General features: G+C 39.7%; 40 protein-coding genes. 17 read left to right on the forward strand and 23 right to left on the reverse strand.

What is annotated here, in order from left to right:
- Positions 1 to 127: 127 nt before the first annotated feature.
- The 3 genes from D7322_RS26860 to D7322_RS26870 all read right to left on the reverse strand — a co-directional run bounded on the left by D7322_RS26860 (position 128) and on the right by D7322_RS26870 (position 3,834).
- Entirely contained in the window at positions 128 to 937 is an 810-nt protein-coding gene (locus D7322_RS26860; RefSeq protein WP_121127257.1) for a 3-keto-disaccharide hydrolase, read from the reverse strand.
- A 66-nt stretch (positions 938 to 1,003) separates the two neighbouring features.
- The gene (locus tag D7322_RS26865) at positions 1,004 to 3,448 is read right to left on the reverse strand and encodes a TonB-dependent receptor domain-containing protein (RefSeq protein WP_121127258.1); all 2,445 of its coding nucleotides are present in this window, start codon (positions 3,446 to 3,448) and stop codon (positions 1,004 to 1,006) included.
- Positions 3,449 to 3,552: 104 nt separating this feature from the next.
- Positions 3,553 to 3,834, reverse strand: a complete 282-nt coding sequence (locus D7322_RS26870) for an ATP-dependent Clp protease adaptor ClpS (protein ID WP_121127259.1) — start codon at positions 3,832 to 3,834, stop codon at positions 3,553 to 3,555.
- A gap of 78 nt (positions 3,835 to 3,912) precedes the next feature.
- Here D7322_RS26870 and D7322_RS26875 point away from each other — a divergent pair, with 78 nt between their 5' ends.
- Positions 3,913 to 4,959 carry a 3-oxoacyl-ACP synthase III family protein gene (locus D7322_RS26875; RefSeq protein ID WP_121127260.1) on the forward strand — a complete coding sequence of 349 codons (1,047 nt, stop codon included), beginning with the start codon at positions 3,913 to 3,915 and terminating at the stop codon, positions 4,957 to 4,959.
- Positions 4,960 to 5,028: 69 nt separating this feature from the next.
- On the opposite strand, the gene atpG is transcribed toward D7322_RS26875, so the two are convergent.
- The 9 genes from atpG to D7322_RS26920 form a co-directional block, all read right to left on the reverse strand.
- Positions 5,029 to 5,931, reverse strand: coding sequence for an ATP synthase F1 subunit gamma (atpG, locus tag D7322_RS26880; RefSeq protein WP_121127261.1), 903 nt, complete (start codon positions 5,929 to 5,931; stop codon positions 5,029 to 5,031).
- Positions 5,932 to 6,009: 78 nt separating this feature from the next.
- Complete coding sequence (gene atpA / locus D7322_RS26885) at positions 6,010 to 7,584, reverse strand: F0F1 ATP synthase subunit alpha (RefSeq protein WP_121127262.1); 1,575 nt, start codon at positions 7,582 to 7,584, stop codon at positions 6,010 to 6,012.
- A 55-nt stretch (positions 7,585 to 7,639) separates the two neighbouring features.
- Complete coding sequence (locus D7322_RS26890; protein WP_121127263.1) at positions 7,640 to 8,182, reverse strand: F0F1 ATP synthase subunit delta; 543 nt, start codon at positions 8,180 to 8,182, stop codon at positions 7,640 to 7,642.
- 29 nt (positions 8,183 to 8,211) lie between these two features.
- Entirely contained in the window at positions 8,212 to 8,712 is a 501-nt protein-coding gene (locus tag D7322_RS26895) for a F0F1 ATP synthase subunit B (RefSeq protein WP_104385733.1), read from the reverse strand.
- Between the two features lie 109 nt (positions 8,713 to 8,821).
- Positions 8,822 to 9,016, reverse strand: a complete 195-nt coding sequence (gene atpE, locus D7322_RS26900) for an ATP synthase F0 subunit C (protein WP_121127264.1) — start codon at positions 9,014 to 9,016, stop codon at positions 8,822 to 8,824.
- A 35-nt stretch (positions 9,017 to 9,051) separates the two neighbouring features.
- Positions 9,052 to 10,140 carry a F0F1 ATP synthase subunit A gene (atpB, locus tag D7322_RS26905; RefSeq protein WP_121127265.1) on the reverse strand — a complete coding sequence of 363 codons (1,089 nt, stop codon included), beginning with the start codon at positions 10,138 to 10,140 and terminating at the stop codon, positions 9,052 to 9,054.
- Between the two features lie 94 nt (positions 10,141 to 10,234).
- Positions 10,235 to 10,633 carry a hypothetical protein gene (locus D7322_RS26910; protein WP_121127266.1) on the reverse strand — a complete coding sequence of 133 codons (399 nt, stop codon included), beginning with the start codon at positions 10,631 to 10,633 and terminating at the stop codon, positions 10,235 to 10,237.
- Complete coding sequence (locus D7322_RS26915) at positions 10,626 to 10,853, reverse strand: AtpZ/AtpI family protein (RefSeq protein WP_233789610.1); 228 nt, start codon at positions 10,851 to 10,853, stop codon at positions 10,626 to 10,628. Before D7322_RS26915 ends, D7322_RS26910 begins: the two co-directional genes overlap by 8 nt.
- 49 nt (positions 10,854 to 10,902) lie before the next feature.
- A complete protein-coding gene (locus tag D7322_RS26920) occupies positions 10,903 to 13,128 on the reverse strand; it encodes a helix-turn-helix domain-containing protein (protein ID WP_121127267.1) in 2,226 nt (741 codons plus the stop codon).
- A 199-nt stretch (positions 13,129 to 13,327) separates the two neighbouring features.
- On the opposite strand from D7322_RS26920, the gene D7322_RS26925 reads away from it, so the two are divergent.
- The 4 genes from D7322_RS26925 (at position 13,328) to D7322_RS26940 (ending at position 17,000) form a co-directional block, all read left to right on the forward strand.
- A complete protein-coding gene (locus D7322_RS26925) occupies positions 13,328 to 13,825 on the forward strand; it encodes a cupin domain-containing protein (RefSeq protein ID WP_121127268.1) in 498 nt (165 codons plus the stop codon).
- 298 nt (positions 13,826 to 14,123) lie between these two features.
- Positions 14,124 to 14,858, forward strand: coding sequence for a hypothetical protein (locus tag D7322_RS26930; protein WP_121127269.1), 735 nt, complete (start codon positions 14,124 to 14,126; stop codon positions 14,856 to 14,858).
- Positions 14,859 to 14,868: 10 nt separating this feature from the next.
- Positions 14,869 to 15,978, forward strand: a complete 1,110-nt coding sequence (locus D7322_RS26935; protein WP_121127270.1) for a hypothetical protein — start codon at positions 14,869 to 14,871, stop codon at positions 15,976 to 15,978.
- Positions 15,979 to 16,010: 32 nt separating this feature from the next.
- The gene (locus D7322_RS26940; protein WP_121127271.1) at positions 16,011 to 17,000 is read left to right on the forward strand and encodes a hypothetical protein; all 990 of its coding nucleotides are present in this window, start codon (positions 16,011 to 16,013) and stop codon (positions 16,998 to 17,000) included.
- Between the two features lie 161 nt (positions 17,001 to 17,161).
- Here the strand turns inward: D7322_RS26940 and D7322_RS26945 are convergent, their stop codons facing one another.
- Both D7322_RS26945 and D7322_RS26950 read right to left on the reverse strand, forming a co-directional pair.
- Complete coding sequence (locus D7322_RS26945) at positions 17,162 to 18,271, reverse strand: zinc finger domain-containing protein (protein ID WP_121127272.1); 1,110 nt, start codon at positions 18,269 to 18,271, stop codon at positions 17,162 to 17,164.
- A gap of 23 nt (positions 18,272 to 18,294) precedes the next feature.
- Positions 18,295 to 19,443 (reverse strand): SPFH domain-containing protein, encoded by a 1,149-nt coding sequence (locus tag D7322_RS26950; protein WP_121127273.1) that lies wholly within the window; start codon positions 19,441 to 19,443, stop codon positions 18,295 to 18,297.
- Between the two features lie 167 nt (positions 19,444 to 19,610).
- Between D7322_RS26950 and D7322_RS26955 the strand changes: the two genes are divergently transcribed.
- The 3 genes from D7322_RS26955 (at position 19,611) to D7322_RS26965 (ending at position 24,206) form a co-directional block, all read left to right on the forward strand.
- A complete protein-coding gene (locus D7322_RS26955) occupies positions 19,611 to 21,464 on the forward strand; it encodes a DNA topoisomerase IV subunit B (RefSeq protein WP_121127274.1) in 1,854 nt (617 codons plus the stop codon).
- 36 nt (positions 21,465 to 21,500) lie between these two features.
- Positions 21,501 to 22,343, forward strand: coding sequence for a formyltetrahydrofolate deformylase (gene purU / locus D7322_RS26960; RefSeq protein WP_121127275.1), 843 nt, complete (start codon positions 21,501 to 21,503; stop codon positions 22,341 to 22,343).
- Between the two features lie 84 nt (positions 22,344 to 22,427).
- A complete protein-coding gene (locus tag D7322_RS26965) occupies positions 22,428 to 24,206 on the forward strand; it encodes a hypothetical protein (RefSeq protein WP_121127276.1) in 1,779 nt (592 codons plus the stop codon).
- Between the two features lie 90 nt (positions 24,207 to 24,296).
- Here D7322_RS26965 and D7322_RS26970 read toward each other — a convergent pair whose 3' ends face one another.
- The 3 genes from D7322_RS26970 to D7322_RS26980 all read right to left on the reverse strand — a co-directional run bounded on the left by D7322_RS26970 (position 24,297) and on the right by D7322_RS26980 (position 26,888).
- Positions 24,297 to 25,202, reverse strand: coding sequence for a class I SAM-dependent methyltransferase (locus tag D7322_RS26970; protein ID WP_121127277.1), 906 nt, complete (start codon positions 25,200 to 25,202; stop codon positions 24,297 to 24,299).
- A gap of 183 nt (positions 25,203 to 25,385) precedes the next feature.
- Positions 25,386 to 26,144, reverse strand: a complete 759-nt coding sequence (locus D7322_RS26975) for an ABC transporter ATP-binding protein (protein WP_108636691.1) — start codon at positions 26,142 to 26,144, stop codon at positions 25,386 to 25,388.
- 9 nt (positions 26,145 to 26,153) lie between these two features.
- The gene (locus D7322_RS26980; protein ID WP_121127278.1) at positions 26,154 to 26,888 is read right to left on the reverse strand and encodes an MlaE family ABC transporter permease; all 735 of its coding nucleotides are present in this window, start codon (positions 26,886 to 26,888) and stop codon (positions 26,154 to 26,156) included.
- Positions 26,889 to 27,132: 244 nt separating this feature from the next.
- Between D7322_RS26980 and D7322_RS26985 the strand changes: the two genes are divergently transcribed.
- Together D7322_RS26985 and ispG are read left to right on the forward strand one after the other, a co-directional pair.
- Positions 27,133 to 28,083, forward strand: coding sequence for a LiaI-LiaF-like domain-containing protein (locus tag D7322_RS26985; RefSeq protein WP_121127279.1), 951 nt, complete (start codon positions 27,133 to 27,135; stop codon positions 28,081 to 28,083).
- 45 nt (positions 28,084 to 28,128) lie between these two features.
- Positions 28,129 to 30,135 (forward strand): (E)-4-hydroxy-3-methylbut-2-enyl-diphosphate synthase, encoded by a 2,007-nt coding sequence (gene ispG / locus D7322_RS26990; protein WP_183078862.1) that lies wholly within the window; start codon positions 28,129 to 28,131, stop codon positions 30,133 to 30,135.
- An 83-nt stretch (positions 30,136 to 30,218) separates the two neighbouring features.
- Here ispG and D7322_RS26995 read toward each other — a convergent pair whose 3' ends face one another.
- Positions 30,219 to 30,650 (reverse strand): T9SS type A sorting domain-containing protein, encoded by a 432-nt coding sequence (locus tag D7322_RS26995; protein ID WP_121127281.1) that lies wholly within the window; start codon positions 30,648 to 30,650, stop codon positions 30,219 to 30,221.
- A gap of 259 nt (positions 30,651 to 30,909) precedes the next feature.
- On the opposite strand from D7322_RS26995, the gene D7322_RS27000 reads away from it, so the two are divergent.
- Together D7322_RS27000 and rlmF are read left to right on the forward strand one after the other, a co-directional pair.
- Positions 30,910 to 32,856 (forward strand): KUP/HAK/KT family potassium transporter, encoded by a 1,947-nt coding sequence (locus D7322_RS27000; RefSeq protein ID WP_121127282.1) that lies wholly within the window; start codon positions 30,910 to 30,912, stop codon positions 32,854 to 32,856.
- Between the two features lie 76 nt (positions 32,857 to 32,932).
- Positions 32,933 to 33,844: a 23S rRNA (adenine(1618)-N(6))-methyltransferase RlmF gene (rlmF, locus tag D7322_RS27005; RefSeq protein WP_121127283.1), complete on the forward strand. Its 912-nt coding sequence runs from the start codon at positions 32,933 to 32,935 to the stop codon at positions 33,842 to 33,844.
- Positions 33,845 to 33,905: 61 nt separating this feature from the next.
- Here the strand turns inward: rlmF and D7322_RS27010 are convergent, their stop codons facing one another.
- Together D7322_RS27010 and D7322_RS27015 are read right to left on the reverse strand one after the other, a co-directional pair.
- A complete protein-coding gene (locus D7322_RS27010) occupies positions 33,906 to 35,600 on the reverse strand; it encodes an amino acid permease (protein WP_121127284.1) in 1,695 nt (564 codons plus the stop codon).
- A 78-nt stretch (positions 35,601 to 35,678) separates the two neighbouring features.
- A complete protein-coding gene (locus D7322_RS27015; protein ID WP_121127285.1) occupies positions 35,679 to 36,362 on the reverse strand; it encodes an ACP phosphodiesterase in 684 nt (227 codons plus the stop codon).
- Positions 36,363 to 36,465: 103 nt separating this feature from the next.
- On the opposite strand from D7322_RS27015, the gene tyrS reads away from it, so the two are divergent.
- Complete coding sequence (gene tyrS, locus D7322_RS27020) at positions 36,466 to 37,746, forward strand: tyrosine--tRNA ligase (protein WP_121127286.1); 1,281 nt, start codon at positions 36,466 to 36,468, stop codon at positions 37,744 to 37,746.
- Between the two features lie 139 nt (positions 37,747 to 37,885).
- Here tyrS and D7322_RS27025 read toward each other — a convergent pair whose 3' ends face one another.
- A complete protein-coding gene (locus D7322_RS27025; protein ID WP_121127287.1) occupies positions 37,886 to 38,395 on the reverse strand; it encodes a GNAT family N-acetyltransferase in 510 nt (169 codons plus the stop codon).
- A 274-nt stretch (positions 38,396 to 38,669) separates the two neighbouring features.
- On the opposite strand from D7322_RS27025, the gene D7322_RS27030 reads away from it, so the two are divergent.
- Together D7322_RS27030 and D7322_RS27035 are read left to right on the forward strand one after the other, a co-directional pair.
- Positions 38,670 to 41,408 carry an FtsK/SpoIIIE family DNA translocase gene (locus tag D7322_RS27030; RefSeq protein WP_121127288.1) on the forward strand — a complete coding sequence of 913 codons (2,739 nt, stop codon included), beginning with the start codon at positions 38,670 to 38,672 and terminating at the stop codon, positions 41,406 to 41,408.
- Between the two features lies 1 nt (position 41,409).
- The gene (locus D7322_RS27035; protein ID WP_121127289.1) at positions 41,410 to 42,057 is read left to right on the forward strand and encodes a LolA family protein; all 648 of its coding nucleotides are present in this window, start codon (positions 41,410 to 41,412) and stop codon (positions 42,055 to 42,057) included.
- A gap of 104 nt (positions 42,058 to 42,161) precedes the next feature.
- Here the strand turns inward: D7322_RS27035 and D7322_RS27040 are convergent, their stop codons facing one another.
- On the reverse strand, positions 42,162 to 42,974 hold the full coding sequence (locus tag D7322_RS27040) for a lytic transglycosylase domain-containing protein (RefSeq protein WP_121127290.1): 813 nt from the start codon (positions 42,972 to 42,974) through the stop codon (positions 42,162 to 42,164).
- Between the two features lie 243 nt (positions 42,975 to 43,217).
- Between D7322_RS27040 and D7322_RS27045 the strand changes: the two genes are divergently transcribed.
- Positions 43,218 to 44,726, forward strand: a complete 1,509-nt coding sequence (locus tag D7322_RS27045; RefSeq protein WP_121127291.1) for a pseudouridine synthase — start codon at positions 43,218 to 43,220, stop codon at positions 44,724 to 44,726.
- Between the two features lie 106 nt (positions 44,727 to 44,832).
- Positions 44,833 to 45,300, forward strand: a complete 468-nt coding sequence (locus D7322_RS27050; RefSeq protein ID WP_121127292.1) for a pyrophosphohydrolase domain-containing protein — start codon at positions 44,833 to 44,835, stop codon at positions 45,298 to 45,300.
- A gap of 121 nt (positions 45,301 to 45,421) precedes the next feature.
- On the opposite strand, the gene D7322_RS27055 is transcribed toward D7322_RS27050, so the two are convergent.
- Positions 45,422 to 46,372, reverse strand: coding sequence for a TIGR01212 family radical SAM protein (locus D7322_RS27055; protein WP_121127293.1), 951 nt, complete (start codon positions 46,370 to 46,372; stop codon positions 45,422 to 45,424).
- Between the last annotated feature and the right edge of the window lie 291 nt (positions 46,373 to 46,663).

Consider the following 46,663-nt stretch of genomic DNA (forward strand, 5'->3'; position numbering starts at 1 on the left):
AGCGGAAAAATCTTACAAAGATCGGGATAACAGAACAAAAAATGGTGACCGAAATTATTCTGACCACCATTTTTTATAACATTTACTGAATATCCCATGGTTGTTATGACTTACAAGAGGGACAGTTTTATTTTAAAACTTTAACAGTTATATTTTTAAACCAAACGTCATTTCCATGATCTTGAAGACCGATCAATCCTGATTTACTTTCGCCGCCTACATGACTCAATAACTCAAAAGCCAATGGCCATTTTTCTTGGCTAAATTTACTTTTTTGTAGTAGATCAATCCATGATTTATCCCACAGGGTGTATTCGACGACTTTCACACCATTTTGGAAATGTTCCACTTTTCCATTGTTTACACGGATCTTCACTTTATTCCATTCGCCATAAGGTTTGCCATTTTGTGGTTTCGCAGGAATCATATCATATAAAGACGTAGACTTGCGATTTCCGTCAACCCCCATTTTAGCATCCGGATGGTTTTCGTTGTCAAGTACCTGGCATTCCGGTGATGAAATATAGATTGGCTGCCCTTCGACTTCTTTTGCCAGGAAAAAAATTCCCGAATTTGCTCCTTTGGCAACCTTCCACTCCATTTCCAATTCGAAATTTTTGAAATCATGTGCGAAAATCAGATCTCCGCCTTCATCTTTACCAACATTCGCCTGGCTATCAAACTTAATTGCGCCTTCATTAATAACCCATCTTTTAGGCACGACAGTTTTATCATATCCTCTCCAACCTTCCATCGAAGTACCATCGAAAATAACATATGCTCCGGCTTTATTCTTTTTGAATTTCTTGATATCCACACGTGGCAAATCCAGAATTTTGTAAGCAGGTACGTCTTTTTTTGCTTGTGCTACGGCAGTATGTAGATGTGCTGAAAATGCCATCACCGATACCGCAAGAACTGTTTTTAATAACTTCATTCTTCTAGTTTTAGGTTTGTTTCAAAATTAAAATTACGTATTTGGGCTTAAAAAGAGGAATATTTTTTAATATTCCTCACCGCCACTGTTTATTTCATTTGTTTGTGCTTCTTTCTTCTTAGACCTATTTAAATCCTGACTACCAAAACGATAAGACAGTGACAAGGTCACCATCCGCTTCATCCAACGGTGTTCAAAATTTGATATGAGCTGAGATGTCTCTGTCACACCATTCATTTTCCGTGAATTAAATACATCTCTAACATTTAACATAATTGATGCTTTTTTCTTGAATACATCCTTTTTCAACGCGATATCCACCCCTTTCATGGCATTCATCTGTCCTTGAGCCATCACCCGTGAAGAATTGTACTCACCTCTCATTTGAGCAGAGAAAGTAGGTGTGAAGCGATAGTTCGCAGTTAAATTTGCATTATAAGCGAAATCCTTTCTTTCTTTTATATCGTAGTCCGGATTTGCATTATATTTAATATGGATCAAATTAAGATTAAATGTAAAATCAAAATCCTTCGTCGCGTTGACTTTTGAAATAAATTCAAAGCCCGAAAGATTACGGCTGGTCATATTCTCCCATCGACTATACGTTCTGCCATCTTCAATTTTGTAAACAAAAGGCTGGATAACCTCGCTCGCGTGATTAAAATAGGCCGAAGATATTAAATTGAACTTCCCAAAAGTTTTGGCGAAGCTCATTTCAAAACTATGTACATCTTCTGGCTTCAGATTTGGGTTTCCCTGACGGTAATTCAAATCATCGGATACATTTAAAAACGGATTGACCTGCCAACCCCGGGCACGTTGCACACGGCGCGAGTAACTAAACTGAACTTTGTCTCCATTATCATCTACATCATATGTCAAGAACAATGTCGGATATAATCTAAAAAAGTTTTGTTTTGCATTGGATTCTTTTTCCACGGCATCGGGATCCTTGGAGATATAAGTAGATTTGAGTTCAAATTGCTCTCCCCGTAATCCAAGCTGATAGCCGATTTTGTCCGTCAGCTTATTTTGATAGTTTGCATAAATTGCATGGACAGCACTGGTAAAATCAAAATCATTACTGATCCTATAATCTCGTCCATAAATCTCATTTACGACCAAAGTATCGGATAATTGCGTATCAAAAGATTTTCTAATCTGGGAACGGTATCCGGCCTCAAATTTGCTTACTTCGGAAAATGGCAACACATAATCCAGCTGGAGATTGATATTCTTGCCGTCTTCAGAGGTTACATTCTTGCGGGAAGTATTTTTACGTCCGTCAGTATATTCTTGAAAGAAATCGTTTGTGCCATCTTCCTTGTCTCTTCCGTAACTCGCATTCCCGGTCAATTCCTCCCCTTGTCGCTTAAACTGATGTCTAAAATCGGCGTTGAATTCATAGCCAAGATCGTCTTCAAATTGAGTTGAATTACGAACGCTTGTTCCGGTTTCTACTGTCCCTTTATAAAACCGATAATCTAAATCCTCTATCCGCTTATTATCCCGAATGCTCAGATTACCTGAAAAGCTCAATGAGGTACGGTCAGACATATTGTAGTCAAAACCAGCTTTTACTGTATGGCTATTTCCCTTCCTGGACGATTCGGATTCGCTATAATTACGGGTCGTATCGCGCAAAAAGATATTGTCGGTCTTTCCACTCCCAACCATGTTACGTTTATTGAAGTTATAAGATCCGAAGTAATTGAATTTCCGATCACGATAATTCAATGTTAGACCGGCCATATAATTGTCATAGGAACCAGCGGATGTATTTACCGATCCATTGAGCCCTGTCCGAATATTCTTCTTTAGGACAATATTGATTATCCCGGTTTGTCCTTCCGCATCATATTTAGAGGAAGGATTGGTGATGACTTCAACTTTTTCAATGGAATTGGCCGGAAGACTCTGAAGCAGAGATGTGACATCGTTTCCTGCCAGTGCTGACTCACGGCCATCTATTAAGATCTTAACACTGCTGGATCCCCGCAGACTCACTGAACCATCTTGATCTACCTGAAGCGTAGGTACATTGGCCAACACATCTGTTGCTGTCCCCCCCGCGCTCACCAAACTCTCTCCAACGTTAAAAGTTTTACGGTCAATGCCAATCTGCATCGCAGGAACTCTCCCCTCAACGACAACTTCGTCCAATAGCTCCCCAGTGGAGGTGAGGCCGATCCGCCCAAGGTCTTTAGTTTTTGAAGCGGTCACATCAACTCCTACAATAGTAGAGGTTTCATAGCCCACGTAACTGATACGAACATTATATTTGCCTGGTGTGATATCCGAGAATAAAAGAAATCCTTGATCTACAGACTGCGCTCCTTTAACGTAGTTGTTGCCTGTATCTAAAAGGGCCGCACTCGCTGATGAAATAGGTTTGGAAGTTTTGCTATCGATCAGGATAGCTTTGATTTGACCGGTTTGTGCAAAAGCAATAACCGGTAGAAAGAATAAAAATAATAATAAAAATTTAAACGATTTAGCGTTAAATAACATGAGAGCTTCAGCTTAGTTTATAGTTATAATGCAAATAAAACTAAAACTTACAGACAAAATTGAAGCGTAACCATATTATTACGGTAACAAAAAGGATAGTAAATTTATTCTACTGACACTGTAAGACCTTCTGCTTTCAAAATTTTGCGGTAGATTTCCATCTCGGTGAAAGTGCCCTCCAAAACGGCGCACTTACCTTCAGTATGTACTTTCCATGCAATTTTCTCAGCTTGTTTTTCGGTATATTGGAGGTGATACATCAGACAATGGATCACATGTTCGAACGTATTCGTTTCGTCATTCCACAAAATCAAGCGATTAGAGTCCTTAACAGACGCTAATATCTCTTCTAACGTAAAGGTTTCTTCAGCAGTTCGGGTACCCATGCTGCAAAAATAGAATATTTTTTTCTAAATTAACGACAATATAAAAGGGAAGAATACAATCTATTAGAGGAATTTATTATGTTTCAGTCGAAAATCGCAGGAATTGGTTATTACGTTCCGAAAAACGTATATACCAACAATGACTTAACACGTTTTATGGATACCAGTGACGAATGGATTCAAGAAAGAACGGGTATTAAAGAACGCCGCTATGCCGACCGTATCGGAGAAACAACCACCACAATGGGTGTTGAAGCTGCAAAAATAGCAATTGAACGCGCCAATATTACTAGAGAAGATGTCGACTTTATTATCTTTGCGACCTTATCTCCTGACTATTATTTCCCCGGCTGTGCAGTATTACTGCAACGGGAAATGGGAATGAATGAAGTGGGCGCGTTAGATATTAGGAACCAATGTTCGGGTTTTATCTATGCCCTGTCTATCGCAGATCAATTTGTCAAAACAGGCATGTATAAAAATGTCCTTGTAGTAGGTTCGGAGAAGCATTCTTTTGCACTCGATTTTTCCACCAGAGGACGTGCTGTCTCCGTTATTTTCGGTGATGGTGCCGGAGCAGTAGTTGTACAGCCTACCACCGAAGCCGGCAAAGGCATTTTGAGCACACATTTACATTCGGACGGCGCTGAGGCAGAAAAGCTCGCAATGTATTACCCAGGGGCATCAAGCGGCATATGGTTAGATAAAATGCCCGACTGGCCAGAACAGGAACTGGGGGGATTATTGATGACCAAAGAAATGCTCGAAGATGGAACTGCATTCCCTAATATGGACGGACAGGCTGTGTTCAAAAAGGCCGTTGTAAAGTTTCCCGAAGTTATTCATGAGGCTTTGACAAAGAACAACCTGAAAACTTCTGACATCGACTTATTGATTCCCCATCAGGCCAATCTTCGTATTTCACAGTTTGTGCAGAAAACACTGGGATTAAATGAGGATCAGGTGTTCAACAATATCCAAAAATACGGCAATACTACAGCAGCGTCCATACCTATCGCATTAGCTGAGGCATGGGAAGCTGGGAAAATCAAAGAGGGCGATTTGATTTGTTTAGCCGCCTTTGGTGCAGGCTTTACTTGGGGATCCGCCTTAATCAGGTGGTAAAAAAAATACTAAACACAAAAAAAGCGTTAACCTTTCGATTAACGCTTTTTTTATATTTTCGAATAAGAATTATCCGTTTGACAAAGCTGCTGCTCCAGAAACGATTTCCGTTAACTCTGTAGTAATTGCCGCCTGACGTGCCTGGTTGTAAGATAACTTAAGTGATTTCAATAAGTCACCCGCATTTTCAGTCGCTTTATCCATGGCTGTCATACGTGCTCCATGCTCAGAAGCATTGGAATCCAAAACAGCTTTGTATAATTGAATCTTGATGGCTTTAGGAATTAATTCCTCGATAATCTTCTCTTTGGAAGGCTCGATGATATAATCCACTTCAGCTTCTATTTTTGCTTTATGCGTATGTTGTATGTTTTCCTCTGCAGGTGGTAATAAAGGCAAAATCTGCTCCGCTGTCAATTCTTGAACTGCAGCGTTTTTGAATTGGTTATAAACCACTTCTACACGATCAAAATTACCTTCCTTAAATTGTTCCATGATAAATTCTGTCACTAGGGAAACAGAGCCAAAATTTAAATCAGAAAACAAGTCTGAATGGTTTGCTATTACATTGAAACTACGTTTCGAATAGAAATCATAACCTTTTTTACCAATACCAATGATACTCAAATTACCTTTTGCATGCTGCTCGGCATATTTGTTAAAGATCAAGTTATTGGTTGTTTTGATTACATTCGCATTGAATGCTCCAGCCAAACCTCTATTAGAAGAAACAACAACGATCAACACCTTATTTGGCTCACGATCTACTGTAAAAGGAGAATTACTTCCCTCCACACTTGCAGAAACATCAGCCAAAATATCTCTTAGTTTATTCGCATATGGGCGCAATTGTAAGATAGCGTTAGTAGCGCGCTTCAATTTAGCAGCCGAAACCATTTTCATGGCTTTCGTGATCTGCTGTGTTGATGATACCGAGGTAATTCGGTTTCTTACTTCTTTTAAATTTGCCATATTTGTTTTAAGTATTAAGTACCTAGTATTGAGTATTGAGCCCAGTCAACTGACTCAATACCAAATACTCATTACTAATTAATATTTTGATGCTAAATCCTTAGCTACTGTTTCTAATACTGCAGTCAACTCATCTGAGAATTTACCAGCTTTGAAAGCTGACAAAACTTCTGGATGGCGTTGTTCCAATTGTGTCAAGAACTCTTCTTCAAATTCTCTTACTTTATTTACTGGAACGTTACGCAATAAACCTTTGGTTCCAATGTAAATGATCGCAACTTGCTTTTCTACAGAAACTGGAGAGTATTGACCTTGTTTCAAGATCTCAACGTTACGAACACCTTTATCCAATACCGCTTTGGTAGCAGCATCCAGATCAGAACCGAATTTTGCGAAAGCTTCCAATTCACGGTACTGCGCTTGATCTAACTTTAATGTACCAGATACTTTCTTCATTGGCTTGATCTGAGCGTTACCACCCACACGAGATACCGAAATACCTACGTTGATCGCCGGACGAATACCAGCATTGAATAAGTTAGACTCCAAGAAAATCTGACCATCTGTAATCGAGATTACGTTGGTAGGGATATAGGCCGACACGTCACCTGCTTGTGTTTCGATAATCGGAAGAGCTGTCAATGAACCACCACCTTTAACCAAATGTTTGATAGATTCAGGAAGGTCATTCATATTACGGGCGATATCATCCGAAGAGTTGATTTTCGCTGCACGCTCTAACAAGCGGCTATGTAAGTAGAATACGTCACCTGGGTATGCTTCACGGCCTGGAGGTCGACGTAATAACAAAGAAACCTCACGGTAAGCCACAGCTTGTTTAGACAAATCATCATAAACGATCAACGCTGGACGACCTGTATCACGGAAGAACTCACCGATCGCAGCACCCGCCATTGGCGCGTAGAATTGAAGTGGAGCAGGATCAGCAGCGGAAGCAGCTACAACAACTGTATAAGCCATCGCACCTCTTTCCTCCAATGTACGAACGATATTCGCTACAGTAGAATTCTTTTGACCTACAGCAACGTAGATACAGAATACAGGTTGACCTGCATCGTAGAATTCTTTTTGGTTTAAGATCGTATCGATACATACCGCAGTTTTACCTGTTTGACGGTCACCGATAACCAACTCACGTTGACCGCGACCTACTGGAATCATCGCATCGATTGCCTTGATACCTGTTTGTAATGGTTCAGTTACTGGCTGACGGTAGATAACACCTGGAGCCTTACGCTCGATAGGCATTTCGTATAATTCTCCTTGGATAGGTCCTTTACCATCAATTGGCTGCCCCAATGTATTCACAACACGTCCCAACAAACCTTCTCCAACTTTGATGGATGCAATACGGTTGGTACGTTTAATCGTATCTCCTTCTTTAATTTCGTCAGAAGGGCCTAAAAGTACAACACCAACGTTGTCTTCCTCTAAGTTTAATACAATACCTTGTAATCCGTTATCAAATTCAACCAACTCACCGGACTGAACTTTAGTTAAGCCGTAAATACGAGCAATACCGTCACCTACTGCAAGTACGGTACCCACTTCCTCTAGTTCGGCTTCTGATTTAAAGCCCGCCAATTGCTCTCTTAGAATTGCCGAAACTTCATCTGGTCTTACCTCTATCATTTTAATTATTATAAGGGTTTTTTTGATTTATTTTACTTTAAATACCAGAATAACCTTAGTTACCCTGATTCAAATATCTTTCTAATTTGTTCAACTTACCAGCAATACTTGCATCAATCTGGCGATCACCAATATTGACGACAAATCCGCCGATCAATTTGTTATCGACTTTATTGACCAATATCACTTGAGCGTTGGTTTCTTTTGCAAGTACATCTTTCATTGCGGCTAAATTAGCTTCAGAGAGTGGTGCAGCAGAGGTAACTGTAGCTTTTACAATACCTTTAACCTCGTTATACTCACGGACAAATTCCTGCGCAGTAGCATATACGATCGTACCACGACCTTTGTTGATCATGATCTTAAAGAAAGCCAAGATATTTGGATTGATCTTATCTTTAAATAAAGCATCTAATATATTCTTCTTCTTGTCCAAAGGAACAATAGGATTGGCCAAAACAGCCTGCAATTCCGAACTGGACTTTAAAACAGCAATGAAAGAATCCATATCTGTTTTGATGGTCTCCAGTGAGCCCTGCTCGCTAGCCAAGTCAATTAATGACTTTGCATATCTCGATGCTACTTTAAATACTGACATAATTCTATTTCGTAATTTGAGTGACCGGATTAGTTCAATTTAACGTCTTTAAGCAAATCTGCTACAAGCGCTTCTTGCTTACCTTGGTCCTCAAATTCCTTGTTTAACACTTTACGGGCGATATCCAAAGACAAAGAAGAAACTTGTGATTTGACTTCAGCCAATGCTTTATTCTTTTGTTCGTCAATCTCCTCTTTCGCTTGAGCAATCATTTTAGCACCTTCATACTGCGCCTGTGTTCTTGCCTCAGCAACGATTTTTTCTTTTAGCTCTTTTGCTTCTTTAAGGATAACATCACGTTCTGCACGAGCCTCTTTAAGCAATTGTTCGTTTTCATTTGTCAAACGAGCCATTTCTAATTTAGCTTTCTCAGCAGCCTCCAATGCATTTGCAATTCCTTGCTCACGTTCATCTAAAGCGTTGACGATAGGTTTCCAGGCAAACTTGCCCAATAAAAAGATCACAACCAACAAGATGATTAGTTGCCAAAAGAACAAACCGTACGAGAACTGATTAATTAATGCTTCCATTTATATACAATTGTAAATTATAATTTTCTTTTGTGTATTTTTTTGTTTAAACACAGTTTGCAACCAACCGTTGCAAACTGTGTTTAGTAATTTTTTTAATCAACTTGGATTATGCACCTAAGATTAAAGCACCGAATGCTAAACCTTCAACTAAGGCACCAATGATGATCATCGCAGTTTGAATTTTAGATGCTGCTTCTGGTTGACGAGCGATAGCTTCCATAGCTGAACCACCGATTTTACCTAAACCTAAACCTGCACCGATTACGATTAAACCTGCACCTACTAAATTTGGAATTACCATGTTTTTAATATATAAAATTTAACAAAAAAATTCAATTAATGATGAGCGTGTTCCTCTACTGCCATTCCGATAAATAAGGATGACAACATCGTAAAGATGAATGCTTGAAGAAAAGCTACTAAAAGTTCCAATAAGAATAAAACAAGTGTCAACACCATAGAGACACCAATACTACCTCCTACTGTCAACTGTTGTTGGAATAAATAAACAATTGCGATCAACCCCATGACAACAGAGTGACCAGCTGTAATATTCGCAAACAAACGCAACATTAAGGAGAAGGGTTTTGTAAACATACCCAGTACCTCAATTGGTGCGAGAACTATTTTAAAAGGAACCGGAACACCTGGCATCCAGAAAATATGTTTCCAGTAATCTTTATTTCCTTTGAAATTGATAACAAAAAAGGTAAATAAAGCTAAACATAAAGTTACCGTAATATTACCAGTCACATTAAAACCAAGTGGTGTTAAACCTAATAAGTTTAGAATAAAAATCAGGAAAAATACAGATAACAGGTAAGGCATAAATTCCTTATAACGATGACCGATATTAGGAATAGCCATTTCATCACGTACATATAAAACCAACGGTTCTAAAACACGACCGATGCCTTTTGGAAGATTATTTACGCCTTTTTTATAGGTTTTAGCTAGGCCGATAAAGCCCCAAAACATTAAAAATGCCGCTAATATTAAACCGACAACATTTTTTGTAATCGAAAAATCCAGGGGTTTTGCATTCGTAGGATGATGTTTATCATCGTAGCTCAATGTACCGGCAGCATCTGTTTTATAGATCTTTCCGTGGTAAAGTGTATAGAATTGACCATTTTTCTCCACAACAGACTCTCCATGATGAAACTCGCCAGAAGAAAAAACAACCAATCCATTATCAATAAGAATTACTGGCAATGGAAAACCATAATGTTTTCCTGCTTTTTTATCGGTAAACAAAGAGAAATAATGATCATCCTGTAAGTGATGTTGACTATACTCTTTAATTTCCTCAGCCTGGGTTTTAGGCGCATCCCCATGCGCTTCCTCAGCTGCTTTTAAGGTAAAAGGATTGACAGCAAGAAAAATTACTGCAAATAATAAAAGTGCTCTCTTAAGATTCACCATTTCAGATTACTATTGAATAATAAAAAATTTTGCGCAAAAATACAATTTTATTTGGCATAAATCACCATTTGTTTAAACTTTTTCCAAAAATAGTTTAAACCTGTTTATCTGCCTGATTTAAAGCGCTAAAAGCGACATATACATCGACAAACAAAGCGATAAAAAATACAACCAAAAAGTTATATTCGATAAAGTTGTTTTCAACGGTCTTTAGCCCGTCTTTTATATAAATATACCCCGCGACAGCTTTCAGTAGCACAAGGCCTAGAAATATGACGCCTAATTTCTCTGGCATGGACCAGTTCGCAAAAAAGATCAAAACCGCAGCCAGCAAAGAAGAACAGAAGCCAAATGTATACATCCCCACAAGACTGTAGGACGTTTGAGCCCAGTACCCCCCAGTGTTCATTCCGGATATCACGAGATAATGTGCAGCAAAACTTGCCGCAAAAACGATCAGCAGCACAAGGACGCTTTTCAAATAACTATTCATTCTTATTAATTTGATTTGCTTGCCTGATGAACTGATACAGAGATACAACCACTCCTAACAGTGTCAATCCCTTCATTCCCCATTCACCCGCAATCGCATATTTATTGTCTAACCAACTTCCGACCCAGTAAAATAAATATATTGTCACACCCATCTGAATCGGCATGGAAGTAAAAACAATCCATTTGTTAATCTTTTTATTGGTTTTCTCCTCTTTCAATTAGTTTATAATAAAAGGTTGACAAATATACATCATAAATCCTTACCCACTACAATCCTAAAACTTTTTGTCCAATTTTAATATCCGGATAGTCTATATCCGCCCCTAATAGCATCTTGAGCTCCGAAGAAGATTTATCAGGATTTGCACGAATAACGTCCAAGATACGATCCAGTTTCTCTTGATCAATTAATTCTGTTGCTTCAACCTCCGTCCCCACAAAATTAATCAAATGTCCGTAAATCGTACCGGCTACCATCCCGCGCTTACCTGCTATATCAGCGATACTCATCCCTTCTTTAAACATTTCCAATGAAATATCTTTCGTATCTAATTTCTTGGTGCCTTCCTCATCAGCACTTTGAGCTGCCAGCACCTCCTTTTCTTTCGTTTTAACCTGAGCGGCTACATCAAGCATGGCGGTTTGGAAATCCTCTCTTTTAGACAGCGTTTCAGCAATAATTAGACAATGTTGTAACTGTTCGCGTTTCCTTTTGTAATCCAGCAATATGGCCTTTAGCTCATCAATATATTTCTTTGTCCGCTTACGAATCTGGTATTCTTCAATGTGTTTTGTCAACGCTTCAATAAGGTCCTTATCCATTCGGGGCAAAAACCAATTTACAGCGGCAGTGGAACGTTCACAGATCAGATCATAGTCAATCGCTTCTTTATCCCGAAGAAGATCATAAAGGACAACAATAAATTTATGTGCTACCTTCTCCTGTGTCTGGAGCTGTTTAACCACCTTCTGAAAGAACTGAATGGCCGTTTCCTTCCCATCGATATTGCGTTCTTCCATTGATTTAAGCAGCTCTGAAGTCTCTGCTAAGAGTCCATCCCACCGAAAACCATTCATTAGAATCTGCCCAAGATAATTTCGTTGGCACTGTTCCAATATTTCATTGATATTAGACTGGGAATGTGCCCGTTGCGCAAATTCAACCACTTGGTAATCCGTGCGGATGGCATAAGATGGAATAATAGATTTAAGCACCAGTCCATCCAGACTTGTCAGACGGCTTAACGCAACGTAAACCTGTCCTGCAGCAAAGGAAGTACCCGCATCTATAATTGCCTTCTGGAAGGTCAATCCCTGACTTTTATGAATCGTGATTGCCCAAGCTAATCGCAGCGGAAATTGAGAAAATGTCCCTAGAATTTCTTCTCTGATCTGATCCTGTCCTTTATCATAATTGTAACGGATATTTTCCCAGGTTTCCCTTTTTACCGTCACCTCTTCAGAACCATCTGGAAAAGTAACCGATACAGTACCATGTGCTGTATCTATATCCTTTACCGTACCAATTTTACCATTGTAATACTTTCGCTCCTCACCAGAATCATTTCGGATAAACATCACCTGTGCACCTATTTTTAATGATAGTGTTTCCTCGGCAGGATAAGATCCTTGTGCGAAGTCATCTTTCACCACGGCTTTTAAGTTGAGCATTTTCCCAGATAATGACGCCAACTTTGCGCTGTTAATCTCGTCGGCATTCCGATTATGAGATGTCAATGTGATATATTGTTCCTCCTCCTTTGGCACGAAATCTTGCTGATAGTACCCATTTAAGGTAGCCAGCATCTCACTGGTGCATTGATTATTCCGTATCGCATTTAAAATCGAAATAAAGCTCTCGTCCTGCTGACGATAGATTTTATTGAGTTCTAACATGACCAAAGGGCTATCCCGTAAGATTTTTGCATTGAAGAAAAACACCGAAGAATAATGATCACGTAGGACATTCCATTCCGCATCTTTGACCACGGGTGGTAATTGATATAAATCTCCGATAAACAACACCTGCAAACCACCGAAAGGACGCATATCGCGACGAACCGACTGTAATATCACATTGATCGCATCTAATGTATCTGCCCTTACCATTGAGACCTCATCAATAACCAACAGCTCCAGTTCCTGCAAAATCGCCCGTCGTTGTTTTGTTAGTTTTATTGTGCTGAACAACCGGGATTTATTATAGATATGACTGTCCTGCTCATCCCAGCGCAACTCATAATCCTCCACAAAAGTTCCGAAAGGAAGCCAAAATAACGAGTGTAAAGTCGTCCCTCCCGCATTCATGGCAGCGACACCTGTCGGTGCGGTAATAGCCATTTTCTTGTAGCTATGCTCACGAATATATTTCAAGAAAGTCGTTTTACCTGTACCTGCCTTTCCTGTAATAAATACATTCTGATTGGTTTGGTTAACAAATGCAACAGCCTGCATAAATGCTGTGTTTTCCCGATCGACTTGAAAATTTGACATATCCTGAAATTAGATTGATCACAAAACTAAGGATTTCATTTTGAAAACATATCCTACCCCTGGATTGTATATTTTATAAAAAAACGCGTTTTACTGATGATTTTATCAAAGCTAAAACGGTTAACTAAAAACATTAATGATTTTTTTCTATATTTAGCTGCTGAATTAAAGATGAATAAATTTTTAGAAATTTAATAACATGGCTATAGATAAAATCGCATTATTTGAGAAAGTGCAGGAAATGTTGACATCCAAAGGGTTCAACATTGAGAAATCGGATGCAGCACGCCCTTGGGGTGGCTTTTTTGTTATCGACGAGTCACAGGCACAAGAGTTTGCCAATGAGTATTTTGGAGGATTGGATGTTCAGGAATTACGAATTTCGGGAAAATTAAGTCCAAAAATTCTGATCGTTGCGCCAGACAAGAGACTTTCTTGGCAATATCACTACCGTCGTGCCGAAATCTGGCGTGTCATTCAAGGCAACGTAGGTGTCATGGTTTCGGATACAGATGAAGAGTCTGTTGTCTCTACCTTGAAAGAAGGCGAAACGATCAGATTACGTCAGGGACAACGTCACCGTTTGATCGGTTTGGATGGCTTCGGTATTTTGGCTGAAATCTGGCAACATACGGATGCCAACAACCCTTCTGATGAAGACGATATTGTTCGCGTTCAAGACGATTTCGGAAGATAAGAAGCTTCCTCAGTTACTTTTTACAAAGATTTCCAATCCAAGATTGGGAATCTTTGCTTCCCCGCTTTATTTTATCCTTTAGGTAACCCATCCCTCCGTCGCAGCATAGCCGGATCCTGTTTCACACAACTTATTGATCTGATGATCCCCATTTGATAGCTGTACTGGAATTACCTGTAACGGCCTATTCATCCTTTTTGAGCATTAATTAACCTGATGATGATTTCATCCAATAAATTTAGCTACCACAATCCTATTTTTTACTATTTTAGTATACGTAATAATAAAATGTCAAATTATGAGCAACGATGAAAACAAGAAAAGTTCGGGGATATTAAGCAGTCTTAAAAAATTAATTTTCGAAGATGATCAGACAGGTTCCATTCCCCCATCGCCGCCTCCGGTTCCACCTGCTCCGACAAAAGAAAAATTAAGTACCCCCACATATACGTCGGCACAGCCCCCTGTGTCAACCGGAAAAACTCCGCCGCCTATCCCCATAACAGCCAATGATGGATCTACCGATCTCAAAGAAATGAAACTGAAAGTATACGCCATCCTCGAAAAACTCAATGAACAAGGAGTTGATTTTTTTGAAGTCTGGAATGCTGCTGCTGCAATGGGAAAAGTAGAGGAAAATACCTTAAAAGCCGCATATACCTCCCTGAAGTTTGTCGATGGTTCGTTATCGAAGGAAAAACTTGTGGCAACTGGCACAAATTATGCTAATAAGCTTAAAGAAACCATTGCTAAAGAGTCGGAACAAAAAGAAGCTGAAAAGAAAAGGACGGAACAAGACCGAACGATGGAGATTACAAATTTGAACAGTGAAATCAAAGCATTAACGGAAAACATCGCCAAACTGCAGGATGATCTACAGAAAAAGCAAATCGCACTGGGACAAATTAATGAAAAGTACGGACCAAAAATTAAAGAAATCGAACAAAAAATAGCCATAGGCAACGCGGCTGTCGGTGAGGTCATTACCGAAATCAACAGTGCACTACATATGATTAATCAATCAATTACATAACTTTAAATCAATGGAAAAAAAAGACCAATACATTAATATTCCTGCTGAAATAAAGACGCAGCTCCCGATATTTCAAGTTTTAGGAGACCATTTGCCTGCTCAATTAAAATCCCCGGAAGCAAAAAAGACAGTCTCCGCAATTTTCTTTTGGGCACTGATACTGGGGGGGGCATTTGCTTTTTTCAAATACCTTCCCATTATGCTCGAGTACGCAGGAAAGAGTATTTTATTTGTGATCTTCAGCATTATTCTGATCACCTTATTACTTTTAGCACCTAAGATTATTGCCCTACTACATCGTTTGGGTACTGTATTACTTTTCAAAGGCGAAAAATCCATTATCAGAAACAATCCGATAGAGACCTTACAACTGTTATCCCGTGATGCGAAAGACACCCTAAAACGTGTGAAGGAAAAGATCAGTAATGTGGACGGTGTGCGCATCGATATGATTCAAAGTGGTGAAACGGCACAAAAAACTGCCGAAGAAAAGTACACCTATGCAAAAAGGTTTACAGCAGAAGCTGCTAATCTTGACGAAAAATCAAAGGAGGAAGCGAGCAGAAATAATGCGGAAAAAGCTAATGCATACGCAAGAGATGCCAAGGAAACACGTACCAAAGCTTTTCTGCTGGGTAAGGAAGGGGAATCAGAAGAACAAAATGCACGTAGTTATGTACAATATGCCAATCAGTTTGCGAAAGTATTGGAAGTCCTCAAAGACAATGAAAGCGCGGCCCGTATTTATGTAAGTACGCTGGATAGCAGCATCTCCATCATTTCGAAGAAACTAGAAGCGACGCAAAAAATGAAAAATGCGACGGATGGGCTTGCCGATGTGTTTAATATCAAAGATGGCTGGGCTTTTCAGGAAGCGATGAACGCAGCTACAGGTGCTATCAGCCAAAATATTGCATCCATTCGTTCCAACCTAGACTTCTTGGATCAAAACAACAACATCACCGTAGGCGGAGCTCCTTCGCAGGGCGAACTTGAAGAATTTATCCGCAAGGTCGACGAGCGTAACTTAAAAGTTCTCAACGTCACTCAGATGTCCGATGCGAGCTACGAACTCAAACCGGAGGAGAAAGTCGACAAAGGCTTTACATTACTCGATTAATTAATCAAAACAATATCATATTATTCAAAATTATGGAAGAGAAATCGACATGGGCTAGGTTAAGATGGCCTATCAAAGCAATTATTATCGCATTACCTATCCTTGCTATTGGCTATTGGGCGATGCAGTCTGGCAAGTTTGACACTAAACTCGCAGTTAAACCGGACTCAACCAATATCAACGCTACCGGACCTGCAGCTTCAGGACCGGAAAGCACGCGCTCATTCAACTATCAGCCTGAAAAGCCCGTTGACGGCGAGTATAAGGGTGTTGTAGAAGTAGGTGCTTCGGGATTCAATTCCTTTGTCGTCAATATGGATAAAGAAAACCGTTGGGAGATTATCTCCAAAGATTTTGGAAAATCCTTTGCCTATGAGGGATTAGCCACCACAGAAGATATCCGTAAAGGTCTAAAGGATTATATTGGTATGATGCTTGATAAAGGCGTAAAATCCAAAAATATCCACTTTGTGATCAGTTCCGGCGCCCAGAAAGAACCTAAAACAACTGTCATCAGTTCGGAACTTAGAAAAATGGGCTTCGTTGTGAATTTAGTGACAGCCGAACAAGAGGGAAAACTAGCACTTAAATCCGTGCTTCCTAAAGCCTATGAAGAAAATTCTTTTGTTGTGGACATCGGTTCGGGCAACACTAAGATTTCGTGGATTGATGGTGATACCAAATCTGAGGAAGCACCTGGTGCAAAATATTATGAAAAAGATTTAAAGGATGAGGCTGTTTATGCAGAAGTAAAAAAATTAGGTGAGAAAATACCGGCTTCAAAAAGAGAAGTCTGCTTTATCATCGGTGGCGTTCCTTTTGAGTTAGCATCTCAGACACGTCAGGGAGAGGAGCGTTTTACTGTATTGAATGATCCCACTTCTTATAAAGCCGATAAAATAAAAACCAAAAGCGGTGTCAACATTTACAAAGCGCTTAAAGATGCGACCAACTGCGACACCTTTGTATTCGATTGGGACGCAAACTTTACGATCGGCTTCTTGCTTTCTTTAAATAAATAACTATATTTTACGACAATAAAAAAGAGCTGTGCTTTTTGAAGCACAGCTCTTTTTTATTGAAAATATTTGTTTCAATTGATCAGAAAAAAACTTCAGTTTACTTTTCATAGCTGTCGATGCCAGCGAAATCATGGAGTTTTTTTTTGCTTTTGTAAACATCATTACCCCATAAAGCTCAACAGATAGCACACAAGAAGAATTAACAACACCAAGAAAGCGATTTTCCAAAAGCTATAGGGTCTCTGTCCATACACCTTACCATTGAAAGCATTGACCATGATCTGATAACTCTTGCCCTTATACTGATAAGCTGAAAGCCATACGGGCAAGAGTATATATTTCAATCTGATTGACTTAAAATCACTATCGATAAGATCAATATCCTGGGTATCCCCACCAATATCATTTTCGACCTGCCGTTCAATTTCGCGATCCATAATAGCTCGGGCGGTTCGGGCCGCCACAACATGGTCGACACTAAATGTCTCTGCAATAAAACCACTCAGGTACTGTTCGTTAAATGGCTTCAGGTAACTCAAGTTCCATGGGCCAATTTTATCCGAAAACTTTTCGGGAAGCGAGGTCGATCCAGAGATAACGATGTCCCTAAATTGGCTATAAATTGTTCCCGAAGCAGGATACCAGTTCGTGCGGCGCTCCTCATATTCCTCCGTTTCACCGTCAGAATTACGTCGTGTTCGTGTTACATAATAATATTCACCACGTGATCCTTCATAAGAAGAATGCACATCCGAATCGTATGACCAAAATGGGATGTATACGCCTTTCAACCGATCATTCCGCGTATTGAAGATCCGCTTGAAATCATTGGGAGCAAACCAGACTTTGCCTGCCCATTGCGTTAATAAACCAAAGGCTTGCTTATAGTCCACCGAGAAAGGCACAAGTCCATGGGGTTTAACGATACGTTTTTGCTGATGATCAATAACCAACGGTGATGCACAAAAAGCACACACATCTGCTGTAACATGGGGATTCAACCTCGAATTCGCCCCACAGTTGCTACAATGAACGACTTCCGCCAGATAGCTATATCGCTCGTCCGCGACACCTTCCATCACCTTTCCAAAAACTTTATAATCCGTAGCTTCAATCTCCCCACCTTTCGGCATGTTGTCCGCAATTTCATTTTTAGTCCCACAATACGAACATTCCAGGTAGGAAGTTCCGGGTTGATAAGTCAAAACAGCACCGCAACCCTGGCATTTTAACCCCCGCTCTATTTCGGAGGTCTTCTCTTCAAAACTCATACTTGTGATTAGTACTTAGATCTCTAAACTCCAGGAATTGGTGGCGGAGTTTGCGAAAACAAATCCTTTAATTCAACAATTTTATCAGCTTCAGTCCAGTTATCAAGCCCTTCTTTCCAAACTAAAGTTGAAGCCGTGAGTGTACCCTCTCCAAGCAGTCCACGTAATTGTTCCTGACCGAATGGTCCTTCTTGCTTTCCCTTTATTGCCAAGTAATAAGCAACGGCCTTTGGTATCGGTGGCGGAACAACGGCGCCTGTCGCAGCACCCGCCCCAGCCGCAGCCGTAGGATTGTTGCCATCAAAATTATTTTGCTGAAACACATTACCCATCTGCCCAACCATTCCTGCTCCCAAACCAGCACCAAAACCGGCACCAACAATGCCACCACTGCTTGGGTTTTCCGCCGCTTTTTCCATGGAATTAGCAGCTTGAAACTGTGCATAAGCACCAAGGTTTCCTACCACCCCCATACTGCTTCGTTTATCCAGTGCTTTTTCGACCTCCTCTGGAAATGAGATATTTTCGATCAAAAATTTGGTCAGGCTCAATCCGATCTCTTCAAAGTCGCCGCTTATTTTTTGTTGGATTAATACCGAAACTTCATCGTAGTTCGACGCTAGATCCAGCGCTGGGATTTTTGATTCCGCAATGGCATCCATGCCTCTGGAAACGGCTATATTACGCAATTGCTCCGTAATATCATCTACGGTGAATACCGGAGTCGTCGCAACCAGCTGCTTCATAAAAACAGCGATATCTTTTACCTGAAAGGAAAAATTTCCAAAGGCCCGAAGTCGTATCGGCCCAAATTCTGGATCACGTAACATGATCGGATTTTTTGTTCCCCAACGTTGATTAACAAACTGCCGTAGGTTGACAAAATAAACATCAGCCTTAAACGGACTGTTAAAACCGTACTTCCATCCGCTGATGGTTGTCATAATTGGCATGTTCTGCGTTGTCAATTCATATCTGCCGGGTTGAAATACATCGGCCACAACGCCCTCATTCATAAATACAGCGGCTTGCCCCTCCCGTACGGTAAGTTGAGCCCCCATCTTAATTTCATTCTGATACCGCGGAAATTTCCACACAATCGTATCCGTACTATTATCGACCCACTCGATAATATCTATAAATTCATTTCTGATTTTATCAAATAACCCCATAAATTTTTCTCTTTACAATTACTTACACTAAATGTAAACATTTCCTTGGAAACCGCCAATTTTACCTTTCTTATCGGAAACCATAGATATCTAAAAAATTTAGTCTTTTATACTACATATCGTGGTTTATTTTTTATACTTTTGTTAGCTAAGTTCTACATAAATTTATGAGTACATATAACGAAGACAGTATTAGGTCCCTGGATTGGAAAGAGCATATCCGCCTTCGTCCGGGAATGTACATAGGAAAGTTAGGGGACGGTTCGGCCTACGATGATGGCATCTATGTTTTATTGAAAGAAGTTGTCGACAATTCTATTGATGAGTTTGTGATGGGCGCCGGTAAAACCATTGATATCACCGTAAACGAAAACAAAGTTTCAGTACGCGATTATGGCCGGGGAATTCCAATTGGATCTGTCGTAGATGTAGTTTCCAAAATCAATACCGGTGGTAAATATGACAGCAAGGCCTTTCAAAAATCTGTTGGATTAAATGGCGTGGGTACAAAAGCAGTAAATGCTTTATCCAGCCAGTTTACGGTACAGTCATACCGCCAAAATATAACACGTATTGCGCAGTTTTCCAAAGGAGAATTGGTGAATGACGAGCAGAAAGATACCACACAACGCAACGGTACATCAGTAACATTCTATCCAGATGATTCTATTTTCAGAAATTACAAATACCGTCCGGAATTTGTAGAGAATATGATCTGGAACTATGTTTTTCTAAACTCAGGCCTTACCATTAATTTTAATGGACAGAAGTTTATTTCTGAAAATGGATTAAAAGACTTATTAGAAAGAAATATAGATTCCGAATCCATGCGCTATCCAATCATTCACTTACGTGGTGATGATATTGAGATCGCAATGACCCACGGTCAACAATATGGAGAAGAATACTATTCTTTTGTAAACGGTCAGCATACGACACAGGGCGGAACACACCAAGCAGCCTTCCGTGAAGCAATTGTCAGAACAATACGCGAATTCTACAAAAAAGAATTTGACGCATCAGATATTCGGTCCTCGATTATTGGCGCCATTGCCATCAAAGTACAGGAACCGGTTTTCGAATCCCAAACAAAAACAAAATTAGGCTCTCAGAGTGTCGGTCCGGAAGGCCCTACTGTAAGAGGCTTCATCAATGACTTTGTCAAAAAAGCATTGGATGACTATCTTCATAAAAATCCAAGTACGGCAGATGCACTGCAAAAACGTATTCTTCAATCTGAAAGGGAGCGTAAAGATATTGCAGGGATCAAAAAACTGGCCAATGAAAGAGCAAAAAAAGCATCTTTACACAACCGCAAATTGCGCGACTGTAAAGTCCACTTCAGTGATAAAAACGAGCGCAACCAAGAGACTACACTTTTTATAACAGAGGGAGATTCCGCATCAGGTTCAATTACCAAGTCACGTGATGTACAGACACAAGCGGTTTTTAGTTTAAAAGGGAAACCATTGAACTCATATGGCATGTCCAAAAAAATTGTGTATGAAAATGAAGAGTTCAATCTCTTGCAACATGCGCTCAATATCGAAGATGGACTAGATGGATTACGGTACAACAATATTGTTATCGCTACTGATGCCGACGTCGATGGAATGCACATTCGTCTCTTGTTATTGACATTTTTCCTACAGTTTTTTCCGGATTTGGTCAAAGCAGGTCATGTATCTATCCTCCAAACACCATTATTCCGGGTTCGGAACAAAAAGGAAACGATCTATTGTTACTCCGATGAAGAACGTCAAAAAGCAATTGCGAAACTAGGAGCCAAACCTGAGATCACCCGGTTTAAAGGTTTAGGTGAAATATCGCCTTCCGAGTTTGGCCTATTCATCGGAAAAGACATCCGTCTTGACCCGGTTATTTTATCAAAAGACAATAAGATTCAACAATTATTAGAATACTACATGGGCAAAAACACACCGGACCGACAAAAACATATCGTCGAGAATTTGCGTGTAGAAGTAGACCTTGAAGAAGAACTGACAAAAAAAGCGGGTTAATTAACCCGCTTTTTTGCAACCTACGACCTATATTTCATGCACAATCAAACCTTAATTCTGATCCAATGTCAAGATGCCGTTGGATTGGTAGCCAATATTTCCAACACATTGGCCAAATATCAGCTTAATATCATTACCATGCGTGAGTATGTTGATGAAGAAGCAAATAAATTTTTTGTCCGTGTCGTCTGTAACGGTTTATTTCCTAACCAGACACAGCTTGCCAATTCACTGGCCGAAGTGCTTCCACCTTCCGCGCAGATCCAGGTAAACCCCAGCAATCGGAAAAAAATTATTGTCCTTGTCACTAAAGAACATCACTGTCTGGCAGATATTCTGGTTCGGCAACATTTCGAAACCTGGGGAGCAGAAGTACAGGCGGTCATTGGTAATTATGATACCTTACGTTCATTTACGGATAAATTTGATATTCCATTCCATTGTATCTCGCATGAAGGCTTATCAAAAGAAGATTTTGAAACACAATTGATCGCGCAAATCAAAAATTACAATTTTGATTATATCATTCTGGCAAAATTTATGCGCATCCTCTCCTCCTTTTTCGTGGCTACATTCGAAAATAGGTTGATCAATATCCATCACTCATTTCTTCCTGCATTCATTGGAGCAAACCCTTACAAACAAGCGCATTCCCGAGGAGTAAAGATTATTGGCGCTACCGCACATTTCGTCACCGACCAGCTTGATGAAGGTCCTATCATCGTCCAGGATATACGCCATGTCAATCATACTTATACCGTTAAAGATATGGTAACTGCCGGTAAAGAAATTGAAAAAGCAGTTTTAAGCAGAGCAATACGCCTATTGAGCGAAGACCGTGTAATGCTCAACGACTATAAAACCATTGTGTTTGAATAGTGATCACAATCACCGCTGTAGACGTGTAGTCATTATTTTTTTTTCGCGTTATTCTTGATTATTTCGTAAAAGAACTATTTAAGAATGACGCACACTTTCCATATCCCGGTATTGGGGCTAGCCTTTTCAATAGACTCGGCAATCAAGGTTGCACAATACGGGATTTCTTCCGTAATGTCCATTGTTGACGACGAGCTCATCGAGCGCATGCGCCGCTATTACTGCGGGCAATATCAAATTCCTTATCATCCGATCTGCACAACGGAAGAAGACTTCCGTGCAAATAGAATCACCGCCTATCTCGATCTCGTACAGCAGGTGGTCAATAGGCAGATAAACTCCCTGAAACATCAATCCTTTACTGAAAATTCGGAACTGACCAAATACTTCCAGCTTTTACCGGATTCCCATCCCTCAAAACCGATCTATCACGCGATGGAAATTGAAACAAATCGCGCGATCAAAACAGCGCTTCAAGATCTGTTGATCAATTATCTGAAACCCGGAGACATCAATGTTAATATTATGTCCAAAGTGGACAAAATAAATTATAAGAATGGCGTTCCTTTAGCCCAGCACTACTCGGATGCTTTAGCCGCCTTACGCGGGTTCGCTAATTCCACATTACACTCTTCAGTCATTCTCTCCGCAGGAATGAACCCGCATTTATATGCCTATCTTGCTGAATTACCGGCATTCTTCCCAAATGCTGACAGCAGTTTTAACAAGAAGGTCGTTTTAAAAGTCAGCGATTTTAGATCATCCCTTATCCAGGCAAAATATCTCGCAAAAAGAGGAGTCTGGGTTTCTGAGTTCCGGGTAGAGTCTGGATTAAATTGCGGTGGACATGCTTTTGCAACAGATGGTTTTCTATTGGGTCCCATTTTGGAAGAGTTCAAGACAAAAAAACAAAGTTTACAAGCGGAGCTCTTCACAATTTATCAGGACTATTGGCTAGGACATGGCTTACAGTTGACCGATTCACCCCAGGTCAAATATACCGTACAAGGCGGAATAGGCACCGCCATCGAACATCAATTTCTATTGAATTACTATGAATTTGATGCTGTGGGTTGGGGCTCGCCATTTTTAATGGTTCCGGAAGCTACAACTGTGGACAATGAAACGTTGAAAGCACTGGCAGAAGCTGAGCAAACCGACTTCTACTGTAGCGGAGCTTCACCTTTAGGTGTACCGTTTAATAATTTTAGAACCAGCAGCGCCGAAAAGTTACGGTTAGAACGTATCCAAAAAGGAAGGCCCGGAAGCCCTTGTAAAAAAGAATATCTAATCGCCAATCGGGAATTTGGAGAAAAGCCGATTTGTACCGCATCACGTGCATATCAACACCAAAAAATCCTGGAACTGCAGAACCAGCAACTTACGGCTGAAGAATACAACAAGGCATTCGATACCATCACCGAAAAAAACTGCCTCTGTGAAGGACTGGCTGCTCCCGCTTATCTCAAATACAATATCCAACAAAATAAGGAGCAGATGGCTGTCTCCATTTGTCCGGGGCCAAATCTGTACTGGTTCAAAAAACAATATTCTTTAAAACAGATGATTGATCATATTTACGGCCGCGTGTCGATACTAGAAAATTCAGACCGGCAATTTGTGCTGATCAATGAATTAAACCTCTATATCGATCATATCCAAAAATATATCAGCGACAATAAAGATAAACTCAATGACAAAAAAATAAATTATATTGCCAAATTCAAAGCACAATTACAGGCCGGAATAGATTACTATCATAAACTACAAGATCAGCTCTCGTATCTTCCTAAAAGCACCCTGGAAGCTATACCCTTACAGCTGGAGCTTGCAACCACCCGTTTAAAAGCCCTTCAGATATAGGTCGTATTGGGACTAAAATAAACGCGGCAGGTCCACAGGACTGCCGCGTTTATTGCACGGTAAATATTCCTGTTGAATAAACAGGAATATTTACCGTGCAATTTTACGAAATTTCCCAAAAACTCCCAGTGGAAGTTTTGGCCCTGCAGTAGCTTGCAGAAAAAGCTCGCCAATTTCTAAATTTTCTACTTTCGGAAAGGCAGTTTTTATTAAATTTTCCACAATGACCGAAGAAAAACCCAATGAATAAGTATTTAAGATCAGGAAATGCTCTTTGGGATCCAACAATTGAACCACCTCTGTCATCATCTCCATAATATGGTCTTCGAGCTTCCATTTTTCTCCTTTTGGTCCATGTCCGTATGCTGGTGGATCCAAAATAATACCATTATACGTATTTCCCCTTTTTAGCTCGCGCTTGACAAACTTCAATGCATCCTCAACTACCCAACGGATATTATCCAGGTTGGAAATCTCCATGTTTTCATTCGCCCAAGTGACCACTTGCTTAATAGAGTCGACATGTGTTGTGTCTGCTCCCGCGGCCTTCGCTATTAATGAAGCTCCCCCCGTATATGCAAAAAGATTTAAAACTTTGGGTTTCTCGGCCTTAAAAGAACGGACAGATTCCGAAATATAATCCCAATTGACAGCCTGTTCGGGAAATATCCCAACGTGCTTAAACGAGGTCAATCCCAATCTGAATTTGATAGCGACATCATCGTTTTTATATTGGATATGCCAACGGTCCTGGATTTTTGGATTTTTTTTCAACCACTCTCCGGTAGTAGCCGAACGTCCCTTGAATTTGATATGATAACGTTTGTTCCATTCTGCATCGCTCAAAGCCTTGGGCCACACAGCCTGTGGCTCCGGCCTAATTAATATCAGATCGCCAAAGCGTTCTAATTTCTCAAAATCACCACAGTCAATAAGCTCATAGTCTTTCCAATGTTGTGGGGTCAATAGTTGTATATTCGTTGTTGCCAAAATCAAAATTTTCCGACAAAACTAAGCTAAATTTCCCTTATATTGAAATTTAGCTTCCGCCCATCCGCTTTGGAAATGGAAATTCCTCACATCAAAACAGCAGAAAAATCCATGTAATCCAGGATCTTCAATATAGGCCAAAACACGGGAAATCTATGATAAATGTAAATATATTCATTATCTCACCGTTTATTGCCCCATAGAAGCTTTGGCACTTTTCATCAATGGGCTTGCAAATACAAAATTATTTAATTCCTCCACATCGGATCGCATCATATCTTTATTGGATCCCTCCCAAAATTTTTGCCCTTGATATAAAAATAGAATATACTCACCGATCCCCATAACAGAGTTCATGTCGTGGGTGACGACGACTGTTGTGCACTTCAGTTCCTGGGTAATTTTAAGCACTAATTCATCAATTACAATAGAGGTCTCCGGATCCAAACCTGAATTTGGTTCATCGCAAAAAAGATATTTGGGATTCATACTGATCGCACGCGCGATACCAACGCGTTTTTTCATTCCTCCAGATAGTTCAGCGGGGAATAACTTGTTCCTTCCCTCCAGGTTAACCTGTTCCAAACAATGGTTTGCGCGGTCTAATTTTTCGGCTTTAGACATATCTGTGAACATATCCAAGGAGAACATAATGTTTTGCTCCACCGTCATTGAATCAAACAGGGCTGAATTCTGAAATAACATTCCGATTTCTTTCCGGATCGGTACGCGTTCTTCAAAATTCATTCTGGTGAAATCACTATTGTCAAACAGTACCTTACCCTTTTCGGGGTGATGCAATCCAACGATACATTTTAATAAGGTACTTTTTCCCGAACCGGATCCACCAATGATCAAACTTACTTTTCCGGGTTCGAAATTTGCACTTATTCCTTTTAAAACATGGTTCTCACCAAAAGACTTGTTAATATTTTCAATTTCAATCATAAGATCTTTTTAAAGCATTAATGCTGTAATTACATAATCTGCTGCCAGAATGGTAATACAGCCGACCACAACAGCTTCGGTACTCGCTTGTCCTACCTCGAGCGCTCCACCTTTCACTTTATATCCCTTATACGCCGATACTGAGGTAATGATAAAACCGAACACAACAGCTTTTACGAGCGCTACAGTGACTGTAAAGCCATTAAAATTGTCTTGAATACCTAAAATATAATCTGCAGGTGTCACAGCCCCGGATAGTGAGCCCCCTAGTAGCCCTCCCACTAAAGCACAAACGATGGCGATAATAACCAACATGGGAATCATCGTCACGCCGGCCAATATTTTAGGTAATATGAGATAGCCGGGGGCATTGATCCCCATGATCTCTAAGGCATCAATCTGCTCCGTTACGCGCATAGAACCAATTTGAGAAGAAATTGATGAGCCTATTTTCCCCATTAATACCAATCCCGAAATTGTAGGTCCCAACTCTAAAATATTTGAATCCCTATTGATAGAACCTATAATCGAATTGGGAATAAGGTCTGAAACCATCTGAAAAGCAATCTGCATGGTCATTACCGCTCCAATAAAAGTTGAAATGATCACAATAAGCCCCAAAGATCCTATTCCAATATCGGTCATGGTCAGTATGGTCTCCTTCCAATAGATACGTCCTTTCTCTGGTTTTTTAAAGACCGCCTTAAGCAGTATAAGATATGCACCAATGTGATGAAAAATCATATTATCAATTTAAATTCTGTATATTACAGCCACCAAATTTTAAGTTTGGCCCGCGTATCCATTAAAGGTAATTAATTCCGTCAAATATATAAACAAGCGAAAACCTAAAAAGTAGGAGAAAAACAAAATTACTTACCGACCATTTCGTCACATTTACCGAATTTTTATGTATAATAGCCTAATCTTTCATACAGTGTCCAATAAAGCGATTTACTTTTGGGGTATATAACAAACGGAATTAATCATGAACACACAACGTATAACAACTGGAATTACAATTCTTTTCATAGGTATTGTCTTATTATTATCCCAACTGAATAGCATATCCTTCAATTGGGTTGGAATTTTCCGATATTGGCCCTTATTCATTGTCCTCGCAGGAATTCGTATGTTGGTCCCTAAAGATCAACAGATAGGACAGTTTATTGCTATCGGTGCCACAGTAGTCATCTTGGGGTTCCTTACTTATATCGGTTTATCTACCCCAAAAGAGCCCCTATTAACGCAATTGCTAAAAAGTAAAACACTTGGTGTCAGAAATACTGACGACCCCAATGATAAAACGAGCTATTCAACGGAAAAACTGACTGTGCCGTTGGATAATAAAATCCAAAGCGCAACTTTAAATATAGATTTGGGAGCCACATCATTAAAAAACGACAGCTCAACAACTTCTGCAATATTCACCGCTTATAACAGCTCTAGTGAATATCTTTTGGGTATAACCACGCGTGGGGAATCCAGCGAAAAACTGAATATCAATCTTAAAGGTAAATTTAAAGACAAAGATTTTAACAGTAAAAACAACAATACGCATATTGCGCTCAATCCAAATATTGTATGGAAGCTGAACTTTGATATCGGGGCAATTGATGCCAATTTGGATCTTTCAGCTTATAAGATTGAGCTATTGGATATTGACGCCGGTGCAACAAGTCTAAAACTCAAACTTGGTCAACCTTTAGCGACAAGCAAGATCGCTCTGGACGCCGGGGCCTCCTCCATCGAAATCGCAATTCCTAAAAATGCAGCATGCCGTATCACAAGTGATAATGCATTATCGTCCACAGATTATGAGGGTGATTTCTTAAAAACTGAGGGCTTAGTCAAATCCACTAATTACGACACTGCAACACAAAAGTTTGATTTTGATATTAATGGTGGAATTACATCGATAAAAATTAGAAGATATTAATTGACAACGAATTTTTAGTCAATAAAAGCTAACTTTGTGTTATATATGAACACAAGTAATATGTTGAGTTTGCCAGGAATCTATTGTAATTCCAAGGTAGAATATTCGAGATGGAAAACGAGGGAAATTCAGATCGGCGACGTCCCTATGGGCGGAGACAACCCGATTCGTATTCAAAGTATGACTACTGTGGATACGATGGATACCCTAGGCTCAGTCGAACAGACCATTCGAATGGTAGAAGCGGGCTGTGAATATGTTCGTATCACGGCCCCAAGCATAAAAGAAGCTCAGAATCTAGCAAATATAAAAAACGAACTCCGGAAAAGAGGTTATCAGGTCCCCTTGGTGGCAGATATACATTTTACTCCAAATGCTGCTGAAGTTGCAGCCCGGATTGTCGAGAAAGTCCGGATTAATCCCGGTAATTATGCGGATAAGAAGAAGTTTGACCAGCTTTCCTATACTGCGGATGAATATAAGTTAGAACTGGAACGCATCTATACAAAGTTTGCTCCTTTAGTTAAGATCTGCAAAGAGCATGGTACTGCCATGCGCATTGGTACAAACCATGGTTCACTTTCAGATCGGATTATGAGCCACTATGGAGATACCCCTGAAGGAATGGTCGAATCTGCGATGGAATTTATCCGCATGTGTGAAGATCTTAGTTTCCATAATCTCTGTATTTCAATGAAATCCTCAAACCCACAGGTGATGGTCAAAGCCTACCGTTTGCTGGTTGAAAAGATGGTTGCTGAAAACATGAACTATCCTTTACACCTTGGTGTAACCGAGGCAGGCGATGGAGAAGATGGCCGTGTAAAATCCGCAGTAGGGATAGGTACACTACTGGAAGACGGACTTGGGGATACGGTAAGAGTTTCCCTGACCGAGGAGCCTGAACGTGAAGCTCCCGTAGCAATCGCATTGGTTAATAGGTATAGCAAACGAAGAGCTACCTTAAACAGTCAATCAAAAGAAGAAATCGTACAACTCTCCCCAGATAGCCCGGCTATCCCCTATCAGAGTCAAGAGGTCAATACCTTCGTTGGTGGGTCACTAGTTCCCCGGATTGTGACAGATATTTCAAATGAGAATCTCAAGGATGCGCAAATTCTGACAAAAGTCGGTTACCGCTATGATATCCTTTTGGATAAATATCATATGGGCGAACAATCCGTAGATTTTGTCTATCTAGGAGACCATTTGCCTTCCTTTAATATGCCTGCCAATTTAAAACAGGTATACAACTTTACGACATGGTCGAAACTTCAGGACAAAACAAATATCCATCCGCTCTATACATTGGAAGAATTTGTCCAAACGGACAATAAGGATCGCGTTTTGAACATGGTAAAAATAAATAATACGGATTTAACGAGCCCACTATTTGAGACATTTCCTTTGGACAAGACAGTCGTATTTATCTTAGAAACGGATCGTACGCATGGAATGGCTGATCAACGTCAATTTTTCCGGAATCTACAAGAGATCAGCATTGACAATCCTGTCATTATCAAAAGATCGTATCGTCGAGAGGATTTCTCAGGATCTATGGGCGAGTTTATGAATCCAGAAGAACCTATCTCAAAAATCCAGTTATATGCTGCCACAGACATGGGGGCTTTATTAATTGATGGCCTAGGTTCGGGCATATGGATTGATTCTCCGGCCACACCATTGGAAAATATAGCATCGCTTTCGTTTGGTATATTACAGGCAACCCGTTCAAGAATATCAAAAACAGAATATATTTCTTGCCCAAGCTGCGGAAGGACCCTGTTCGATCTTCAGGAGACCACGCAAATGATTCGGAGCCGTACCAATCACCTCAAAGGCTTGAAAATTGGCATTATGGGCTGTATCGTGAATGGCCCAGGTGAAATGGCTGATGCAGACTATGGTTACGTGGGCGCGGGCCCCGATAAGGTAACTCTTTACAGAGGCCAGCAAGTCGTCAAGAAGAACGTAAGTTCCGCGCATGCATTGGACGAATTGATCAAGATCATTAAAGATGATGGGCGCTGGATTGATGAGGTTCAAGAATAAGCAAAAACCAAGGGGGATCAAATGATCCCCCTTGGTTTTTTATTTTAATAATGTCTATTTATCAATCGAATTTTTTCCACGGATTAACGGACAGAAAATCTCTTGACCACTGTCTCTGATCCGGCAACTACACGCACAAAATAAAATCCAGTTGTCAATTTGCCCCCATGTTCGAACGAAAGATTTTGAATACCAGCATCCAGATTTCCATTCATCAACTGTAGAATCTCGTTTCCTAGCGCATCCATAACTTTAATGGACACACTAGATGATTTTGCTAATTTAAATGAAAGATTGACCTGTTCGGCGATAGGATTATAAAATACCTTAACGTTATTAATCAGTTTCTCCGTATCCTTGATTGTGTTATCACCAAATTCTTCATTACCGCTCCCAGTAGTCTGCAGATAAATATGGCCATCAGGAGACTTTGCATACACCCGAGCTACCCCGCTGCACAAAATCAGTGCGGTAATAAGTGTTAAATAAGCTGCTTTAAGTAGATTTCTCCCCATAGTGTTAAATTAGACTTCAAATATTGGTTACGGTTTAATCAAATATAACGCTAACTATTTGAATTATCAACAACAAAGTTACTATTTTGTTTAAAAATTTTTTAGTGAAACACGGGATCAAAAGATTCTTTTAACAAATTTTAACAGCTCTTGCGCATGTCAAATGAAATGCTAAAATTTGGCGCAGAAAATGTATATGCTTAAAGTATAAGTAAAAAGTATATTTTTGCATTATATTTTGAAATAAAATAAAATTTAAATGACAGATAACAGTCATCACAACAGCATCAATAAGGTGAGTTTCGCCGGATTATTGATCAGTTTAGGAATCGTGTTTGGAGATATCGGAACCTCCCCGCTATATGTCTTCAAAGCAATCATGGGACAGGGTGCCATTCAAAAAGACCTGGTTTTGGGCGGCCTTTCCTGCGTTTTTTGGACGCTGACACTGCAAACGACCATCAAATATGTCTGGATCACACTACGCGCCGACAACAAAGGTGAAGGTGGAATTCTTTCACTTTACTCTTTAGTTCGCAAGAGAGCACCATGGTTAATTTTTCCAGCCATGGTAGGTGCAGCGACATTATTGGCTGATGGGATGATTACACCAGCCATCACCATATCCTCAGCGATAGAGGGTTTGGACATCAAATTTCCGGGCCTGCCAACAGTGCCGATTGTCGTAACAATTATTTCGTTACTTTTTATTATTCAACGGTTTGGAACTTCTGTTGTGGGAAAAGTATTCGGCCCATTGATGACAATATGGTTCACCATTATTGGCGTCCTTGGACTATCCCATATCCATTTGGCACCAGAAGTAATGAAAGCAATCAATCCCTATTATGCTTTTCATATTTTAATAACCTATCCGCACTCGCTACTCCTGATCGGTGCAGTATTTCTTTGTACGACAGGTGCAGAAGCGCTGTATTCGGATATGGGGCACTGCGGTAAAGCAAATATTCGTATCAGTTGGATCTACGTCAAAATTACATTGATATTGAACTATTTTGGTCAGGGAGCGTGGTTACTGACACAAGAAGGCCGGGTGTTGGGGGGTGAAAACCCGTTTTACTCCATTATGCCAGATTGGTTTATCGGTTACGGTATTGCTATTGCGACCATTGCCGCCGTAATTGCAAGTCAGGCGATGATATCCGGATCATACACGCTGATTTCAGAAGCTGTACGTTTAAATATATGGCCCAAGGTTGCTATCCGCTACCCAAGCGAACATAAAGGGCAATTATATGTCCCATCAATCAACCTAATCCTCTGGATTGGCTGTATGATCGTTATCTGGGTGTTTGAAGAATCAAGTAAAATGGATGCCGCCTATGGTCTTGCCATCAATTTAACGGTATTGATGACAACAGTTTTAATGGGCTATTTCCTAGCCATGAAAAAAGTAAATCGTGTGCTCATCGGCATTTTCCTGGTCGCTTATTTTGTGATAGAATTAACCTTCTTGGTTGGTAATGGTGTAAAAATTGCGCATGGCGGCTGGTTAACGCTATTATTGGCAATTGCTTTGTTCGGCACAATGTACTGTTGGTATACCGCACGTAAGATTAAAAATCGTTTTGTTAATTTTATTAATATCAATAAATACTATCCAATTATATCGGAATTGAGTGAAGACAAGTCGGTTCCACCTTTTGCTTCGCATCTGGTATACCTAACCAGTGCGAATTTCAAATCTGAAATCGAAGCTAAGATTATTTATTCCATCATCAATAAAAAACCGAAGCGTGCCGACGTCTATTGGCTGGTCCACGTCGATGTGATGGATCACCCACACACAAGAGAATACTCCATTGATCAACTTATCCCGGGAAAACTGATTCGTATTGACTTTAAATTAGGTTTTAGAGAAGAGCAGCGTATCAGCCTACTTTTCCGAAAAGTCGTTGAAGATATGGTGAAAAAAGGCGAAATTGATATTACAAGCCAATACGAGACCCTCCGTAAACATAATATTCCAGGAGACTTCAAATTTGTCGTGCTGGAGAAGGTATTATCCAAAACGAATCAGATGTCCTGGATCGAGAAAGTGATTATGGACATTTATGGATACCTGAAAAAAATGAGTTTATCCGAAGAAAAAGGATTCGGTTTAGATTCCAGTTTTGTCACCATTGAACGGGTTCCATTGAACTTCCCTCAAACGTCGGAGGTTCACCTCATACGAAAAGATTAAGTCTTTAAAGGTGATGCACAAGCATCACCTTTTTTATTCAATAGAATTGCATTACTTTTGTTGCAAATATTATAACATGGCAGACGCTAATCCAACAAAGAAATTACACCCTCGAAATAGACATCTCGATAACTACAATTTTGACGAACTTAGCAAAATCGAACCTTCCTTAAAAGATTTTGTTACCGTAAATGCTTATAAGCTCAAAACAATAGATTTCAACAATCCGGAAGCTGTTAAAATATTAAATCAAGCACTTCTTAAAAAGTACTACCACATCCAACATTGGGACATTCCAAAGGAAAATCTCTGTCCTCCTATTCCGGGTAGAGCAGATTATATTCATTATGTTGCTGATGTGCTTGCCAGAGATAACAACGGTGAAATTCCAAAAGGAGGAAAGGTACGAGTGCTTGATATCGGTGTGGGAGCCAGTTGTATCTATCCCATTATTGGTCACCAGGAATATGGCTGGAGTTTTGTTGGTTCCGAGGTTATAAAAAAAGCCTATAAAAACGCTATTGAGATTACCCGTACCAATATGAGTTTAAAAAAGAATATCCAAATACGGTTACAAAACAATCCAAAAGCGATTTTCAAAGACATCATCCTTCCTGATGAAAAATTTGACATGATCATCTGCAACCCACCTTTCTTTAGTTCCCAAACGGAGGCATTACAACAATCTGTACGTAAAACTACAGGTATAAAAGATGCTAAAATAGATGAGACAAGCGTTGTCCAAACCTTTTCAGGACAAGGAAGTGAGCTTTGGTGCGACGGTGGAGAGAAAGCTTTCTTGACACGTATGATATTTGAAAGTCAGTTCTATAGAGATCAGGTGAAGTGGTTTTCCTCATTAGTTGCTCACCGTGAAGATGTTCGCTTTCTACTACATAAACTAAAGAAAATCAATGTAAAAGAATCTGAAGTTATCCGTATGGAACAAGGCAATAAAGTAAGCCGAATCCTTTTGTGGAGATTTTAAATATCAAATAACAAAGGAGCTATTATTCGATAGCTCCTTTGTTATTTGATACAACACAATTCTAAGCAGAGGTTGATCTATTTAGTTTGGAGTGTTTATAACCATACATAAAATATACCCCTAAACCAATTACCAACCAAATCACAAAAATAATCCAATTACTAGCACCAAGCTCAGTCATTAGATATAGATTAATCAATATCCCGATAACAGGCAGGAGAGAGAAATTCATTTTAAAGCTATAAATGCTCAAACCTAACCATGTTAACCAAAATATGATTACCAACATTTTATGTTCAACAATTTCCAAAAGTGAAGATCTCTTCCACTCGTCTAATACATTCTGGCCATAAATAGCGATACAAGCAATCGCGATAATGAATCCTGCACCTACTAGATATTTTCCGTTGATGTAGGGAACTTTAAATTTGGATTTGGCCGATAATCCAGAATAATCCATGTAGAGCACACCTGCACAGACCAATATAAACGCAAAGAATGTACCTACACTTGTCAAGTCAACAAAAAAATCCATCTTGAAGAACAGCGAAGGAATAGCTACTACGAGCCCCGTTACAATTGTGGCAAAGGAAGGCGTTTTGTATTTCGGGTGAATTGTCGCAAATTTCTTCCACAACAATCCGTCCCTACTCATTGTCATCCAAATCCTTGGTTGCGCCAGTTGATAGACCAAAAGTGCACTAGTAATCGCAATAACCGATGTCACGGATATAATGCCGGCCATATGGTCAAATCCAACATACTTGAATACGAAAGCCAAAGGATCTTTTACGTTAAGTTCAGTATAGTTGACCATTCCAGTCAACACGATGGTAATAGCGACATATAGGACCGTACAGATCAGCAAGCAATAAATCATGGCTTTAGGTAGATCGCGTTGTGGATTTTTACATTCCTCGGCCGTTGTGGAGATCGAATCAAATCCGATAAAAGCAAAAAATACAGCAGCTACACTTCCGAGGACACCCTCCAAGCCATTTGGTGCAAACGGAGTCCAGTTTTCAGGCTTCACATAAAATATGCCACCAAAAATAACCGCCAGAATTATCCCCACTTTAATCATCACCATAATCATGCTCGCCTTTTGAGATTCCTTGATGCCTATATAGACAAGCCAGGTGACCAAAAAAGTTATTACACCAGCTGGCAAATCAAATATAATGGGCATTCCACCGATTCGTGGTGCACTGTTAAATGCTGCAAGCCCTTGTTGATCAATGATTGTAAGGTTTGCTAAGCCATGCTGATTCATTTTATCTACTGCATCAAAGGCATAACCCGGAGCCATGGAAAGCCAGGCCGGTATATGCAAACCAAATCCCGCTAACATGGAAACAAAATATTGTGACCAAGATATAGCAATGACCGTATTGGAAACCGCATATTCCAATACCAGTGCCCAGCCTATAATCCAAGCAAACAGCTCACCAAAAGCCACATAGGCATAGGTGTAGGCTGACCCAGAAACAGGCACCGTGCTCGCAAACTGCGCATAAGCAAGAGCAGTAAACACGCAGGCAAAAGCGGTAAAAATAAAGAGCAGAGAAACAGCGGGACCACCTTCATAACTCGCTAACCCGATGGTGCTAAAAATCCCAGCGCCCACAATAGCTGCGATACCCAATGAAACCAGATCGGTTACTCCCAAAACCTTCGCGAGGCCAGTTCCACCCTCGTTTTGGGTATCCAGTAGGATCTGATCAACACTTTTCTTCCGAAAAAGTCTATGTGACATGTAAAATTAGTTTTATGCGTAAAATTATGCGAAAATAAATATTTTCAAAGTCTTATGCTATTGGTATTTTTTAGCGGACTATTTAAAGTCCACTAATTCGTAATGAATATATTGGTAAATTTCCTGGTAGTCCCCCATATGATGATGTAAATAAGAAACCAATTGTTCCGTCAATAATTGGCGCTGATTCTCTTGAATTTCAAATTGCCACAACCGCTTACAGATATTAAAAAGTGCACCTGCAATCTTCTCCATATGCGCATAATCATATAGATATTTCCACTCAATGAATTGATGGTAAAATCTGTCGAATTTAGGAATATCACTTAATTGGTTTATTTTCAAGAATTTTCGCACAGCATCTTCGTTCACTTGAGACATTGCAATATACAATTTATCAATAGAAACAGCCCTTTGCTGCGTCAGAATATGGTCCAATAAGAGTTCCAAAGCAATATGCGCCATAAAAGAAGGCCGAATAGGTAATCCTTGCAAGCTTGATTGTATCTGCAACTTTAACTGATGGGTATGATGAAAAAAATACGTTGAATTATGAAAAAGGCGATCGACTTCTATGTGACGGTTCCAACCGATATAAAGTTGTTCCAGCAAGGGATTGTCCAGCAGTTCATTTTCATATTGTCTGGGTTTGAGCACAAAAGTTTTATCTGCATTTTTTAATAGATCGGGCAACAACCCACCGACAATTCGCTCGGGATTGGTTGCAAACCGCTCAAAATAAAAATGTGACAAAAAATTCATATTAGCTTATTAGCGTGTGCTTTTATATGGAATTATTCGCTCAATATACGCTTAATCTCCTATCTTTGCATCTTGTAAATTAAAAAATTAAATCCATTTAACAATGAGCTTTGTAGAAGAATTACGTTGGAGAGGCATGTTGCAAGATATTATGCCTGGAACTGAAGACTTACTTAATAAAGAAAAAGTCGCTGGCTATATTGGCTTTGATCCCACAGGAGACTCTCTACACGTAGGACACTTAACTCAAATCATGACATTGATCCATTTCCAAAATGCGGGACATAAACCGGTCGCATTGGTTGGCGGTGCGACCGGAATGATTGGGGACCCTTCTTTCAAATCTGCAGAGCGTAACTTACTTGACGAAGCAACTCTACAGCATAATGTTGCTTGTCTGAAAAAACAGTTAGGCAAATTTCTTGAATTTGGAGAAGGCGAAAATGATGCCCAGATGGTTAATAATTACGATTGGTTCAAAGATTTCAAATTTTTGGACTTTATTCGTGATATCGGTAAAATGATTACCGTCAACTATATGATGGCAAAAGATTCCGTAAAAAAACGTTTGGAAGGAGACAATGGTCTATCATTTACGGAATTCACCTATCAATTGATTCAAGGTTACGATTTTTATTACCTGTGGAAACACCACAATTGTAAAATACAAATGGGCGGATCTGATCAATGGGGTAATATTGTCACAGGAAGTGAAATGATCCGTCGCCAGGATCAAGGAACAGCTTATGCAATCACCACGCAACTGATTAAAAAAGCAGATGGTCAAAAATTCGGAAAAACAGAATCTGGAGCTGTATGGTTAGATCCAAAGAAGACTTCGCCCTATAAATATTACCAGTTTTGGTTAAACACCTCGGATGACGATGCCAAAAACTGGATTAAGATTTTCACACTTAAACCACAGGCGGAAATCGAAGCGATCATCAAAGAACATGATGCCGCACCACATTTACGCATTGTCCAAAAAGCATTAGCGAAAGACATCACTATCCGCACACACTCCGAAGAAGCTTACGAGACAGCAATCAAAACCTCTGAATTTCTCTTTGGCAATGGTACATTGGAATTTTTAGACAATTTAGATCACGAAGCCGTATTGGATGTGTTTGAAGGTATTCCGCAATTTCAGATAACAAGAGAAGATCTAAAAGCGGGAATCAATATCCTTGATCTCTTGGCTGTCAGTACGCAAGTTTTTCCTTCAAAAGGCGAAGCACGTAAAATGCTGCAAGGTGGTGGTGTTTCTATCAACCGTGAAAAAGCAACGGATATCGAACAACTTATTACCGAAGGTAATTTGGTAAACAATAAATACATCATTGCACAGCGAGGCAAGAAAAACTACTATTTGATTATTGCTTAAAAGTAGCTTTATTCAATAAAAAAATCCCTTCTTATTCTTTTAGAAGGGATTTTTTTATTTTTTATATATCACCTCAAGTACGCCATAAAATCTATTGGCTTTTAAGCTCATTTTTACCCAATTTTGGTACTATAATCACTTATTTGAGTAGTTTTTCAAAAGCACGACGGGCAGCACCTCGAAAATGAACTTCTCCGCAATATTGATATCCCAACTTATCAAATACATGCAGCATACCTCCGTTATCAAAGTTTGTGTCCACTTTGATGCTATATACACCATTAAGAACAGCGATTTCCTCCACTCCTTGCATAATGGCTGTACCAACACCTTTTACATGCGGGTCCTGAGCTGCGGCCAGGCGATGAATGCCCACATATTCGCCGTCACTGAGCCATTTGCCATCGATAGCATTGTAAGCAGGTTCGATATCGAAAATTATAGCGACATAACCGATAATTTTACCATCAGCCTCCACCACATGCCCATATCCTTTATCAATATCCGACTGTACTACATCTTCATTCGGATAACCATCTTGCCACTGCCTGCTGCCCTGCTCCTTGCGCAGTGCTATTGCCTGTTGGATAATTTCCCAAATCCTTCCTTTATCTGCCTGTTCCGCTTTCCGTATATGAAACTTATTCATAATGCCTTAATTTGATCAGTAAAACTACATAATTTACTTTAACTGTAAAAGACAGACAAACCAGCCTCTTCTTCCCGATTTACTCCAATCTTTATTGCAAATCTCTTCTCAGGGCATAGTATTTGCTAGTTATACATTGCTATTATTCATTTAATAGCCTATCTGGAATTATTCGTTTATGAAAAAAATACAAACTTAAAATAATAGTCTTCATGATCTACAAAATACTATCAAAATAACTAAGTTTGTAAGCAGTATAATTGTGAACTTTTCAATGTCAAATAAAGGAAATACATTTAGGCAGGCAGGAAATTCAGTTTCTGGCAAGCGTGCCCCATCAAAAGAATCGGCAACATTTAAAAAAGAAAAAAGTCAAAAAACCAACTTCCCCAGAGAATACTCAGATGCACAGCAAAAGGCTGTCAAAATTCTAGGGATTTTATTGATTGTACTTTCGTTGGCCTTCGCCACTGCTTTTGTTTCCTATCTTTTTACATGGGAAGATGACCAAAGTTATATCGCCAAAACAAATGGCGGCTGGGGAACCCTTTTTAGTTCTTCCGAAGAAATTCATGATGAGACTGTCGAACTACCTGTCGTTGACAATAAATTAGGGAAATTCGGTGCATTACTGGCCAACCAGTTTATGTATGAATGGTTTGGAGTTGCCGCCTTCCTCTTTATCCCGGTATTGTTCATTTTGGGCTATCGGCTATTATTCAAAAAATCACTACTCCCATTATACCGCACTGTAGTTTACTCATTTGTAGCTATTGTCTTTATTTCAGTTACATTGGGGTTCATGCATGGTTTTATGGCGGATACACCGCACATGTTAGAAGGTAAATTTGGTTTTTGGACCAATAAATTACTGGAGGCACAGGTCGGTGTTGTGGGTGTAGGCTGTATTTTAGCATTCGCTTACCTGACGACATTGATACTCTTGTACAATTTAGATTTTAAATTCGTATTGTTTAGCAATCGAAGGTCCAAATCATTATCCGAGGATCTCGAGGATGAAGATGTAGAAGATTCCTATTCCGCAAATAGTTTAAGGACCAAAGTTCATGTAGAAGATGACTCAATACAATCTGTTAGAGAATCTTTCCAACGGCCAACTTCAATAAATGAACGGTTTCAATCCAGTCGGGAGAATAATTTAAAAGAAGAGCTTGAGCGACCCGCATTTACGCATCATCCAATACCAGAGGTACAAATAGATCCAAAGGACAAGGTTATCCTCACCTTTGATGATAGCCCGCTGGAACGCACAGAACATACACCATCAATTAGCTTCACCATTGATCAACCGGAGGATGATAACGAAGATGAAGAAGATAACCTACACCTTCAGGCGAATTCCAGTCCGAGCATAACGATTGCGCCACAAGCGGAGCCAGAACCTCCTCTTGAAGTAGCTGTAATCCCAGGATTGGTTGTCGAAGACATTAAAGAAGAGAAGGAAATAACAGCAAGTGATCTTGTTGCCCAATTTGGTCAATATGATCCCAAATTAGATCTATCGGGATATCAACATCCGACACTTGACTTGCTCAGAGATTACGGAACAGGCAAAATAACGATCAATCAACATGAACTTGAAGCAAACAAAAACAAAATTGTTGATACACTTCGGAATTATAGCATTGAGATTGAAAGTATAAAAGCAACAATCGGTCCTACAGTAACCCTATATGAGATTATACCGAAACCCGGCGTACGGATATCAAAAATCAAAAATCTGGAAGACGACATTGCTTTAAGTCTTGCGGCACTCGGAATCCGGATTATCGCACCAATGCCGGGTAAAGGAACTATCGGTATTGAAGTACCTAACTCAAGCCCAGAAATGGTATCCATGCGTTCTGTATTGGCTACTGAAAAATTCCAAAAAACGGATATGGATCTTCCCATCGCATTGGGAAAAACCATTTCTAATGAAGTATATATTGCGGATTTAGCCAAGATGCCCCACCTTCTGGTTGCGGGAGCCACAGGCCAGGGTAAATCTGTTGGTATCAATGCGATTTTAACATCCTTATTATATAAAAAGCACCCAGCAGAACTCAAATTTGTGCTTGTCGATCCTAAAAAAGTGGAACTTTCCCTATTCAAAAAGGTTGAGCGCCATTTCTTGGCTAAGCTACCCGATGAGGAGGAAGCGATCATTACAGATACAAAAAAGGTAATCAATACACTAAACTCCCTTTGTATCGAAATGGATCAGCGATACGACCTGTTGAAAAATGCACAAGTTCGTAATTTAAAGGAATATAATGCAAAATTTATCAATCGCAGATTAAACCCTGAGGAGGGTCATCGATTCTTACCATATATCGTTCTTATTGTTGATGAGTTTGCCGATTTGATGATGACTGCCGGAAAAGAAGTAGAAACCCCTATTGCGCGGTTGGCCCAGTTGGCCCGTGCTGTAGGAATTCACTTGGTCATTGCGACCCAACGTCCTTCAGTTAATATCATTACAGGTACAATCAAAGCCAACTTCCCTGCTCGTCTTGCTTTCCGTGTGTTATCAAAAGTAGATTCGCGAACGATCTTAGATACCGGCGGAGCAGATCAGCTAATTGGTCGCGGGGACATGCTTCTGGCTACTGGAAGTGATTTGATACGTATTCAGTGTGCATTTGTCGATACACCGGAAGTTGAACAGATTTCCGATTATATCGGTGCACAACGTGGTTATCCATCGGCATTTATGCTTCCGGAATATGTAGATGAAAACGGAGAGGGTTCAGGCAGTGTAGATTTTGATCCAAAAGATCGCGATCAATTGTTTGAAGAAGCTGCTCGTTTGATTGTCATGCATCAACAAGGTTCTACATCATTAATCCAACGTAAATTGAAATTGGGTTATAACAGGGCTGGACGAATCATCGATCAATTGGAAGCCGCAGGAATTGTCGGCCCATTTGAAGGGAGTAAAGCACGTGAAGTACTTTATCCAGATGAATATTCATTAGAACAGTATTTGGAGACGCTAAGAAACAATTAACATGAAAAAACAAACCGGATTCGTGCTCAGCTTTTTGCTACTTATAGCAAGTCAATACAGTTATGCACAAAATAACGCAAAAGCGTTACTTAATAAAGTCAGTCAAAAATATAATGGATACAAGACCATACAGGCTGGCTTCTCTTTGGACATCAGACAAGTAAACGGAAGTTCACATAGTGATGCTGGCACTATATATCTAGACAAGGCAAATAACAAATACCATGTCAATACCAAAAACCAAATTCTAATTTCAGATTCCCAAACACAATGGAATATCATGAAAGCAGAGAAAGAAGTGGAAATATCGGAGGCCAGCAACTCAACAAATGAGATCAACCCCACCAATATTTTCACATTCTATACTTCGGGCTTTAACTATACTTTAGCTAATGCGGAAAAAGCAAAAGGAATAAGCTTGAGTGTTGTGGAACTGAAGCCTATTGATAGTAAAAAAAACTATTCCAAAATCAAATTAAGGATCAATAAAGCGAATAATTTGATCTACGATACAACTATTTTTGATAAGAGCGGCAACCGATATACATACACCTTGAACTCACAGGAGGGAAACAAGGCCATTGCATCCAGCTTTTTTACTTTTAATAAAAGCAACTACAGTGGATTTGATATTGTCGACCTAAGATAAGGATAAAGTCTGCCGTCGGATGGATCAACTTTCTGGTCAAATAAGACTAACAAAAAAAGGATTTCTCCATAGGGAAATCCTTTTTTATTTTGTTTTTTCTTTGTCTAGAGCATATTAGGTTCTCTATCCAATGTCTCGGTTTCTTTGTCCGCATAACGCGAATACCCATGTTTCTGCGGATGTTCGATAATTTCCTTCATGGAAACCAATTTATACACATAAGATCCAGTCTCATTGTTCAATTTCAAAGCAAAGTAATCATCCTTTTTTTGCCTTCTCATCGAACCTTTTAAACTCCCGTCTCCGACATTGTAAGCGGCTGCCACCAAAGTCCAGTTACCGAATTGAGCGTAAAGATATTTTAAGTAACGTGCTGCTGCATGTGTGGATTTCACAAGATCTTTTCGATCATCCACTGCACCATTGACCCGCAGGCCATATAAGCGCGCCGTTGCTGGCATAAATTGCCAATAACCACCAGCCCCTTTCGATGAAACGACAGTCTTACTTAGGCCGCTTTCCACCAATGGGATGTACTTAAAATCTTCTGGAATACCATGTGATTTCAGGATCTTAGCAATTTTAGGCAAATAGGTTTCCGCCTTTTTATGCATATCGTAGGACCCTGTTTTTTTAAATGAAAATCTACTGAAGAACTTGCGTAATTTGCTTTCCACTAATGGACGATCCATCGGTAATGAATCATCAGCAAACGTCAATGAACTCAGGTAAGATTCAAAAGAATTATTTTTCTCTTTTTTCTCTTCGTCGCCTCCAAGATGAGCTGGAGTTTCGACCAACTTCGCTGCAACGATCTTATCGCTACCAGAAGTGTTGTTGTGTGGGGTTGAGTATAATTTTGACAGCAATAAAGCAAACAAAATCAAACTACTACATAATACTTTCTTTCTTATCATTCACTCCCTTAATGCTATCCTATCCACGAGTAAATTCGATCAAAAAATAGCTTGGTTCAAATTCAAGGGTACAAAGATAAATAGTATTTATTTAAAAAACAAATAGTTACGTTCTAGCTATCTCAAAGGGCATTTTTTTAGCCTCCAAAGCACGAAAATGCAAGAAAAGACAAAAAGATAAGGATTTTTTCGCAAAACCCAAAATTATACCTAACTTTGCAGTTCACATTTTAGCAAAACACAATGCCATTCAGCAATAAAAGGAACAGTCGTGATGACAACTCCAGAAAGTCACGGGGCAACTCAGATAGCTTCAAATCTAGAGGCGACAAAAACAATAGTTTCGGTAAAAAATCATCCTTTGGTTCAAAGGATCAATCTGAAAGAGGTTCTTTCAGAAAAGATGATAACCGCGAAAACAGATCATTCGGATCTAATAAATACGCAGACAAACCTTCCTATAGAGGAGAAAGTAATTCCTTCCGTTCAAAAGATAATTCAGACAAACCTTTCAACAAAGGAGGCCGTTCATTTGACAAAAATGATTCGTCAAGATCTTTCGACAAAAGAGATTCCTTCAACAAATTTGATAAATCTGAACGTTCTTTCGACAAGAAAGACAATTTCAAACGCTCCGACAGAAATGATTCATCTAGATCATTTGACAGAAGAGAAGGCTCATTTGATAAGAGAGATAGCTTCAAACGCAATGACAGAAATGATTCATCCCGGTCATTTGATAAAAAAGACGCTTTCAATAAATTTGACAAATCCGAGCGTTCTTTCGAAAAGAAAGATGGAGCACGATCTTTTGGCCGAAAAGAAGGTTCATTCGAGAAAAGAGATTCGTATAAACGTTTTGTTAAAGATGAACGCTCTTCAAACGATCGCAACAAAAGTTTTGACAGACCCCATAAACCATCCAATAGAAAATTTGATGGTGACCGAAGCAGAAACTTTGACGAAAATAAAAATTTCGACGAGAAGCAATATATTAAGCGTCCTAAAAAGAAAACCGAAACTTCAACAGAAGACGACGGCTTAATTCGCTTAAATCGTTATATCGCCAATGCCGGTATCTGCTCGAGACGTAAAGCGGACGAATTGATCGCTGCAGGAGTAATTTGGGTAAATGGAGAACCTGTTTCTGAATTAGGGACTAAAGTTGATCCAGCAACGGACGAAATCCGTTACAATAACGAACGTTTAAAACGAGAGAAAATGGTTTATGTTTTACTGAATAAACCAAAAGATTATATTACCACTACGGATGACCCACAAGAGCGTCATACAGTCATGGAGCTTGTCTCTAAAGCTACTAAAGAACGAATTTATCCAGTTGGCCGTCTTGACAGAAATACAACTGGGCTCCTTTTGATGACAAACGATGGTAACCTTGCGGAAAAACTTTCCCATCCACGTAACAGCATCAGCAAAATATACAATGTAGAACTTAACAAAAGCCTTACTCAAGGAGATTTTAACAAAATTAATTTTGGTATTGAATTGGAAGATGGTGTTATCAAACCTGATGATTTAAGCTATGTACAAGGAGGTTCCAAAAGAGAAATAGGTATTCAGATACACTCCGGTAAAAATCGTATTGTACGCCGTATTTTTGAATCTCTTGGTTATGAAATTGTGAAGTTGGATCGTGTGGTTTATGCTAACCTGACGAAAAAAGATTTACCACGCGGGCGCTGGAGATATTTAGAAGAAAGAGAGATTGTTCAATTAAAACACTTGATCTAATCAAATCTCATTTGAAAAATAAAATAAAGGACGGTCATTCAGTTACCCGTCCTTTATTTTTTATATTTGCACCTGATAAAAAGAGAGTACAAAAAATTAAAAGAATATGACTGATCCAAAAACACTTTCATCCGTAGCGGAATTCCATAAAACATTCCAACATCCGATCTTGGATACACCAACGATTCCTTCCGAACAAAGATGTGCCCTGCGGGTCTCTTTGATAGCTGAGGAATTAAAAGAACTAGAGGAAGCTATCCAGGATAAAGATCTTGTGGAAATTGCCGACGCCTTATGTGATATTCAGTACGTCCTCGCTGGAGCTGTTCTTGAATTTGGTTTAAAAGATAAATTTTCAGCGCTTTTTGATGAAGTACAACGCTCTAACATGAGTAAAGCATGTAAAGACGAAGCAGAAGCTATTGCCACGCAAGAACATTACAAACTGAAAGGAGTAGAATCTTACTATAAAGAAGTTGACGGGAAATTTTTAGTCTTTAGAACAGCTGATAATAAAACACTCAAATCCATTAATTATTCTCCAGCGGATCTAAAGAGCATTGTCGAAGGATAATTTGCCTTAGGCGATATCATAAAATAAATACGGCCTCCTATGGAAGCCGTATTTATTTTATGATATCTCATTTTCCAATCTTTATGGAATTATATGCTCTACTCTTCATCGGAGAAATCTATTAATTGCATTGAAAGAGACTGCCTTGCACTACTTTCCGGGCCTCTAGCCCCTTGTCGATATAGGTCTGAATACCTGACTTCGGCAATCCCCAGTTAGGCGCGATCAACAGCTCCTTATCGGCAATACCGAAAATACGCTGAATAATCAGGTCAGAACGCAAACGTGGTATAAATTTCGACAAGAAATCCGTATAGCCTTCCATAGAAAATAATTCAAAAGGCTCACGCTTGTATTTTACGCCCATGATGGAGCCTTCCACAATATGTAAATGATGCAGTTTCACGAACTTAATTTGCGTGAAGCGATTAATCTCGTCGGCATATTTCAACATCATCTCCTCGGTCTCCCATGGAAAACCAAAAATCGTATGTACACAGAGTTCCAAAGGTGTATCCTTTAGCATTTCCATCGTCTTAACGAATTCGTCGTGCGAACATCCTCTGTTGATTCTATCCAAAGTATCATTATAAATAGACTCCATCCCCATTTCCAAATCCACATCGTAACGATCTGTATAAGACTCCAACAATGCAATCTTTTCAAAATCCAAACAATCAGGACGTGTACCCACAGAAAGACCTAAGGTATTTTCGGGGTCAATACTTAAAGCCTCATCAAACATCATTTTCAGTAGATGAGTCGGCGCATATGTATTTGTATTTGGCTGGAAATAAATGATAAATTTCTCAGCGCCATAGCTATTACGTGCTCTTTCAATGCCCGATTCCACCTGCTCCCGTATCGAAGGGATTTTACGGGCAGTATCCGGTGTAAAAGAATCCACATTACAGTAAGTACAACCGCCATAGCCCTTACTACCATCACGATTGGGACAAGTAAAATTACCATCCACGATCACTTTAAAAACTTTCTGTCCGTTATACTTTTGCTTTAAATAAGCGCCGTAATGATTATACGGTTTAATTCCGTTGTCCAATAATGTACCCATTGCGCTGCAAAGTTACTTAATAAAAATCATAAATGTATTACGGCTGAGGAACAAAGACTTGATTAGTACAGGCTCCTATGGCCTTTGTCGAGTTGCGGTTCGCGCCTAACTGTCAACGGGATTTCCGAAAGTAGTATATTCCTACGTATTTCCCTGACAGTAACGCTCCTCATCGCGAGGGAAGCACCCAAACAAAAGAAGCCCTTGACTGTTTCCAGCAAGGGCTTCCGTGTAAAAAAAGGCACCGACCTACTCTCCCACCTGTTACGGCAATACCATCGGCTCTGGCGG

The sequence above is a fragment of the Sphingobacterium puteale genome, assembly GCF_003627955.1.
GTDB lineage: Bacteria > Bacteroidota > Bacteroidia > Sphingobacteriales > Sphingobacteriaceae > Sphingobacterium > Sphingobacterium puteale.

Coding starts and splice junctions, on each gene's coding strand:
- D7322_RS26860 (WP_121127257.1), bottom strand. CDS start 937: ATGAAGTTATTAAAAACAGTTCTTGCGGTATCGGTGATGGCATTTTCA.
- D7322_RS26865 (WP_121127258.1), bottom strand. CDS start 3,448: ATGTTATTTAACGCTAAATCGTTTAAATTTTTATTATTATTTTTATTC.
- D7322_RS26870 (WP_121127259.1), bottom strand. CDS start 3,834: ATGGGTACCCGAACTGCTGAAGAAACCTTTACGTTAGAAGAGATATTA.
- D7322_RS26875 (WP_121127260.1), top strand. CDS start 3,913: ATGTTTCAGTCGAAAATCGCAGGAATTGGTTATTACGTTCCGAAAAAC.
- atpG (WP_121127261.1), bottom strand. CDS start 5,931: ATGGCAAATTTAAAAGAAGTAAGAAACCGAATTACCTCGGTATCATCA.
- atpA (WP_121127262.1), bottom strand. CDS start 7,584: ATGATAGAGGTAAGACCAGATGAAGTTTCGGCAATTCTAAGAGAGCAA.
- D7322_RS26890 (WP_121127263.1), bottom strand. CDS start 8,182: ATGTCAGTATTTAAAGTAGCATCGAGATATGCAAAGTCATTAATTGAC.
- D7322_RS26895 (WP_104385733.1), bottom strand. CDS start 8,712: ATGGAAGCATTAATTAATCAGTTCTCGTACGGTTTGTTCTTTTGGCAA.
- atpE (WP_121127264.1), bottom strand. CDS start 9,016: ATGGTAATTCCAAATTTAGTAGGTGCAGGTTTAATCGTAATCGGTGCA.
- atpB (WP_121127265.1), bottom strand. CDS start 10,140: ATGGTGAATCTTAAGAGAGCACTTTTATTATTTGCAGTAATTTTTCTT.
- D7322_RS26910 (WP_121127266.1), bottom strand. CDS start 10,633: ATGAATAGTTATTTGAAAAGCGTCCTTGTGCTGCTGATCGTTTTTGCG.
- D7322_RS26920 (WP_121127267.1), bottom strand. CDS start 13,128: ATGTCAAATTTTCAAGTCGATCGGGAAAACACAGCATTTATGCAGGCT.
- D7322_RS26925 (WP_121127268.1), top strand. CDS start 13,328: ATGGCTATAGATAAAATCGCATTATTTGAGAAAGTGCAGGAAATGTTG.
- D7322_RS26930 (WP_121127269.1), top strand. CDS start 14,124: ATGAGCAACGATGAAAACAAGAAAAGTTCGGGGATATTAAGCAGTCTT.
- D7322_RS26935 (WP_121127270.1), top strand. CDS start 14,869: ATGGAAAAAAAAGACCAATACATTAATATTCCTGCTGAAATAAAGACG.
- D7322_RS26940 (WP_121127271.1), top strand. CDS start 16,011: ATGGAAGAGAAATCGACATGGGCTAGGTTAAGATGGCCTATCAAAGCA.
- D7322_RS26945 (WP_121127272.1), bottom strand. CDS start 18,271: ATGAGTTTTGAAGAGAAGACCTCCGAAATAGAGCGGGGGTTAAAATGC.
- D7322_RS26950 (WP_121127273.1), bottom strand. CDS start 19,443: ATGGGGTTATTTGATAAAATCAGAAATGAATTTATAGATATTATCGAG.
- D7322_RS26955 (WP_121127274.1), top strand. CDS start 19,611: ATGAGTACATATAACGAAGACAGTATTAGGTCCCTGGATTGGAAAGAG.
- purU (WP_121127275.1), top strand. CDS start 21,501: ATGCACAATCAAACCTTAATTCTGATCCAATGTCAAGATGCCGTTGGA.
- D7322_RS26965 (WP_121127276.1), top strand. CDS start 22,428: ATGACGCACACTTTCCATATCCCGGTATTGGGGCTAGCCTTTTCAATA.
- D7322_RS26975 (WP_108636691.1), bottom strand. CDS start 26,144: ATGATTGAAATTGAAAATATTAACAAGTCTTTTGGTGAGAACCATGTT.
- D7322_RS26980 (WP_121127278.1), bottom strand. CDS start 26,888: ATGATTTTTCATCACATTGGTGCATATCTTATACTGCTTAAGGCGGTC.
- D7322_RS26985 (WP_121127279.1), top strand. CDS start 27,133: ATGAACACACAACGTATAACAACTGGAATTACAATTCTTTTCATAGGT.
- ispG (WP_183078862.1), top strand. CDS start 28,129: ATGAACACAAGTAATATGTTGAGTTTGCCAGGAATCTATTGTAATTCC.
- D7322_RS26995 (WP_121127281.1), bottom strand. CDS start 30,650: ATGGGGAGAAATCTACTTAAAGCAGCTTATTTAACACTTATTACCGCA.
- D7322_RS27000 (WP_121127282.1), top strand. CDS start 30,910: ATGACAGATAACAGTCATCACAACAGCATCAATAAGGTGAGTTTCGCC.
- rlmF (WP_121127283.1), top strand. CDS start 32,933: ATGGCAGACGCTAATCCAACAAAGAAATTACACCCTCGAAATAGACAT.
- D7322_RS27010 (WP_121127284.1), bottom strand. CDS start 35,600: ATGTCACATAGACTTTTTCGGAAGAAAAGTGTTGATCAGATCCTACTG.
- D7322_RS27015 (WP_121127285.1), bottom strand. CDS start 36,362: ATGAATTTTTTGTCACATTTTTATTTTGAGCGGTTTGCAACCAATCCC.
- tyrS (WP_121127286.1), top strand. CDS start 36,466: ATGAGCTTTGTAGAAGAATTACGTTGGAGAGGCATGTTGCAAGATATT.
- D7322_RS27025 (WP_121127287.1), bottom strand. CDS start 38,395: ATGAATAAGTTTCATATACGGAAAGCGGAACAGGCAGATAAAGGAAGG.
- D7322_RS27030 (WP_121127288.1), top strand. CDS start 38,670: ATGTCAAATAAAGGAAATACATTTAGGCAGGCAGGAAATTCAGTTTCT.
- D7322_RS27035 (WP_121127289.1), top strand. CDS start 41,410: ATGAAAAAACAAACCGGATTCGTGCTCAGCTTTTTGCTACTTATAGCA.
- D7322_RS27040 (WP_121127290.1), bottom strand. CDS start 42,974: ATGATAAGAAAGAAAGTATTATGTAGTAGTTTGATTTTGTTTGCTTTA.
- D7322_RS27045 (WP_121127291.1), top strand. CDS start 43,218: ATGCCATTCAGCAATAAAAGGAACAGTCGTGATGACAACTCCAGAAAG.
- D7322_RS27050 (WP_121127292.1), top strand. CDS start 44,833: ATGACTGATCCAAAAACACTTTCATCCGTAGCGGAATTCCATAAAACA.
- D7322_RS27055 (WP_121127293.1), bottom strand. CDS start 46,372: ATGGGTACATTATTGGACAACGGAATTAAACCGTATAATCATTACGGC.